This window comes from Streptomyces sp. NPDC054956 (genome assembly GCF_053609185.1).
This window is the reverse complement of sequence record NZ_JBSGXB010000017.1, coordinates 1-52,704: the sequence shown is the minus strand read 5'-3', so window position 1 is coordinate 52,704 and position 52,704 is coordinate 1. Positions and strand designations below refer to the sequence as shown.

Annotated in this window: 44 protein-coding genes; 23 read left to right on the top strand and 21 right to left on the bottom strand. The window is 72.2% G+C overall.

The features are described from left to right. Nucleotides 1-88 precede the first annotated feature (88 nt). A complete protein-coding gene (locus ACWGDE_RS05760; protein WP_453387708.1) occupies nt 89-1,444 on the bottom strand; it encodes an MFS transporter in 1,356 nt (451 codons plus the stop codon). 25 nt (nt 1,445-1,469) lie between these two features. Next, nucleotides 1,470-1,907 carry a MarR family winged helix-turn-helix transcriptional regulator gene (locus tag ACWGDE_RS05755; protein WP_453387707.1) on the bottom strand — a complete coding sequence of 146 codons (438 nt, stop codon included), beginning with the start codon at nt 1,905-1,907 and terminating at the stop codon, nt 1,470-1,472. 120 nt (nt 1,908-2,027) lie between these two features. On the opposite strand from ACWGDE_RS05755, the gene ACWGDE_RS05750 reads away from it, so the two are divergent. Then, nucleotides 2,028-2,210: a hypothetical protein gene (locus ACWGDE_RS05750; protein ID WP_030156886.1), complete on the top strand. Its 183-nt coding sequence runs from the start codon at nt 2,028-2,030 to the stop codon at nt 2,208-2,210. Nucleotides 2,211-2,240: 30 nt separating this feature from the next. Here the strand turns inward: ACWGDE_RS05750 and ACWGDE_RS05745 are convergent, their stop codons facing one another. Beyond that, nucleotides 2,241-3,647 carry an NCS2 family permease gene (locus tag ACWGDE_RS05745; protein WP_453387706.1) on the bottom strand — a complete coding sequence of 469 codons (1,407 nt, stop codon included), beginning with the start codon at nt 3,645-3,647 and terminating at the stop codon, nt 2,241-2,243. Nucleotides 3,648-3,782: 135 nt separating this feature from the next. Here ACWGDE_RS05745 and ACWGDE_RS05740 point away from each other — a divergent pair, with 135 nt between their 5' ends. Next, nucleotides 3,783-4,082, top strand: a complete 300-nt coding sequence (locus ACWGDE_RS05740; RefSeq protein ID WP_453387705.1) for a DUF2530 domain-containing protein — start codon at nt 3,783-3,785, stop codon at nt 4,080-4,082. A 31-nt stretch (nt 4,083-4,113) separates the two neighbouring features. Here ACWGDE_RS05740 and ACWGDE_RS05735 read toward each other — a convergent pair whose 3' ends face one another. Continuing rightward, nucleotides 4,114-4,647: a hypothetical protein gene (locus ACWGDE_RS05735; protein WP_453387704.1), complete on the bottom strand. Its 534-nt coding sequence runs from the start codon at nt 4,645-4,647 to the stop codon at nt 4,114-4,116. A gap of 232 nt (nt 4,648-4,879) precedes the next feature. Between ACWGDE_RS05735 and ACWGDE_RS05730 the strand changes: the two genes are divergently transcribed. Next, the gene (locus tag ACWGDE_RS05730; protein WP_453387703.1) at nt 4,880-7,357 is read left to right on the top strand and encodes an HAD-IC family P-type ATPase; all 2,478 of its coding nucleotides are present in this window, start codon (nt 4,880-4,882) and stop codon (nt 7,355-7,357) included. Nucleotides 7,358-7,375: 18 nt separating this feature from the next. On the opposite strand, the gene ACWGDE_RS05725 is transcribed toward ACWGDE_RS05730, so the two are convergent. Continuing rightward, the gene (locus ACWGDE_RS05725) at nt 7,376-8,374 is read right to left on the bottom strand and encodes a LuxR C-terminal-related transcriptional regulator (protein ID WP_453387702.1); all 999 of its coding nucleotides are present in this window, start codon (nt 8,372-8,374) and stop codon (nt 7,376-7,378) included. A gap of 258 nt (nt 8,375-8,632) precedes the next feature. Between ACWGDE_RS05725 and ACWGDE_RS05720 the strand changes: the two genes are divergently transcribed. From ACWGDE_RS05720 to ACWGDE_RS05700, 5 genes are all read left to right on the top strand, one after another. After that, the gene (locus tag ACWGDE_RS05720) at nt 8,633-8,953 is read left to right on the top strand and encodes a hypothetical protein (protein ID WP_453387701.1); all 321 of its coding nucleotides are present in this window, start codon (nt 8,633-8,635) and stop codon (nt 8,951-8,953) included. Between the two features lie 107 nt (nt 8,954-9,060). Continuing rightward, the gene (locus ACWGDE_RS05715) at nt 9,061-9,201 is read left to right on the top strand and encodes a hypothetical protein (RefSeq protein WP_453387700.1); all 141 of its coding nucleotides are present in this window, start codon (nt 9,061-9,063) and stop codon (nt 9,199-9,201) included. Between the two features lie 92 nt (nt 9,202-9,293). After that, on the top strand, nt 9,294-10,544 hold the full coding sequence (locus tag ACWGDE_RS05710; protein WP_453387699.1) for a transglycosylase family protein: 1,251 nt from the start codon (nt 9,294-9,296) through the stop codon (nt 10,542-10,544). Between the two features lie 66 nt (nt 10,545-10,610). Further along, the gene (locus ACWGDE_RS05705; protein ID WP_453387698.1) at nt 10,611-12,023 is read left to right on the top strand and encodes a hypothetical protein; all 1,413 of its coding nucleotides are present in this window, start codon (nt 10,611-10,613) and stop codon (nt 12,021-12,023) included. A gap of 77 nt (nt 12,024-12,100) precedes the next feature. Continuing rightward, complete coding sequence (locus ACWGDE_RS05700) at nt 12,101-13,741, top strand: GDSL-type esterase/lipase family protein (protein ID WP_453387697.1); 1,641 nt, start codon at nt 12,101-12,103, stop codon at nt 13,739-13,741. 117 nt (nt 13,742-13,858) lie between these two features. Here ACWGDE_RS05700 and ACWGDE_RS05695 read toward each other — a convergent pair whose 3' ends face one another. Next, on the bottom strand, nt 13,859-15,049 hold the full coding sequence (locus tag ACWGDE_RS05695; protein WP_453387696.1) for an MFS transporter: 1,191 nt from the start codon (nt 15,047-15,049) through the stop codon (nt 13,859-13,861). 83 nt (nt 15,050-15,132) lie between these two features. Between ACWGDE_RS05695 and ACWGDE_RS05690 the strand changes: the two genes are divergently transcribed. After that, nucleotides 15,133-16,119: a DUF5937 family protein gene (locus ACWGDE_RS05690; protein ID WP_453387695.1), complete on the top strand. Its 987-nt coding sequence runs from the start codon at nt 15,133-15,135 to the stop codon at nt 16,117-16,119. A 31-nt stretch (nt 16,120-16,150) separates the two neighbouring features. Here ACWGDE_RS05690 and ACWGDE_RS05685 read toward each other — a convergent pair whose 3' ends face one another. Further along, a complete protein-coding gene (locus ACWGDE_RS05685) occupies nt 16,151-16,726 on the bottom strand; it encodes a hypothetical protein (RefSeq protein ID WP_453387694.1) in 576 nt (191 codons plus the stop codon). A 230-nt stretch (nt 16,727-16,956) separates the two neighbouring features. On the opposite strand from ACWGDE_RS05685, the gene ACWGDE_RS05680 reads away from it, so the two are divergent. Beyond that, a complete protein-coding gene (locus tag ACWGDE_RS05680; protein ID WP_453387693.1) occupies nt 16,957-18,618 on the top strand; it encodes a hypothetical protein in 1,662 nt (553 codons plus the stop codon). An 82-nt stretch (nt 18,619-18,700) separates the two neighbouring features. Here ACWGDE_RS05680 and ACWGDE_RS05675 read toward each other — a convergent pair whose 3' ends face one another. From ACWGDE_RS05675 to serC, 5 genes are all read right to left on the bottom strand, one after another. Continuing rightward, entirely contained in the window at nt 18,701-19,837 is a 1,137-nt protein-coding gene (locus tag ACWGDE_RS05675; RefSeq protein WP_453387692.1) for a right-handed parallel beta-helix repeat-containing protein, read from the bottom strand. Between the two features lie 148 nt (nt 19,838-19,985). Beyond that, nucleotides 19,986-23,174, bottom strand: a complete 3,189-nt coding sequence (locus tag ACWGDE_RS05670; RefSeq protein WP_453387691.1) for a sacsin N-terminal ATP-binding-like domain-containing protein — start codon at nt 23,172-23,174, stop codon at nt 19,986-19,988. Between the two features lie 125 nt (nt 23,175-23,299). Continuing rightward, nucleotides 23,300-23,935, bottom strand: a complete 636-nt coding sequence (locus ACWGDE_RS05665) for a class F sortase (protein WP_453387690.1) — start codon at nt 23,933-23,935, stop codon at nt 23,300-23,302. Continuing rightward, nucleotides 23,928-24,719 (bottom strand): hypothetical protein, encoded by a 792-nt coding sequence (locus ACWGDE_RS05660; RefSeq protein ID WP_453387689.1) that lies wholly within the window; start codon nt 24,717-24,719, stop codon nt 23,928-23,930. The genes ACWGDE_RS05665 and ACWGDE_RS05660 overlap by 8 nt, the downstream gene beginning before the upstream one ends. Nucleotides 24,720-25,062: 343 nt before the next feature. Next, nucleotides 25,063-26,181, bottom strand: a complete 1,119-nt coding sequence (serC, locus tag ACWGDE_RS05655) for a phosphoserine transaminase (protein WP_453387688.1) — start codon at nt 26,179-26,181, stop codon at nt 25,063-25,065. A 185-nt stretch (nt 26,182-26,366) separates the two neighbouring features. On the opposite strand from serC, the gene ACWGDE_RS05650 reads away from it, so the two are divergent. Next, a complete protein-coding gene (locus tag ACWGDE_RS05650) occupies nt 26,367-29,123 on the top strand; it encodes an FAD-binding and (Fe-S)-binding domain-containing protein (RefSeq protein WP_453387712.1) in 2,757 nt (918 codons plus the stop codon). A gap of 104 nt (nt 29,124-29,227) precedes the next feature. Further along, entirely contained in the window at nt 29,228-30,256 is a 1,029-nt protein-coding gene (locus tag ACWGDE_RS05645) for an EamA family transporter (RefSeq protein ID WP_453387687.1), read from the top strand. Between the two features lie 42 nt (nt 30,257-30,298). Here ACWGDE_RS05645 and ACWGDE_RS05640 read toward each other — a convergent pair whose 3' ends face one another. The 4 genes from ACWGDE_RS05640 to ACWGDE_RS05625 form a co-directional block, all read right to left on the bottom strand. After that, complete coding sequence (locus tag ACWGDE_RS05640; RefSeq protein WP_453387686.1) at nt 30,299-31,042, bottom strand: hypothetical protein; 744 nt, start codon at nt 31,040-31,042, stop codon at nt 30,299-30,301. A gap of 19 nt (nt 31,043-31,061) precedes the next feature. Next, nucleotides 31,062-31,937: a hypothetical protein gene (locus tag ACWGDE_RS05635; protein WP_453387685.1), complete on the bottom strand. Its 876-nt coding sequence runs from the start codon at nt 31,935-31,937 to the stop codon at nt 31,062-31,064. Nucleotides 31,938-32,064: 127 nt separating this feature from the next. Further along, nucleotides 32,065-32,310, bottom strand: coding sequence for a hypothetical protein (locus tag ACWGDE_RS05630; RefSeq protein ID WP_453387684.1), 246 nt, complete (start codon nt 32,308-32,310; stop codon nt 32,065-32,067). Nucleotides 32,311-32,350: 40 nt separating this feature from the next. Beyond that, nucleotides 32,351-33,442, bottom strand: coding sequence for a helix-turn-helix transcriptional regulator (locus ACWGDE_RS05625; protein ID WP_453387683.1), 1,092 nt, complete (start codon nt 33,440-33,442; stop codon nt 32,351-32,353). Between the two features lie 99 nt (nt 33,443-33,541). Here ACWGDE_RS05625 and ACWGDE_RS05620 point away from each other — a divergent pair, with 99 nt between their 5' ends. Then, nucleotides 33,542-34,012, top strand: coding sequence for a hypothetical protein (locus tag ACWGDE_RS05620; RefSeq protein ID WP_453387682.1), 471 nt, complete (start codon nt 33,542-33,544; stop codon nt 34,010-34,012). A gap of 10 nt (nt 34,013-34,022) precedes the next feature. Here the strand turns inward: ACWGDE_RS05620 and ACWGDE_RS05615 are convergent, their stop codons facing one another. Further along, nucleotides 34,023-34,760, bottom strand: coding sequence for an HAD family hydrolase (locus tag ACWGDE_RS05615; RefSeq protein ID WP_453387711.1), 738 nt, complete (start codon nt 34,758-34,760; stop codon nt 34,023-34,025). Between the two features lie 204 nt (nt 34,761-34,964). Here ACWGDE_RS05615 and ACWGDE_RS05610 point away from each other — a divergent pair, with 204 nt between their 5' ends. The 7 genes from ACWGDE_RS05610 (at nt 34,965) to ACWGDE_RS05580 (ending at nt 43,676) form a co-directional block, all read left to right on the top strand. Beyond that, complete coding sequence (locus ACWGDE_RS05610) at nt 34,965-35,765, top strand: TIGR03084 family metal-binding protein (RefSeq protein WP_453387681.1); 801 nt, start codon at nt 34,965-34,967, stop codon at nt 35,763-35,765. A gap of 68 nt (nt 35,766-35,833) precedes the next feature. Continuing rightward, nucleotides 35,834-37,534, top strand: a complete 1,701-nt coding sequence (locus ACWGDE_RS05605) for an acyclic terpene utilization AtuA family protein (RefSeq protein ID WP_453387710.1) — start codon at nt 35,834-35,836, stop codon at nt 37,532-37,534. Continuing rightward, nucleotides 37,531-39,129: an acyl-CoA carboxylase subunit beta gene (locus ACWGDE_RS05600; protein WP_453387680.1), complete on the top strand. Its 1,599-nt coding sequence runs from the start codon at nt 37,531-37,533 to the stop codon at nt 39,127-39,129. Before ACWGDE_RS05605 ends, ACWGDE_RS05600 begins: the two co-directional genes overlap by 4 nt. Nucleotides 39,130-39,137: 8 nt before the next feature. Continuing rightward, on the top strand, nt 39,138-41,102 hold the full coding sequence (locus tag ACWGDE_RS05595; protein ID WP_453387679.1) for an acetyl/propionyl/methylcrotonyl-CoA carboxylase subunit alpha: 1,965 nt from the start codon (nt 39,138-39,140) through the stop codon (nt 41,100-41,102). Further along, entirely contained in the window at nt 41,099-42,265 is a 1,167-nt protein-coding gene (locus ACWGDE_RS05590) for an acyl-CoA dehydrogenase family protein (RefSeq protein ID WP_453387678.1), read from the top strand. The genes ACWGDE_RS05595 and ACWGDE_RS05590 overlap by 4 nt, the downstream gene beginning before the upstream one ends. Nucleotides 42,266-42,354: 89 nt before the next feature. Continuing rightward, a complete protein-coding gene (locus ACWGDE_RS05585) occupies nt 42,355-43,092 on the top strand; it encodes an enoyl-CoA hydratase family protein (protein ID WP_453387677.1) in 738 nt (245 codons plus the stop codon). Next, nucleotides 43,080-43,676, top strand: coding sequence for a TetR/AcrR family transcriptional regulator (locus tag ACWGDE_RS05580; RefSeq protein ID WP_453387676.1), 597 nt, complete (start codon nt 43,080-43,082; stop codon nt 43,674-43,676). Before ACWGDE_RS05585 ends, ACWGDE_RS05580 begins: the two co-directional genes overlap by 13 nt. 127 nt (nt 43,677-43,803) lie before the next feature. On the opposite strand, the gene ACWGDE_RS05575 is transcribed toward ACWGDE_RS05580, so the two are convergent. Next, entirely contained in the window at nt 43,804-44,916 is a 1,113-nt protein-coding gene (locus ACWGDE_RS05575; RefSeq protein WP_453387675.1) for a citrate synthase 2, read from the bottom strand. 237 nt (nt 44,917-45,153) lie between these two features. Between ACWGDE_RS05575 and pdxH the strand changes: the two genes are divergently transcribed. Then, a complete protein-coding gene (pdxH, locus tag ACWGDE_RS05570) occupies nt 45,154-45,777 on the top strand; it encodes a pyridoxamine 5'-phosphate oxidase (protein ID WP_453387709.1) in 624 nt (207 codons plus the stop codon). 213 nt (nt 45,778-45,990) lie between these two features. On the opposite strand, the gene iscB is transcribed toward pdxH, so the two are convergent. Continuing rightward, a complete protein-coding gene (gene iscB / locus ACWGDE_RS05565) occupies nt 45,991-47,394 on the bottom strand; it encodes an RNA-guided endonuclease IscB (RefSeq protein ID WP_453387674.1) in 1,404 nt (467 codons plus the stop codon). Between the two features lie 587 nt (nt 47,395-47,981). Between iscB and ACWGDE_RS05560 the strand changes: the two genes are divergently transcribed. Then, the gene (locus ACWGDE_RS05560; RefSeq protein ID WP_453387673.1) at nt 47,982-49,322 is read left to right on the top strand and encodes a PAS domain-containing protein; all 1,341 of its coding nucleotides are present in this window, start codon (nt 47,982-47,984) and stop codon (nt 49,320-49,322) included. On the opposite strand, the gene ACWGDE_RS05555 is transcribed toward ACWGDE_RS05560, so the two are convergent. Further along, the gene (locus ACWGDE_RS05555) at nt 49,316-50,686 is read right to left on the bottom strand and encodes a serine hydrolase domain-containing protein (RefSeq protein WP_453387672.1); all 1,371 of its coding nucleotides are present in this window, start codon (nt 50,684-50,686) and stop codon (nt 49,316-49,318) included. The genes ACWGDE_RS05560 and ACWGDE_RS05555 overlap by 7 nt on opposite strands. A 29-nt stretch (nt 50,687-50,715) precedes the next feature. Beyond that, nucleotides 50,716-51,471, bottom strand: coding sequence for an SIS domain-containing protein (locus ACWGDE_RS05550; RefSeq protein WP_453387671.1), 756 nt, complete (start codon nt 51,469-51,471; stop codon nt 50,716-50,718). 258 nt (nt 51,472-51,729) lie between these two features. Between ACWGDE_RS05550 and ACWGDE_RS05545 the strand changes: the two genes are divergently transcribed. Then, nucleotides 51,730-52,422: a metal-dependent transcriptional regulator gene (locus ACWGDE_RS05545; protein WP_453387670.1), complete on the top strand. Its 693-nt coding sequence runs from the start codon at nt 51,730-51,732 to the stop codon at nt 52,420-52,422. Nucleotides 52,423-52,704 lie beyond the last annotated feature (282 nt).

The window sequence follows — 52,704 nt, the reverse complement described above, 5'->3', positions numbered from 1 at the left end:
GATGAATCCAGCCCCACCGGCGTTTGAGGCGCGGGGTCTGGGGCGGCGCCCCAGGAAGGCGGCCCGCAGGGGCCTGACGGCCTGGTGCTCAGGCCGCCGTGACCAGTTCGCGGCCGCGCTCCGCCGGGACGAAGGTGACACCGCGGCGGCTCACGCTGAGGCGGAGGTCGCCGACCCGGGAGAGGACCAGGCCGATCGCGACGGCCGCGGCCAGCGAGACCGCACCACCCGCGGCCATGCCGACCCGCGCGCCGTACGTGTCCGTGACCCACCCCACCAGCGGAGCCCCGATCGGGGTGCCGCCGGTGAAGACCATCATGAACAGGGCCATCACCCGGCCCCGCATCTCGGGGTCAGTGGCCATTTGCACGCTGGAGTTCGCCGTGACGTTGACCGTCAGCCCGAACACCCCGATCGGCACGAGCAGCGCCGCGAACAGCCAGAACCCGGGCGCGAAGGCCGTCACCAGCAGGAGTACGGAGAAGAGCACCGCCGCCGCGACCAGCAGCCGCAGGCGGGACAGACCCCGCCGGGCCGCCAGCAGCGCGCCCGCCAGGGAGCCCGCCGCGATGAGCGTGTTGAACAGTCCGTACGTACCCGCGTCGCCGTGGAACACCTTGCTGACGAAGGCGGAGAGCCAGATCGGGAAGTTGAAGCCGAACGTGCCGATGAATCCGACGAGCACGATCGGCCAGATCAGCTCGGGCCGGCCGGCCACGTACCGCAGGCCCTCGCGCAGCTGACCCTTCGCGCGCGGCTGGACCTCGACCTGGTGCAGTTCGCCGGTCCGCATCAGCAGCAGGCCCACGATGGGGGCCGCGAAGGACAGGCCGTTGAGCAGGAAGGCCCAGCCGGAGCCGACGGCGGTGATCAGGACGCCGGCGATGGCCGGTCCGACGAGCCGCGCGGACTGGAAGTTGGCCGAGTTCAGGCTGACGGCGTTGGCCACCTGGTCCTTGCCGACCATTTCGGAGACGAAGGTCTGGCGGGCCGGGTTGTCGACGACGGTGACCAGGCCGAGGAGGAAGGCGGCGAGGTAGACGTGCCAGACCTGGACGTGCCCGGCGAGGGTGAGGACGGCGAGGGCGATACCGGTCAGGCCCATCGCGCTCTGGGTGGCGAGCAGCAGCGGCCGCTTCGGCAGCCGGTCCGCGAGTACGCCTCCGTAGAGGCCGAACAGCAGCATCGGCAGGAACTGCAGGGCGATGGTGATGCCGACCGCCGAGGCGGAGCCGGTCAGGGAGAGGACGAGCCAGTCCTGGGCGATGCGCTGCATCCAGGTGCCGGTGTTCGAGACGACCTGTCCCGTGGCGAAGAGCCGGTAGTTCCGGATCTTCAGCGAGCTGAACATCCCCCGGTTCTTGCCGGGGGCGGCGCGCCCGGCGGCGCGCGTAGTGGTGGGTATGTGGCCGGGGGCGGAGTCTGCTCCGGGTCCCGTACTCAAAAGGGTTCGCCTCCTGGCGTCGTTCCTATAGGTGCGCGAGCTTGTCCAGGACGGGCGCGGCTTCGCGGAGCTTGGCCCATTCGTCCTCGGTCAGCTCGGCCGCGAGCCCGGCCAGGAAGGCGTTGCGCTTGCGACGGCTCTCTTCGAGCATCGCCTCGGCCTCCTCCGTCTGGCGGACCACCTTCTGGCGGCGGTCGTCGGGGTGCGGCTGGAGCGTGACCAGTCCCTTGGCCTCCAGCAGCGCGACGATGCGGGTCATCGACGGCGGCTGCACGTGCTCGCGTCGGGCCAGTTCACCGGGGGTGGCCTGGCCGCAGCGCGCGAGGGTGCCGAGCACCGACATCTCGGTCGGGCTGAGCGATTCGTCGACGCGCTGGTGCTTGAGGCGCCGGCCCAGCCGCATGACGGCCGAGCGGAGGTCGTTCACGGCGGCGGCGTCGTCGCCATGGGAAAGGTCATGCATGTTCTTTAGAGTAACTCATTACTCTACCTAAGGAACACCACTTATCTGGCGTCACTCGTACGGGTGAGTCGGCTCCGGAAAGTGACACGCGTCCATGCCCTGTGCCCCGACTCTTTCGGCATGGGGACACATGTGCTGAGCATGCGCATAGACGGGGAGCTCCTCGACAGGCTCCGGACTCATGCCGCCAAACGCGGAATGAGCGTCCAGGACTATGTGGTCCGGACGCTCATTCGCGACGATTTCGACGAACGCTTCAAGGCGGCCGTCGACGAGACGGAGAAGTTCTACGGGCTCACCTGAGCCCGGCTCCTCCCGGTTCTGCCGAGGGGGCTACGTGAGGCCCAGCGCCGGCATCGCGTAGTAGAAGACGAACACCGCCGACACGACGTACATGGCCACCGGGACCTCGCGGCCCCGGCCGGTCGCCAGCCGCAGTACGGAGAAGGCCACGAAGCCGATGCCGATGCCGTTGGTGATCGAGTAGGTGAAGGGCATCATCACCATGGCCAGGAAGGCCGGGACGGCGATGGTGAAGTCGTTCCAGTCGATGTCCCTGACCGAGCCGGCCAGGATCAGGAAGCCGACCGCCACGAGGGCGGGGGTGGCGGCCTGCGAGGGGACCATCGTCGCGAGCGGCGTGAGGAACAGCGACACGGTGAAGAGGCCGCCCGTCACGATGTTCGCCAGGCCCGTACGGGCGCCCTCGCCGACGCCCGCCGTGGACTCCACGAAGCAGGTGGTGGCCGAGGAGGAGCTGGCGCCGCCCGCGGCGACGGCCATGCCGTCCACGAACAGCACCCGGTTGATGCCGGGGAAGGAGCCGTCGGGCTTCGTCAGCTTCGCCTCGTCGCCGACGCCCAGGATGGTCCCCATGGCGTCGAAGAAGCAGGACAGCAGCACGGTGAAGACGAAGAGGACGCCGGTCAGCACGCCGACCTTGCCGAAGCCGCCGAACAGGCTGACCTGACCGACGAGCCCGAAGTCGGGCGCGGCCACCGGGTTGCCCGGCCATTCGGGGACGGTCAGGCCCCAGGCCTGGTCCGGAAGCTTGGTGATCAGCTGGACGGCCACGGCGGCGACCGTCATGGCCACGATGGAGATCAGGATCGCGCCGGGCGTCTTGCGGATGATCAGGCTCAGCGTCAGCAGCACGCCGACCACGAAGATCAGGACGGGCCATCCGTGCAGGTGGCCGTTGCCGCCGAGCTGGAGCGGGACCGTGGTGTGCGCGAGGTCGGGGATGCGCGAGACGAAGCCCGAGTCGACCAGGCCGATCAGCATGATGAACAGGCCGATGCCGATCGCGATGCCCTTGCGCAGGCCGAGCGGGACGGCGTTCATGACGCGCTCGCGCAGGCCGGTGGCGACCAGCAGCATCACCACGAAGCCGGCCAGGACCACCATGCCCATGGCGTCGGGCCAGCTCATGCGCGGGGCGAGCTGCAGGGCCACGACGGTGTTGACGCCGAGGCCGGCCGCCAGCGCGATCGGGACGTTGCCGACGACGCCCATGAGGAGGGTGGTGAACGCGGCCGTCAGGACGGTGGCGGTGACCAGCTGGCCGCCGTCGAGCTGGTGCCCGTACATGTCCTTCGCGCTGCCCAGGATGATCGGGTTCAGCACGATGATGTAGGCCATCGCGAAGAAGGTGGCGAAGCCGCCGCGGACCTCGCGGGCGATGGTCGAGCCGCGTTCGGAGATCTTGAAGTAGCGGTCCACGGGGGCCGTCGTGCTCATGGGGGTCCTGGTCCTCATTGGTGGTTCATACGGCGAAAACGGGCCAAGCCCAAACCGTTTCAGTATGAACACATGAACGAAGGGGCGTCTATCTCCGCGCGTAGACCGTCCTTCGACCGGCCTAGACTTGGTCCCATGGCGAAATGGACTGCGAAGCACGAGGCCCCCGAGCCCCTCGAGGGCCCGATCGTCGGCACCGTGACCGGCGGCACGGTCCTGTGGTTCGCCCTCTTCGTCCTCCAGCTCCCCTTCTACGGGTGGTTCGCGGACCGGGACCTGCTGTGGTGGGTGTGGACCTGCGCGGCCGGCGGAGTCCTCGGCCTGATCGGCCTCTGGTACGTCCGCGGCCGCGACGCGGCCCTCAAGCGGCACGCGGCTGCGCTGGCCGCGCGCAACGACGGCGACCAGGCGGGCCCGGCTCCGCAGGCGGGCTAGCCGCTGCGGGGCCGCACGCCGGGTGGGGCCACTAGGAGCGCAGTACGCGCTCGCAGCCGCTGAAGCCGGTGTCCGCGGTGTCGGCCAGGACCGAGTCGAAGCCGGCCCCGCACTGGGTCGGCAGGTCCGCGGCGCCGTCGCGGAGGTCGATCATGTCGTTGCCCGGGCCGGTCTTGATCTCGTCCACGCCGGTGCCCCCGTTGGCCGAGACCGCGAACGTCGACGAGGTGTTGTAGTCCAGCTTGTCGTTCCCGTCGCCCAGCGCCGCCTGGAGGCGGGTCACGGTGGCGCGCGCCCCGCACCGGATCGAGGTGGGGCTGTCCTGCTGGCAACCGAAGCCCGCGGTGATCCCCGCCGTGTCGGTGAGCCTCAGCTCGGCGCCCGCGTCCAGCAGGGTCAGCTGATTGGTGGCCCCCGAGGCGGCGGTGTAGAGGACGGTGCCGCCGTACCGGACGGCCACCGCTCCCGCCGCGTGCGCGGGGGTGGCCATGATCAGGGGCAGGAGCATCCCGGCCACCGCCGCCGGGACGGCCGCTCGCAGGGCGCGGACACGGGTGAGCTTCATCGTCTTCTGTGCCTTCCGTCGTCGGGTCTGACACAGGCAGGGAAACAGAGCGTGATGTGATCGGCACGCGCAGTGGTCGCATCGGGTGGCGCGTTGGGCCGACCGCCCGGTGTGCGGGTGAAGGGGGGCGCCCGAGCGGGGGTGGACCAAGGGACGATTCATGTCATCCCGAAGTCGGATCTTCGGACTTCTCGGCAGGTGGAGTGTTCGAACGCCCTTTACCGTCGAAAGCATGACGCAGCGGGCGAAGATCGAATCAGATGGACAGGAGCCGGGCGGCGCCGGCGGTGGCGCGGCCGCCGGGACCGCCATCGACGCGGGCTCCGAGCTCGACCCCGTACACCCGGTCAAGCCCCCCGCGCCCAGATTCAAGCCCGGCGGCCTGAGCACCGCCGAGGTCGCCGAACGCGTCGCACGCGGAGCCGTCAACGACGTCCCCGTCCGCAGCAGCCGCTCGACCACCGAGATCGTCCGCGCCAACGTCTTCACCCGCTTCAACGCCATCATCGGCGTCCTGTGGGTGGTCATGCTCTTCGTCGCCCCGATCCAGGACAGCCTCTTCGGCTTCGTGATCATCGCGAACACCGGCATCGGCATCATCCAGGAGCTGCGCGCCAAGAAGACCCTCGACGGGCTCGCCGTCATCGGCGAGGCCAAACCCAGCGTCCGCCGCGACGGCCGCACCGCCGAGATCTCCACCTCCGAGATCGTCCTCGACGACGTCATCGAGCTGGGCCCCGGCGACAAGGTCGTCGTCGACGGACTCGTCGGCGAGGCCGAGGGACTGGAGATCGACGAGTCCCTGCTCACCGGCGAGGCCGACCCCGTCCTGAAGAAGCCCGGCGACCAGGTCATGTCCGGCTCGTTCGTCGTCGCCGGCGGCGGCGCCTTCACCGCCACCAAGGTCGGCCGCGAGGCCTACGCCGCCCAGCTGGCCGAAGAGGCCTCCCGCTTCACGCTCGTCCACTCCGAGCTGCGCTCCGGCATCTCCACCATCCTCAAGTACGTCACCTGGATGATGATCCCGACCTCCATCGGCCTGGTCATCAGCCAGCTGGTCGTCAAGGACAACAACCTCAAGGACGCCATCGCCCGGACCGTCGGCGGCATCGTCCCGATGATCCCCGAAGGCCTCGTCCTCCTCACCTCCGTCGCCTTCGCCATCGGCGTCATCCGGCTCGGCCGCAAGCAGTGCCTGGTCCAGGAACTGCCCGCCATCGAGGGACTCGCCCGCGTCGACGTGGTCTGCCTCGACAAGACCGGCACCCTCACCGAGGGCGGCATGGACGTCACCGAGTGCCGCCCGCTCGGCGGCGCGGACGTCACGTACGTCAAGAAGGTCCTCGGCGCGCTCGGCGAGAGCGACCCCCGCCCCAACGCCAGCCTCCAGGCCATCATCGACGCCTACCCGGACAGCGCAGAATGGCGCTGCACCGAGTCGCTGCCCTTCTCCTCCGCCCGCAAGTACAGCGGCGCCAGCTTCAGCGAGGGCGACGGGGAGAACAACACCTGGCTGCTCGGCGCCCCCGACGTACTGCTCCCGGCCGGCGATCCGGCGCTCGAGGAGATCAACGCCCTCAACGAGCAGGGCCTACGGGTCCTCCTGCTGGCCCGGGCCCCCCGCGAACTGGACGACCCGGCCGTCGCCACCGGGGTCAAGCCGACCGCCCTGATCGTCCTGGAACAGCGGCTGCGCCCCGACGCCGCCGATACCCTGCGCTACTTCGAGGACCAGGACGTCAAGGCCAAGGTCATCTCCGGCGACAACGCGGTCTCGGTCGGCGCGGTCGCCGGCAAGCTCGGCCTGCCGGGCGCGGAGAACACCGTCGACGCCCGCAAGCTCCCGGCCGGCCAGGCCGAGATGGCCGAGGTCCTCGACGAGAACGCCGTCTTCGGCCGGGTCACCCCGCAGCAGAAGCGCGACATGGTCGCCGCCCTCCAGTCCAAGGGGCACACCGTCGCCATGACCGGCGACGGGGTCAACGACGTGCTCGCGCTCAAGGACGCCGACATCGGCGTCTCGATGGGCTCCGGCTCGGAGGCCACCCGCGCCGTCGCGCAGATCGTCCTCCTCAACAACAGCTTCTCCACCCTGCCCTCGGTGGTCGCCGAGGGCCGCCGCGTCATCGGCAACATCACCCGCGTCGCCACCCTCTTCCTCACGAAGACGGTCTACTCGGTGCTGCTGGCCATCCTGGTGGTCTGCTCGCAGGTCGAGTACCCCTTCCTGCCCCGCCACCTGACGCTGCTGTCCACCCTCACCATCGGCATCCCGGCCTTCTTCCTGGCCCTGGCCCCCAACAAGGAGCGGGCCAAGCCGCACTTCGTGAAACGCGTGATGCGCTACGCCATCCCCGGCGGCGTCATCGCGGCCGTCGCCACCTTCGTCACGTACCTCATCGCCCGCCACCACTACACCGGCCCCGACTCCCTCAAGGCCGAGACCAGCGCCGCCACGCTCGCGCTGTTCCTGACCTCCATGTGGGTCCTGGCGATCATCGCCCGCCCGTACACGTGGTGGCGCGTGGGCCTGGTCGGCGCGATGGGCGGGGCGTTCCTGATCGTCCTCGTCGTGCCCTGGCTCCAGGAGTTCTTCCAGCTCAAGCTGGAGGGAGCCGTCATGCCGTGGACGGCCGTCACCATCGCCGCCGTCGCGGCCGCCCTGATCGAGTTCACCTTCCGCTGGGTGGACCGCAAGTTCCCCGCGTGAGCTCCGCGGGGGGCGGGTTCAGGCGCGCTGGTCCGGCAGCCAGCCCTGCTGGACGGTCCGCACGCCCGCCTCGAAGCGGCTGCGGGCGCCGAGGCGTTCCATCAGGTCGGTCGCGATGCGTCGGGCCGTGCGCTGGGACACCCCGAGGCGCTTGGCGATGGATTCGTCGGTGTGGCCCTGTGCCAGCAGCGCGATGGTGGTCGATTCCTGCGGGCTGAGACCGTTGGTGTCCTTGGGGGCCGCCTCGCCGAGGGGCCGGGCGCCGGACCAGATGCTGTCGAAGAGGGCACACATCGCGGTCAGGGTGCCCTGGCCGGTGAGGACGACGGCGCCCGCTGAGGTGTCGTCGCTGCTGACCGGGATCACCGCGGTGGAGCGGTCGGTGATGATCATCCGGGTGGGCAGGGTCGGAGCGGTGCGGACCTGGCCGCCCAGGTCCGCCAGCCAGTTGGCGTAGTCGACGGTGGGCTGGTGGTTGCGGACGCTGCTGAGGTAGATGGTGCGCATCTGCACGCCCCGGCCCAGCAGCTGTGCGTCCAGGGCGCGTGAGGCGTCCATCTGGGCCGCGGGCTGGGCGCCGCCCGGGGCCAAGGACATGACCTCGGTGGTGACGTCGCGGGTGAGCTTGGCGAGGTAGTCGCGGATCTGATCGATGCCGATCAGCTGCTCGACGCCGGAGCTGGAGGCGGCGGGGCGCAGGTCGGCGTATTCGGCGATCAGCTGGGCGGCCACGGCGCGCGAGGCTTCGAGGCGCTGCTGCTGTGCCGCCAGTTCGGCCTGCTGGCGGGTCATGAGGATTTCCATGCCGATGTCGGGAGAAACGGCCCGCAGGCCTCCCTGCGGCTCGGCCGACGGCCTGACGAGGGCGAGCTCGCTGAGCATGTCCAAGGCGTCGCGCACCTCGTCCTCGCTCCTGCCCACCCTGGCCACGAGTCCGGCGACCGTGGTCATCGGATCGGCCAGCATCGCGCGGTAGACACTTTCCGAGACCGCGTCCAGCCCCAATGTGCTCAGCAACGTACGCCCCCCTCGAGCATGGGATCCCCCCGGATCCAAGTGGATCATTCCATGAGAGCCGGACGCTCGTGGAGCCGCCGCGCGCGTCCCTGATGTGATGGACGGAAGTGTCCAAGTCCGAAAGGGTCCAACTTCGGATTGTTGAATGTGAGTTGGGTGCGTGGAAGCGTTGATTCCATGTACCTCGTGCACGCCCGCCTCATGGCTCCCCACGGCGCGGCCCTTCCCCGCGATACGCGTTCTCTGGTCCGTTCCCGTGTGCGGGGTGACGACGGCGTCGAACACGTCGCCGTCCACGCGGACGCGCAGCCCCACCCCGTGATCGGGCTCTACCTCCAGGCCGTGAGCCTGGCGGCCGCGGAGGCGCGGGCGGCCCAGGTCTGCCGGCGGGTACTGGACGGCTGCGCCGAGTTCGACGGCTGGTCGCTCCTGGTGCCGGAGGTTCCGATGGTCGCGCCCTTCTACGAGGCACTGGTGTCCGCTTCGGGCCCCGTCCGGCCGGCGGTGGACGGAACGGTCCAAGGCCGTTTCGGTCCAGCGGAAAGCCCTTCCACCCCGTCTGACCAGCGGCGAGAGTAGTTCTTGCCAGCAGGGGACACCGCCCGGCAGGCCAGTCCGGAAGGCATCACCGCGGGATGCAGGCCGGTTCAGGACACCCGACCCCACGTCAGAAGAGGATCACCATCATGCTTCGCACCCGCCTCGCCCAGGCCGCCGCGGTCGCCTCCATCGTCGCCTCCGTCCTGATGGTCTCCGTCACCACCGCCTCGGCCGACACCACCCAGGCCGCCCCCGTCGTCACCACCCAGACCATGGGCTGGTCCTAGCCCGTAGGGGGCCCTGCCGAGCGGGACGCCCGGCAGGCCGCAGTTCTCCATCAGTCTTCACCGTTGCCCGCACGAACAGGGGGGATCCTGTCATGTCCATGCCCATCCGTACTCGCTCCGCACTCACGCTTTCCCTTGCCGCGCTGATGACCTGCGCGGCCACCGGCGCCCTCGCCGGACCCGCCGCCGCCGCTTCGGTGAGCACGTGGGACAAGGTCGCCGAGTGCGAGAGCGGCGGCAACTGGAGCATCAACACGGGCAACGGCTTCTACGGCGGGCTCCAGTTCACGCCCAGCACCTGGAGCGCGTACGGCGGAACCGAGTACGCCCCTCGAGCCGATCTCGCGACGAAGAAGCAGCAGATCCTCATCGGCGAGAAGGTGCTCGCCGGTCAGGGCCAGGGGGCGTGGCCGGTCTGTGGTCGTGATGCCGGCCTCGGCGCGGACCACACGAACCCCTACCCGGACCCGGTGCAGGTCCCGGTGAAGGACACGGTGCATCTGCAGCGGATCGCGCCGAACGGGGATCTGTTCAATGCGGAGGGCGACTTCGCGGCGGGCAGGTGGAGCCCCTGGGCCAACCAGAGCGCTTCGCAGCTGAAGGAGGTCACGAGTGCGGGTACGGGTGCGGTGAACCGGGTCTTCGCGATCGGCAGTGACAACAAGATCTACGAGAAGGACGGGGACTACGCGGCCGGGAAGTGGTCGGGCTGGTTCGCTCCTGCTCTCGACAACTCCAAGACGTTCACCGCGGTGTCGGCGTCCTCGTACGGCAACACGGTGCATCTCGTGGCGATCGGCACGGACGGGCACCTCTACAACACCGACGGCGACTTCACGGTCGGCAAGTGGAACGGCTGGACCGACAAGGGCGGCACCAACCTCAAGCGCGTGACCAGCGCGACGACCGCCGACCAGGTCAACCACATCTTCGCCACTGACGCGAGCGGCCAGATCCTCGAACTCGACGCCGACTACACCGCCGGATCGTGGAGCGGCTGGAGTGTCGCCGGACCGGTGGGTGGGTTCAAGGCACTGGACGTCACCGCTTCCGCGAGCGGGAGCACCGTTCACCTGGGCGCGATCAGCCTGGCCGGCCAGTACTTCAACACGGACGGCGACTTCGCGGCCGGCAAGTGGAACGGCTGGACCAACATGGGCGGCGACAACCTGAAGCGCGTCACGAGCGCTGCCGCGAACGGCGTCAACCATGTCTTCGCCGTCACCGGCGCGAACCGGCTGATCGAGCGCGACGCCAACTACAACACCGGCTCCTGGAACGACTGGGCCGAGGCCGCGGGCGGCGCCGACGCCACCTCCGCCACCGCCGGCTTCACCAACTGAGCCTCACCGGACTCCGATCCGGCCCCTTTCCTTCCGCTTGCCTGCGAACCCTTCTGGAGCTCTGCCATGCCCGCACGTCGTCACACCGCCAAGATCGCCCGTCTCGCCCTCGCCGCCGCCCTCGTCACCGGTGTCGCGGCGACCGCGACGATCGTGGACCAGCCCGCCGCTTACGCCGCCCCGACCTCGTCGGTGGGCGGCAAGATAAGCCGCTCGGAAATCATCGGCCGAGCCGAGTACTGGATGAACAAGGGCCTTCCCTACGATCAGGACGGCAGCTACACGGACTCCAGCGGCAAGACCTACCGCACCGACTGCTCCGGCTACGTCTCCATGGCCTGGCACCTGGCGGGCTCGCCCAACACCATCGCTCTGAACGATTACTCGTACGAGATCAACATGTCCGAGCTCAAGCCGGGCGACATCCTCAACAGCCCCGCCCACGTGATCCTGTTCGACAAGTGGGAGGACGCGGCGAAGACGAGGTTCTCCTACTACACCTTCGGCTCCACGCCGGTCGCACACCGCACGGTCTCCGTGAACGATGCCACCTGGGACAGCCACGCGGTGAGCACGTACACGCCGCGGCGCTACACCAACGTCATCGACGACGTATCGGTGAAGGACACGGTGCACCTGCAGCGGATCACGCCGAACGGGGACCTGTTCAATGCCGAGGGCGACTTCGCGGCCGGCAAGTGGAGCCCCTGGGCCAACCAGAGCGCTTCGCAGCTGAAGGAGGTCACCAGCGCGGGCACCGGATCGGTGAACCGGGTCTTCGCGATCGGCAGCGACAACAAGATCTACGAGAAGGACGGGGACTACGCGGCCGGGAAGTGGTCGGGCTGGTTCGCTCCTGCTCTCGACAACTCCAAGACGTTCACCGCGGTGTCGGCGTCCTCGTACGGCAACACCGTGCACCTCGTGGCCATCGGTACCGACGGCCACCTCTACAACACCGACGGCGACTTCACGGCCGGCAAGTGGAACGGCTGGACCGACAAGGGCGGCACCAACCTCAAGCACGTGACCAGCGCGACGACCGCCGACCAGGTCAACCACATCTTCGCCACCGACGCGAGCGGCCAGATCCTCGAACTCGACGCCGACTACGCCGGCGGTTCCTGGAACAACTGGAGCGTCGCCGGACCGGCCGGTGGGTTCAAGGCGCTGGACGTCACCGCTTCCGCGAGCGGGAACACCGTTCACCTGGGCGCGATCAGCCTCGGGGGCCAGTACTTCAACACGGACGGCGACTTCGCGGCCGGCAAGTGGAACGGCTGGAGCAACATGGGCGGCGACAACCTGAAGCGCGTCACCAGCGCCTCGGCGAACGGCGTCAACCACGTCTTCGCCACCACGGGTACCAACCGGCTGATCGAGCGCGACGCCAACTACAACACCGGCTCCTGGAACGACTGGGCCGAGGCCGCGGGCGGCGCCGATGCCACCTCCGCCACCGCCAGCTTCACCAACTGATCCCCGGACCCGCGACCCGACCCGTCCGGCCCGGCACGACCAGGTGCCGGGCCGGACGGTTCCCACAAGGAGAACCCGTGCCCCGCCTCGCCATCCTGACCAGCGCCACCGCCCTCCTGGTGGCCGCCACCGCCCCGGTCCTGGGCGCGGTCCCCGCCTCCGCCGCACCGACGGCGCCCGTGGTGCGCGTCATGCCCCTCGGCGATTCGATCACCTACGGCCAGGGCAGCTCCGACACCTCGGGCTACCGCTCGCAGCTCGCCGGGCTCGCCTCCAAGCAGTCCCGCTACTCCATCGACTTCGTCGGTTCGCTGGAGCACGGACCGATGGCGGACTCCGCGCACGAGGGACACGCGGGCTACACCATCGATCGCATACGCGCCGGAGCGAACCGCTGGCTCGCGGCCGCACAGCCGGACGTCGTACTGCTCCACATCGGCATCAACGACCTCAACCTGGGAGCCGACCCGGGGCAGGCCGCCGACCAGGCCACCGCCCTGGTCGACCAGATCTTCGCGGCCCGGCCCGGGGTCACGGTCATCATGGAAGGTCTCATCCAGACGACCCCCGGATGGAACTACCAGGACCTGACCCAGAAGGCGACGGCGTACAACCAGCGGCTGAAGCAGCTGGTACAGGTGGAGCAGAACGCCGGAAAGCGCTTCCGGTTCGTCGACGCACCCGAGCTGACGCCGGCCAAGCCCGTGGACGCCACCCGCCCCGCGCAGATGGCGGACGGTCTGCACCCCAACGACGCCGGCTACGCCCAGGTGGCCCAGGCCTTCTTCACCCCCCTGGACGAGGCGTTCTCGGCGCACTGGTTCACCGGTGGCCCGGCCCGGCCCGATCAGCCCCGGCTCAAGGACACGGTGCATCTGCAGCGGATCGACCCGAGCGGGGATCTGTTCAATGCGGAGGGCGACTTCGCGGCGGGCAGGTGGAGCCCCTGGGCCAACCAGAGCGCTTCGCAGCTGAAGGAGGTCACGAGTGCGGGTACGGGTTCGGTGAACCGGGTGTTCGCGATCGGCAGTGACAACAAGATCTACGAGAAGGACGGCGATTACGCGGCGGGGAAGTGGTCGGGCTGGTTCGCTCCTGCTCTCGACAACTCCAAGACGTTCACGGCGGTGTCGGCGTCCTCGTACGGCAACACGGTGCATCTCGTGGCGATCGGCACGGACGGGCACCTCTACAACACCGATGGTGATTTCGCGGCCGGCAAGTGGAACGGCTGGACCGACAAGGGCGGCACCAACCTCAAGCGCGTGACCAGCGCGACGACCATCGACCAGGTCAACCACATCTTCGCCACTGACGCGAGCGGCCAGATCCTCGAACTCGACGCCGACTACGCGGCCGGTTCCTGGAGCAGTTGGAGTGTCGCCGGGCCCTCCGGTGGGTTCAAGGCGCTCGACGTCACCGCTTCCGCGAACGACCGGACCGTCCACCTGGGTGCGATCAGCCTCGGGGGCCAGTACTTCAACACCGACGGCGACTTCGACCGGGGCGCCTGGAACGGGTGGAGCAACATGGGCGGCGACAACCTGAAGCGCGTCACCAGCGCTGCCGCGAACGGCGTCAACCACGTCTTCGCCACCACGGGTACCAACCGGCTGATCGAGCGGGACGCCGACTACAACGCCGGCTCCTGGAACGACTGGGCCGAGGCCGCGGGCGGCGGCGACGCCACCTCCGCCACCGCCGCCTTCACCAACTGATGCCCGGCCCGCGCCGGCCCGCCGATCCGCTGGCCGGCGCGGGCCTGCCGGTCTTCGCGGGCCCGTCGGTCTCCGCCGGCCCGTCGGTCTCCGCGCCCCCGCCGGTCTCCGTGCGCCTCACGCCGCCAGACCGAGGTCCCGCTCCGCGCGGGCCTCGATGCGGGTGCGCAGGGTCAGCATCGCCGCCGCCGCGAGCACGCCGGCGGTCAGGGCGCCCCACCACAGGGCCGCCGGGCCGATGCCGGTGTAGACGGTGACGCCGAGCGTCAGGGCCGCGAAGCGGGACACGCCCCAGGTCCAGGAGAAGGCGCCCTGATAGCGGCCGCGGGCTTCGGCCGGGGCCAGGTTCGCGACGAGCGAGGCGGCGATTCCGGCGACGACAACCTCGCCGAGCGACCAGACCGCCACCGAGACCGCGTACGCGGCGACGGAGTCGGCCACACCGGTGAGGGCCACCCCACCGGCGATCAGCACGCCGCCCGCCGCCTGCACCCGTAGCTGCGGAACTCCGGCCAGCCGGGCGGACGCGAACGGCTGGAGGCCCACGACGAGGACGGCGTTGACCGCCGCCAGAGCCCCGTAGACGGCCGGCGAGTGGCCGCTGTCACGGACGGCGAGGGGGAGCGCGACCTCGGTCAGGGAGTAGACGAACAGCTGGGCGCCGAACAGCGGGAGCAGCAGGAGCAGCAGCCGGTCGCGCAGGACGACCCCGTAGCCCATGCCGGTCTCCTTCTGCGCGGCGGTACGGGCCGGTTCGCGCAGCCGGGTCGCGACGACGGCCGCGTAGACGAGGGCGGTGCCGGCATCGACGGCGAAGAGCAGCCAGTAGCCGTGGGCCGCGAGGAAGCCGCCGAGGACACCGGCGACGGCCGTGCCGATGTTGACTCCCCAGTTGAACAGGGCGTACGCCCGCTGCCGCCATCCGCTGTCCACCGCGTCGGCCAGCATCGCGAACGCGGCGGGACCCACGAGCGCCCCGGCCGCGCTGAGCAGCAGCGCCGCCGCGGCCATCGTCCACACGCCCGGGGCCAGGAACAGCGCGCCCTGGGAGAGCGCCGAACCGACCAGCCCGATCAGCATGGTGGGGCGGCGGCCGATCCGGTCGGCGAGGGATCCGCCGAGGACGGGGCCGAGCAGGTTGCCCGCTCCGAGCGCGCCGAGGACGTACGAGGTCTCGGCCCCCGTCACTCCCCGGTCGGCGAGCAGGAACACCAGGAAGGGGGTGACGAGATGGCCGAGCCGGTTGACGATCGTTCCGGCGAAGAGGGTCCAGACGGTGGACGGGAGACCGCGGAAGGTGGAGGGCATGGGTGGAGCCTGCGCCCTGGCCCCACCCGGGTCCTATTGATTAAGCTGAGGCCGAATCCAACACTGCCACGGGGGGCGAGTACGTGGAGTACGCGCTGAGTTTCACCGCGACGGACCTGGCCCAGACCCGGTTCGCGGTCTCCCCGATGTGGGAGGTCGTCACCAGCTTCCGGCTGCTGCGCGACGGGACCGACCCGCCGCTGCACCGCCGCTGGGCCGGGCAGGTGCGGCCCCGGCTGGAGCGCGCGGGCCTGGACCGGGGATGGCTGGCCGCCCTCATCCCGGGCGAGGGCTACCTCGCGGACTTCCTCAACCCGACCCCGGCCGGCCCCTTCCTCGAACTCCCCGCCGAACTGGAGGCGATCCGCCGCAGCACCCCGGAACAGGTGCGCGCCGACCTGGCGAAGCTGGTGCAGAAGTCGACCCGTCCGGCGCCGCGCCTGCGGCTGCTCCACGAGGAGCCCGAAGCGGTACTCGAGAAGGTCACCGCGGAGATCGAGACGTACTGGGAGCTCGCGCTCGCCCCGTACTGGCCGCGCATCCGCCAGGTGCTGGAGGCGGACGTGTTCCACCGGGCCCGGCAGGTCGCCGAGCACGGTTCGGCGCACGTGCTCAACGAGCTCCACGAGACCGTCAGTTGGGATGCGGGAACCCTGCGCATGGTGCGCCGCCAGTGCTCGATGAGCCGTGCCGACGTAGGGGCCGGACTCCTGCTGGTCCCCTCGGCCTTCGCCTGGCCGCGCGTGCTGACCCGCTCGGTGGCACCCGACCCGCCCCAGCTCGCCTACCCCGCCCGGGGCATCGGCACCCTGTGGGAACCCCGGACCACCGAGGCCTCCGACGCGGTCGCCGCCGTACTGGGCCGCTCCCGCGCCCTGCTCCTCGCCGAACTCGACACCCCGGCCTCCACCACCCAACTGGCCGGGCACAGCGGCCTGTCCACCGCCGCCGTCTCCCAACACCTCACGGCCCTGCGCAACGCGGGCCTGGTCACCGCCCACCGCGCGGGCCGCTCCGTCCTCTACGCCCGCACGGCCATCGCGGACGCCCTGCTGACCCCGGTGGGCTGAACGCGGGGGCGCCCCCCGCGTGGTCGGCAGGTCAGACGACCGGCACCCCGTCGGCGCCCTTCTGCTTCGCGCACGCATCGTCGATGGCCATCAGGGTGACCACGCCCTCGTCCGTGAAGGTCCGGTACTCGGCGACCAGGGTCCAGCCGCGCTGCTTGAAGGCCGTGCCGGCGAGCTGGACCGACCCGTCGTTGCCGACCTTGCGCCGGGCCCGTTCCCGTGACTCCTGCCAGCCGCGTCCGCGCAGCTCGCCCACCACGGAATCGAAGCGGGCCACGTTGACCGGGACGGCCTTGCTCCCGAAGCCCTTGAAGGCAACGCTGCACGACCTGGGCGAGTCGGCCGGGGCCTCCTGTTGTATGCGGGCGTACTCCGGGTCGTTCGCCGGAAGCCCGGCGGCCGCGGCCGAGGTGTCGAGGTCCGTGCGCACGACGTCCTTCGTGAGCGGCCCGGTCCCCTCGGGCCGCGGCGAGGCCGGCGCCTGGGCGGCGGCCCCTCCGGCCGCTGCCTTGCCGGTCCCGCCGGTTCCGGAGTCGCTCGTCCCGCAGCTCACGGCTCCGAGCGCGATGACCGCCATCGCCGCGGCGGCCCACTTCGTCCTGCGCACAGTCGTCCCCTCCCAGGTCGCAGGGGCCGTACACCCCCGTGACCAAGGGAAGAGTGTGGCACGGCGCGCTTCCGGACCGCAGAGCGGTATTCACGAAACGGAATGCGCGGGACGGAGTTCGTGGGACGCCCCCTGGTGTCGGGAGCCGCTCCGAAATGTCAGTGCGCCCTGGTAATCCTTCTGGAAGATTACGGCTGGTCAAGACCAGATTCCCAGGGGGGAACAACCACATGACACTCGCTCGCGCACTACCGGTAGCCGCGCTGGCCCTGGCGGTCGGGCTGGCCGCCGCGGCGCCCGCCGCGGCAGCCGGGAACCCGGCGGCGCCCAAGGTCACCGCGCCCCGGACCAGCCCCACCCCCGGTTTCGCCGGTGAGGGCAGCAACTCCGATTGCTACACCAACCCGTACTCCGGGTCCGGTGCGGGCTGGATCGGTCTGGGCGATGTCACCCTCCGCGCCACGGCGGCCTCCCCGTCGGGTGCGCAGGTCCAGACGACGTTCCAGCTCTGGGACACCTCGTACGGGGGCAAGCGCACCGACTTCCCGACGTCCTTCTCCACCTACCCGGAGGCGTCCACGGCCGTCTCCCGCGATCTGCTGAAGGACGGCGGCCAGTACGCCTGGCGGGCCCGCGCCACCGACGGGAAGCTGACCAGCACGCCCTCGGCCTGGTGCTTCTTCCGCGTGGACCACACCCCGCCGACGGCCGAGGTCACCACGGACGCGACGCCCAAGCAGGAAGGCGTGGAAGCCACCTTCACCCTGAAGGGCGGCGACACGGGCTCGGGGCTCGCCTGCGCCCGCTGGCAGACCACCCCGATCTTCGGCGTCGGCTGGAAGTGCTCCGACGAGGCGACCGACTCCCACGTCGTCCGGCTGAAGGACGGTTCGGCCGACATCAAGGTCAAGCCTCCCACCTGGGGCAGCCAGCACCTGTACCTCCAGACGATGGACAACGCGGGCAACCTCGGCGATGCCGACCTGTCGTACTACGCCCAGTCGAGCGTGGCCCCCGTCGTTTTCGGCGACATCGACGCCGACGCGAAGCCCGACGTCCTCCTCCCCGACGCAGACGGCAACCTCCGCAAGTCGGGCTCGAACCCGCTGGACACCCCGAGTGCCCGCCGGCAGGCCGCCCCCTATGGCGTTGCCAGCTGGGCGGGCGTCCAGTACACCCACCGCGGCTCTCTGACCGAGCAGGGGGTCGACGACCTGTTGGCCCACGCGCCCGGAGACCCGAACCTCTACGTGTACTCCAACGACGGAGGGGGCCGGTTCACCGAGGAAGGGCAGATGCTCGTCTACAAGCCCGACGAGTGCCTGAACACCGCGGGTGAGGTCATCGACTGCGCGCAGCACGGTCTGGGTTCCGACTGGTCGACGGTCACGCAGATCGCGGCCTACGGCTCGCCCCGCGGTGACAGTTCCGTGGGCGGGGCGCTGCCCCGCATTTCGATGCTGTTCGTGGAGAACGGCCGCCTGTGGCTGGTGAAGCGCGGTGGCGCGGGTCTGCAGTCGACCACCACGCTGATCTCCGGCGACGTGAACCGCTGGGACGGCTACGAGCTGCTCACCCCGGGCCGGGCGCAGGGTACGGACTTCCCCACCCTGTGGGCCCGTTCCAAGGCCGACGGCTCCGTCCGGGCCTTCACCATCGGCGGGACCCCGGACGCCCCGGACTTCTCCGCCTTCGCCGACCCGTCCGCCGGTCCGGTCCTGACCACCCTGACCCCGGCCGACCACCCGCGCGTCGGATCCGACGGCGACCTCACCGGTGACGGTCTCCCGGACCTGTGGTCCGCCGACGCGTCCGGCAAGGTCACGGTCTTCCCGGGTACGGGGACCACGGCCCCCCACCCGACGGTGACGGGCTTCGCTCCGGCCGTCTGATCGGTCCGATCCCGCCCGGCAGGCAAGAAGCCTCCGGCGCCCCGCACGGGGTGCCGGAGGCTTCCTCCTTTCCTCACCGGCGTCAGTGGTCCTCCACGACCGCCGTCGCGGTGAAGCCGCCGGACTCGATCTCGCGTACCGGCGCCACGGTCGTGCCGCTGATCCTGTCCTCCCGGAGGACGCCCGTGGTGTCCGTCGTGGAGGCGACGACGCCGATGCCGACCTGGCCGCCGGTGATCGTGTTGTGGTGGGTCTCGCCGTTGCCGTCCTGGATGACGATCCCGAAGTACCGGTTGTCCTCCAGCTTGTTGTCGCTGATCCGGCAGCAGTTCGGAGCCGAGTACTGGTAGATGCCGACGTCGTTGCCGAAGACGTGGTTGTGCGAGATCCGGGTGCCCGGCGGGCTGAAGTTCTGGACGAGGATGCCCATGGACTGGAACTCGTTGACCGGGTCGGGCCCGCATTCCCGGAGGGTGCAGACGGAACCGGACAACGTATTGCCGGTCACGGTCGCGATCCCGCCCCGCCCGACGTTGATGCCGAACTGGTCGGTGGCGATCTCGGCGCCGCCCGTGATGACGCTGTCCGTCACGGTAGCCCGGGAGGGTGCCTCGGCCGGGCCGTTGACGTTGATTCCCTCGAAGAGGGCGCGGGCGATCGTGACGTCGGTGATCCGGCCGGACGCGGTACTGCCGGCCGCGCCGTCGATCCGGGCGATGGACGGCAGGCCGATGGCAATGCCCCGGCCGGTCGCCAGCTCCGGGGAGCAGGAGGGAGCCGGGGCGATGTCGAGGACGCGGCCGCGCGAGAGCTCCAGCTTCGAGTCCTGCACCGCCACGATGCCGCTGACCACCGGGCCGCACGGGACCGGGCCGCTCACCGTGAACCCGGACATCCGGACGTGGGCGCCGTGGGCGATCCGCACGACGGACACCAGCTGCGCGCCGTCCAGGCCGCTGGCGTACGGGGTCAGCGTCGTCGGGGACTTGATGACCGGCCCGCCGACGCCCTTCAGGTCGAGGTCCTTGCCGCTGACGACCACTTCTTCGGTGTAGGTCCCGCGGTGCACGGCGATGGTGCTGCCCGGGGCGGCCGCGTCCACCGCGGCCTGGATCGTGGGGAAGTCGCGCGGCACCGCCAGGGTCGACGGCGGCGATGCCTGGGCGGTGGCGGGCGCGATCCCCACCACGGACACCAGCACCGCCAGTAGCGCCAGCACCGCCGGGACAGACCGCTCACTTCTTGTCCGTACGCCTTGCATGGACGTCCTTCGCGTGGGGGACGAAACGGCGTCGAAGCTACCCGCAGGGCGCTGCGGGTCCCCGGGCGCCACGCGCGCCCGGGAGCCATCAGGGTGCGGGATGCGCCTAGTCGAACCAGCGGTCGCGGGCCAGTTCCGCCGTGCGGGACGGGTCCTCCAGGAGGGCCGCGACCTCGAAGCGGCGGGGCCACTGGCCGGCCGTCCAGGCGAGGCCGGCCGCCACGCCCTCCAGGGTGGACGCGTGCAGGGTGCCGTCCGGGGTGCGGCGCCAGTCGAGTTCGATGCCGCCCGCCAGGAGTTCCTCGTGCTCCAGGTAGCGCGTCGGGGTCGACGGGCCGAGCAGGTGGAGGACCGAGTCCGGGACCTCGTGCTCCTCGCCCTCCGTGGTGACCTCCGCGGGGACCGTCTCCGAGAGGCGGCGGACCTGGAACAGCTCCGCCAGGTCGGCGGCCCGGGAGGGGGCCACGGGGAGGAGCGGGAGGCCGGCCGTCAGGGGGAGGAGGTCGGGGGCGTCCGCGATCACCGCGTCGGCCGCGTCCACCACGACCACCTCGCCGTCCACCACCGCGCGCAACTCGTCGGGCAGGGTGACCTGTTCGGGGTCCAGGTCGGCCAGCGCCCCGTACAGGGCGTGCAGCTGGCGGCCGCCGACCTCCCGCTCGGGGTCGGCGAGCCGGCCCAGGAGCTCGGCCGCGCCGCCCGGCTCGTCCAGCAGGGCGGACACGGAGGTGCGTACGCCCAGGGCCCGCAGGACCTGCTCGTCCTCGAAGCCGGTGGCGTCCGCCGGGGTGTAGAGGCCCGCCAGCAGCGGGTCTCCGCCCGCCGCGCGCAGGCCCGCCGGGCGGCGGCCGTCCAGGACGGGGTGGTCGCGCAGCCACCAGGCGGTGTACGGGCGCACGGACCGGGTGGTGCCGTCCGGGAGCAGGACCCGCACGGGCTGCGTCAGGGCGTCGCGCAGCGGGGGCTGGGCCAGCATGGCCAGCGCCTGGGGCCAGCAGTCGTCGTCGACGAGGTCGAGGTCCCGTACGGCGACCAGCTCGGTGGCGACCGGCGGGACGGGCAGGTCGGGGAGCTGGTCCAGGAGGTCCTCGCACCACACGTCGACCGCGTCGAGCAGACCGGCGTCGTCGGGCTCGGCGAAGTCCCCGTCACGGGGCTCCAGTTCGTCCGGGTCCAGGACCACATCGGTGGCGCGGACCAGCTGGAACGTGGCCAGGACGCCCACGGCCGTCAGGGTCTCGGCATCCCAGCGGGCCACCAGATCGGCGTCCACGTACGGGACTTCGTCCTCGCGGATGACGGAGGCCAGCGGGGAACCGGGGAGCAGCAGCTCGCCGGCCGGGGTCGGTTCGCCGTCCTCGTCGGGCAGCGCGAGCGCGCCCAGCCACGGTTCGTCGCCGGGGGACAGCTCGGCCGCCCGCACCAGCCCGAGGACGATGTCCGCCAGTTCCTCGGAGTCGAGGGCGTCCTCGTCCCACACGTCCCCGGAGTCCAGGGACGCCGCGACGGCCGCCCGCACCTGCGGGGTCGTCAGGATCGCCCGAGGGGAGGCCGGGAGCGCGCCGAGCTTCTCCAGCAGCGGGTGCGCCGCGTCCGGGTGGGCCACCTTCAGGCCGAGCCGGGCGAGGTCGGAGGGGGTGTCCGCGCCGGGCAGCAGGATGTGCCGGGGCCCGATCGCGGTGCGCCCGTCGGCCAGCGGCACCGGAAGCCCGGAGAGCCGGTCCGGGTCGACGCCCGCGAGGCTGTCGTAGAGCCGGTGCCACCAGTCCGGGGTCCGCTCGATGCCCGCGATCCGCTCGATGGCGTCGCCCAGCGGCAGCCGGCCCACCCCGAGGGCACGCAGTTCGGAGCGGCGCTCCAGCCCGGCCGGCAGCAGCGTCGGCAGCACCTCGGCGAGGACCCGTACGGTGTCGGCGCCCGCGCCCTCCACCACCTCGGCCTCGAAGGGCCGCAGCGCGGCACGCTCCGCCACCTCGCCCTCTTCGGGCGCCTCGGGCTCGGCGGCCGGCGCGAGGAAGGCCGTACGGGGAAGCCGCGTGAGGATCGCCGCGCGCAGCGCCCCGTCGAGCTCGCCCTTGCCCAGCGGCCCGGGTACGAGGTCCACGAGCCCGGTGCTCACCGGGTTCCAGGAGGCGAGCAGTTCGGCGTAGGCCTCGGCCGCCCGCTCCACCAGGAAGTCGGTCAGCGGCCCCGGCGCGGGATGCCGGCGGGCGGTGTCCAGCGGCAGGGTCGCGATGAGCAGGGCCGGGATGCCGAGCGGCTCGTCGGTCGGGGTCGGCGCGTGCACCACGGGTGCGGTGGCCGGGCGGACCGGGGCGCCCTCGGCGTCGACGGGCACGGCCCAGGACACCGACCAGGCGGGCCGCAGCCGTTCCTCGACGGGCCGGTCGGCGAGCAGGGCCTTCTCGATGGGGCCGCCGTGGCGGACGGTGCGCCAGCGGTTGGTGCCGGAAGCGGAGTCCTCGATGACGGTGTACGGGCCTTCGGCGCGGCGGCGCAGCGTCCGCACGCCCCCGGCTGTGCCCGTCGACGGTGTCTCGATGACGAGCTCCGCCAGCCCGGGCAGGGTCAGCAGCAGGGCGTCGTCGACGGCGTCGAGCAGCCGCCGCGCCAGGTCCTCGGCGGCGGCGTCGCGCAGCGGGAGGACCACGACGGTGTCGTACCCGTCGGGCGCGGTCCCCTCGGCGGGCAGCGGGAGGCGCAGCAGCGGTACGTGACCGTCGCGGCGGCGCAGTTCGTCGCCGAGTCCGGGGCTGCCGACGGCCGCGCCGCGGGCCAGCTCGCGGGCCTCGGCCAGGGACCAGCGCACCCCGCCGTGGCGGCCGAGTACGGCGGGTTCGTCGGAGACGGCGAGGACGGCGGCGAAGCCGACGCCGAACCGGCCGACGCTGTCGGAGGCGTTGTCCCGCTTGGCGGAGGCGCGCAGCGTGGACAGCGATTCCACGCCGGTGGCGTCCAGCGGGGCACCGGTGTTGGCGACGGCGAGGACCGCGTGCCCGTCGGGCTGGTCGTCGCCGGCGTGCAGGGTGAGCCGGATCCGGCCCGGGACCTTGGCGCGGGCGGCCGCGTCGGCGGCGTTCTGCGCGAGCTCGACGACGAGCCGGTCGCGGTAGCCGCCGAGCGCCAGGTCCTCCTCGGCGTTGGCGTCCTCGCGGAACCGGGCCGGGCCCGCGCCCCAGGAGTCGAGCACCCCGCGCCGCAGCCGGGCCGTGCCGAAGGGGTCCACGCCACCCTGGGCCGCCGTCACTCGCACGCTCACGCCGCTGCCTCCAAGCCGTACCGCTGTGCACCGCATGCGGCGAACGCCGGATGCCGAGCCCTGAAGGTATCGCGTGCGGGCGCGGCCGCCTCCACGGGCCGGGCCGACGTCTCACGGTCCGGGCGTACGGGAGGTGGTGGCCGTTCCTGCTCCGCGAACGCCTACTCCTGTCCGACGAGGTGGGCGAACACCACGACGTTGGCGTCCCAGTGGCGGTCCTTGGTGAGGTTGCCGCCGCACGTGATGAGCCGCAGCTCGGCCTTGCCGTGCGTGTCCCCGTAGACCTTGTCGGTCGGGAAGTCGTCCTTCTTGAACGTGTCGACCTCGTCGACCTCGAAGACGGCGGTGCTGCCGTCGTCGCGGTGGACCTCGATCTTCTCGTCCTTCTTCAGCTTCTTGAGGTTGTAGAAGACGGCCTGGGGCACCTGCGGGGTGTCCATGTGTCCGACGATGGCGGCCGCGCCCTTCTCCCCGGGGGTCGGGCCGTCCTTGTACCAGGCGGCGTCCTTCGGCTTGGCGAAGTCGGGCTCCTGCATGACGCCCTGGGCGTCGAGTCCGACGGTGTCGAGCGGGGCGTCGACCTTGATGTCCGGGATCACCACGCGGTCCGGGACGGAGGGCTTCAGCACGGACGCGGCCTTGGCGGCGGCCGGGCTGTTCTTCACGGTGTCACCGCCGCCGGAGGAGCAGGAGGTGACGAGGAGGACGGTGAGGGCCGACGCGCCCGCCAGGGCGGCCGCGCGCAGTGCGCGGCCGCTCCGGCGCGGTGCGGGGCCGGGCGTGGACTGCTCAGCCATTGTCTGCGGCATCCGAGGGGACCCAGCCGAGGGGGGCCTGGCCGGTGTTGACGGAACCCTTGGGGGTCTTGTGCTTGCTCGGGTCGAGCGGGGCGGGCTTCGGGGTCGGGTTGTTCGTCGCGTCGGTGGAGAACTTGACGGTGTCGAACTTCTTGCCGCCCGCGAAGGCCTCGACGCCGTAGTAGCCGGTCTTGACGTTCTTGGAGACGACCGCGGTGCCGGTCCAGATGCCCTTGCCGTCGTTCTTCAGGTTGACCTGGCCGCCGAAGGCGTCGGACTTGACGAAGGCGCTCTTCTCGTTCGGCGCCGTCTTGATGGTGACCTGGATCCGGTCGCCGGGCTTGCCGCTGTCCTTGGACAGGCTGAGCGTGGAGGTGGTCGGCGTCGGGGCGGGCTTGCCGTCCTTGACGGTGAACTGGGCGGTGGCCTGGATCTTCTTGCCGTCGGGGCCCGTACCGGTGAGTGAGACGCCGTAGTTGCCGTCCGCGACCTCGGCGACCTTGGCGGTGCCGCCCCGGCCGTCGGTCATCTTCACGTCGTCCAGCGCCTTGGAGGAGACGGACAGGTTCGTCGAACCGTCGGGGACCTCCATGGAGAAGGTGATGGAGTCACCCGGCTTGCCCGAAGAGGTCGACAGCTTCAGGGCCGCCGACGCGGCCTCGGAGGCGGTGCCGTGGCTGCTCGACGCCGTCGGGGTGCCATCGGCGGCGAACGCGACGGCGGGGGCCGCCAGGGCCATCGAAGAGGCGAGGGCGATCGCCGAGAGGGTGAGTGCCTTGCGCATGGGATTCCTCCTGAACGGGCCGGGGTTCGTTCCCGGCACACCAGACATGAGGGACATCCTGGGGTGCTTGGTTGCGGCCCTCCGGAGGGGCGGGACAGGTGCCTGCCGAAGGTCCCGCCGGGCGAAACCGCAGGCCGCGAGGGCGCTCGGGTACCTCCGTTTACGGCCTCTTTGCCCCGATTTTTGGGACCAAAGTCCCGGGATCCGGGCCACCCGCCGCACCCAGTCCTTCAGGGCTCCTTCAGAACCCCTTCAGGACGGGCTCAGGAGTGCGGCGGGCAACGGCGGAGCCCCCGGTGACGAAAGGTCACCGGGGGCTCCGGAGCGTGTCGGGCGGGCTCGGTCAGAGGTTCTCGATGACGTAGTCGACGCACGCGGTCAGCGCCTGCACGTCCGCCGGGTCGATCGCCGGGAACATCGCGATGCGCAGCTGGTTGCGGCCGAGCTTGCGGTAGGGCTCGGTGTCCACGATGCCGTTGGCGCGCAGCACCTTGGCGACCGCGGCCGCGTCGATGTCGTCCGAGAAGTCGATCGTGCCGATGACGGCCGAGCGCTTGGCGGAGTCCGCGACGAACGGGCTGGCGTACTTCGACGCCTCGGCCCAGCCGTACAGGTGGGCCGCGCTGGCCGCCGTACGGCCGGTCGTGAACTCCAGACCGCCCTGGCTGTTCATCCACTCCAGCTGCTGGTCCAGCAGGAAGAGGGTGGAGAGCGCCGGGGTGTTGTACGTCTGGTTCTTCAGCGAGTTGTCGATCGCCGTCGGCAGCGAGAAGAACTCCGGGATGTGCCGGCCGGAGGCGTGCACGCGGGCCGCGCGCTCCAGGGCCGCCGGGGAGAACGCCGCCAGCCACAGGCCGCCCTCGGAGGCGAAGGACTTCTGCGGGGCGAAGTAGTAGACGTCGGTCTCGGTGATGTCCACCGGCAGGCCGCCGGCGCCCGAGGTCGCGTCCACCAGAACGAGCGAACCGGCGTCGGCGCCCGCGACGCGCTTGATCGGCGCCGCGACACCCGTCGAGGTCTCGTTGTGGGTGTACGCGTACACGTCCACGCCCGCCTCCGCCACCGGGTCCGGGTGCGTACCCGGGTCCGAGGAGATCACGGACGGCGCGTCCAGCCACGGCGCGCTCTTCGCGGCCGAGGCGAACTTCGAGGAGAACTCGCCGAAGGTGAGGTGCTGCGACTTCCGCTCGATGAGACCGGCGGTCGCGATGTCCCAGAAGGCGGTGGAGCCGCCGTTGCCCAGGATCACCTCGTAGCCCTCGGGGAGGGAGAAGAGGTCCCGGAGGCCCTGGCGCACAGAGCCGACCAGGTTCTTGACCGGGGCCTGGCGGTGTGAGGTTCCGAGCAGGGAGGTACCGGTGGCGGCGAGGGCGTCCAGCGCCTCGATCCGCACCTTGGAGGGGCCCGCGCCGAAGCGTCCGTCGGCGGGCTTGATGTCAGCGGGAATCTGGATCTCAGCCACGAGCGGAGCGTATCGGGTCCCGGTCCACGCCTTGGAGGCGCGTCCACCCGATGAGATGAACGCGGCCGGTGGGAGGCGGTGGGAAGGTGTCCGGTGTGACCTCACCCGGTGAACTCGAACGGACATTGCGGGAGAACCTGCGCGGAGAAGTCGACTTCGGCGCCGCGGCCCGCGCCCTCGTGACGATGGACGCCTCGAACTACCGCCGGGTCCCCCTCGGCGTGATCGCCCCGCGCGACGCCGAGGACGTGGCCGCCGCGCTCGCCGTGTGCGCCGCGGCCGGCGTCCCGGTCGTCCCGCGCGGCGGCGGCACCTCCATCGCGGGCCAGGCCACGGGCGTCGGCGTCGTCCTGGACTTCACCCGGCACATGAACGCCCTGGTGTCGCTGGACCCCGGGGCCCGCACCGCCGTGGTCCAGCCGGGTCTGGTCCTCGACCGGCTCCGGGACGCGGCGCGCCCGCACGGGCTGACCTTCGGACCCGACCCGTCCACCCACTCCCGCTGCACCCTCGGCGGCATGATCGGCAACAACGCGTGCGGGGCCCACTCCGTCGCCTGGGGAACCACCGCCGACAACGTGGCCGAGCTCGCCGTGACGGCGTACGGGGGCTCCTCGTACCGGCTCGGCACCGGCTGGACGGGCGCCCCGGACGGCCTGCGCGAGCTGGTCTCGGCGAACCTTGCCGTCCTGCGCACCGGCATGGCCGGGGGTTTCTCCCGCCGGATCTCCGGCTACGGCGGGCTGGACGCGCTGCTCCCCGAACGGGGTGTGCAGCCGGCCCGCGCCTTCTGCGGCAGCGAAGGCACCCTCGGGGTGGTCACGCAGGCCGTCGTACGCCTCGTGGAGACACCGGCCGCACCGGTGCTCGCGGTGCTCGGGTACGTGGACGAGAGCGCGGCCGCGGACGCGGCGGCGGGCCTGCTCGGCTTCGGCCCGCTCACGGTGGAGGGCATGGCCGCCGACCTGGTGGGCGGCGCGGCCCCCGGGCTGCCGAAGGGCGGCGCGTGGCTGTTCGTCGAGATGCGCGACGAGGCCGCGGCGCGCGCGCTCGTACGGGCCTCGGACGCCCTGTCCAGCCTGCTGATCACCGACCCGGCGGGGCAGCGGGCCCTGTGGCGGATCCGCGAGGACGCGGCGGGCACGGCGACGCGGATGCCCGACGGTGCCATGGCCTGGCCGGGATGGGAGGACTGCGCGGTACCGCCGGCCCGGCTCGGCGCCTACCTGCGGGAATTCCGCGCCCTGCTGGCGGAGCACGGGCTGCGCGGATCGCCGTACGGCCACTTCGGCGAGGGCTGCGTGCACGTGCGCATCGACTTCGACCTGGTGACGAAGGCGGGCGTGGCACGCTTCCGCGCCTTCTCCTCGGCCCTGGCCGACCTGGTGATCGCCCACGGCGGCTCCCTCTCCGGGGAACACGGCGACGGCCAGGCCCGCGCGGAGCTGCTTCCGCGCATGTACGGACCACCGGTGATCGCCCTCTTCGAGTCCTACAAGCGGATCTGGGACCCGGCGGGCGGCATGAACCCGGGCATCCTCGTCCACCCGGCCCACCTGGACGAGAACCTCCGGTTCGGGGTGCTGGGGAGTGGGGGCGGGCCGTCCGGCGGGGCCGCGCCGGCTGCCGGGGTGGTCAGTTGCGTCGGCGTCGCGAAGTGCCGGAGTACGGACGTCGGCGGGCCGGGGGTGATGTGCCCGTCGTACCGGGCCACGGGGGAGGAGCGGCACTCCACGCGGGGCCGGGCCCGGCTGCTGCACGAGATGCTCGTCGGGGAGATCGTGACCGACGGCTGGCGTTCGGCGGAGGTCGCGGAGGCGCTGGATCTGTGCCTGGCCTGCAAGGGGTGTCGCAGCGACTGTCCGGTGGGCGTGGACATGGCCTCGTACAAGGCGGAGTTCCTCCACCGCCACTGGGCGGGGCGGCTGCGCCCGCTGTCCCACTACCTCCTGGGCGGACTTCCGGCCTGGCTCCGCGGGATCGCTGCGCTGCGGCTGGCGCGTCCGCTGAACCTGGCCTCCCGGTTCCTCCGGGTTCCCGGCCTGGACCCCGTGCGGGCCCTGCCCCGCCTGGCTCCGGAGCCGTTCACCCGCGGATGGCGCCGCACGGCGGGCACCGCCGCAGCCCTGGATCCCCGCCCCGGGCCCGGGGCGGCGCACGTGGTGTCGGGTGGGGCCGGGGCGCGGCGCGCAGGGGCCCGGGTCGTGGTGTGGCCCGATACGTTTACGGAGTACCTCGCTCCGGATGCCGGTCACGCCGCCGTCCGGGTGCTGCGGGCGGCGGGCTTGGAGCCCGTGCCTCCCGCCGGCGGACCCGTCTGCTGCGGGCTGACCTACGTCTCCACCGGCCGCCTCGACCACGCCCGCAAGGTCCTGCTCCGCACCCTGGACGCCGTGGGCGACCCGCAGGGGCCCGTCACCGTCCTCGAACCGGGCTGCGCGGCAGCGCTCCGCACCGACCTGCCCGCCCTCCTCCCGCAGGACCCCCGCGCGCACCGCCTCGCCGCCGCCGTGCGGACCTTCGCCGAGACCCTGGAGGAGTACGCCCCGCACTGGCAGCCGCCCCGCATCGACCGGCCGGTCGCCGGCCAGACCCACTGCCACCAGCACGCCGTCCTCGGCGACGCCCCCGACCGCCGGCTGCGCGAGCGCGCCGGTCTCACCGGTGACCTCAGCGGCGGCTGCTGCGGACTCGCGGGGAACTTCGGCTTCGAGCCGGGTCACCACGAGGTCTCCGTGGCCTGCGCCGAGGAGCAGCTGCTGCCGTCGCTGCGCGCGGCCGCCCCCGGTACCGAGGTCCTGGCGGACGGTTTCTCCTGCCGGACCCAGATCGGGCAACTGTCCGGCGGCCGGGCCCGCCACCTGGCCGAGGTGCTCGCGGACGCCCTGCCCGAGGACCCGTCCGGGCCCCTGCCCGAGGCGCCCCCGCACCCGCCGTCCTGAGCCGCGTCGAGCCCGCCCGCAAGCCCGCCCGCAAGCCCGCGCACCGTCGCCATGTAAGGCAACACACACATGCACGGTCCTTACGCACCCCCTAGTCTGGAGAGATGGCCGCACCGACCTCCCCCGCCCCGCCCACCGCCCCCGCATCCACGCCCGCCCCCACCCCCGGGGCCACGGCCGCGGACGGGTCCTTCCGGGCGCGCTTCGGGCCCGTCGCGCTGGTGGTCACGGCGGGCGTCTCGGTGCAGTTCGGGGCCGCCCTCGCGGTCATGATCATGCCGAGGGCGGGCGCGGCGGGCGTGGTCACGCTGCGGCTCGCAGCGGCCGCGCTGGTGCTGCTGGTCGTCTGCCGGCCCAAGGTCCGCGGGTACTCGCGCTCCGACTGGACCACCGTCTGGTGGTTCGGCGTCACCATGGCCGGCATGAACGGCCTCTTCTACCAGGCCATCGACCGCATCCCGCTGGGCCCCGCCGTCACCCTGGAGGTGCTGGGCCCGCTGGTGCTGTCCGTCGTCGTATCGCGCCGCCTGATGAACCTGCTGTGGGCAGGCCTGGCGCTGGCCGGCGTCGTGCTCCTGTCCACCCACGGCGGAGGCGGCTTCGGCGGACTCGACCCGCTGGGCGCCGCGTACGCGCTCGGCGCCGGCGGCATGTGGGCGGCGTACATCGTCTTCAACGCGCGGACCGGCCGCCGCTTCCCGCAGGCGGACGGGCTCGCGCTCGCGATGGCCGTCGCGGCCGTGCTCTCGCTCCCGCTCGGCGTGATCGAGGCGGGCTCCGCGCTCCTCCTCCCCAGCACCCTGGCCCTCGGGCTCGGCGTGGCGGTCCTGTCCTCGGTGCTGCCCTACACGCTGGAACTGCTGGCCCTGCGCAAGCTGCCGGCGCCGACCTTCGCGATCCTGATGAGCCTGGAACCCGCGATCGCCGCGACGGCGGGCTTCCTCGTACTGAGCCAGGCGCTGTCGGCGCTGGACGCGGTGGCGATCGCGCTGGTCATCGCGGCGAGCATGGGCGCGGTCCGCTCCCAGACGACCCGGAGCCGCAGCCCGCGGCCGAACTCGAAGTCGGAGCTGACGCCGACGCGGACGCCGAATCCGAAGTCGGAGCCGAGGCCGCTGGATCCGACGGCCTGAGCCGTCCGCGCGGCGGCCCTGCGCTCCCGGCGCCCCGCCGTCTCAGCTCGCGACGCGGTCCAGCGCGGGCAGGAACTGGTCGTAGAACGCCGTCTTGAGCCGGAGCGTGCGCTCCTCCATCTCCTTGAAGCGGTCCGTCGTGCCCTCCCGGGCGAGGAGCTCGATCACCCGCGTGGCCAGGCGGTCGGAGTGCGTGGCGGACAGCAGGGACACCGTCGCGAGGGAGTGCGTCTTCGCGTCGTGCAGGTGGTGCGGGTGGTAGAAGCGCGACTGGACCCGGCCCCCGGGCGCGAGCAGCGGTTCCATCCGCTCCCACAGCCGTCCGTACTCGACCGAGACCAGGACCTCGCCCCAGAACCGCAGGACGGTCAGCAGCCTCAGGTCCGCGTCCTCGTGGCCGCCCGCGTCCGCGATCAGGCCGAGGGTGTCGGCGATCGCGCGCTTCGTCGCGTCCGTCGGCCTCGACGCGACCAGCGCCTCCCTGGAGACCCCGAGGCGGCGCAGGTCCCAGGTCATGTCCTCGCGGTGCGAGGGCGAGTGGCCGGTGTCGTCCGGGTACTCCTCGCGCAGGATGATCCGGGCGATGCGCAGCCCCTCCTCGTCGCCCAGCAGATCGATCGCCAGGTCGTACGACGGGGTGAACGCGAGCGATACGAAGCGCCGCTGGAGCAGGAGCGCGGCGAAGTCCTCGTCCGGCAGCAGCTTGATGTTCGCCAGGACCGGATGTTCCTCGAACCGTCCGATCAGCGTGTCCTCGAACGCGTCCAGATCGTGCAGATCGTGCATGGCCGTACCCTTCCGTGGTTCACAGACTTCTGGCTCTGATCGACTCGCGCCAGTCCGGGAAGGCCACGTCGTGGCCGATTCCCCACAGCGTGTCCAGCTCCTTCAGGACCTGCCGGCCCATCGTGCTGTCACTGCCGTCGATCTCGATCTGGGCGGAATCGATGGCGAGTTGGGCGTGCAGGAACGAGCTGACCAGGAAGTGCTCGTCGACCTTGTGCACGGCGATGGACGGCAGGGAGTTGTACACCCGCACCTGGAGCAGGCCCCGGTCCTCCTCCGGGACCGCCCGGTGGAGCTCCGCGAGGCCGGCCAGGCACCTGCGCACGCTCGCCTGCACGTCCACCGCGAAGGCGGGGTCCCGTACCGTCCGCAGGGCCTCGTCGCGCAGTCCGGCCACCGGTGAGGCCGGGTGCAGCAGCAGGATGCGCACGGGGATCCGCTGGTTGACGAGGGCCTTCTCCAGCGAGGTCTGGAGCTGCTCCAGGTTGGGCATCCACGTCTGCAGGATGACCACCTCCTGGGAGGCTTCCTCCACGAACCCGTTGAACACCGGGACGGGGAACTCCCCGTGCACCCGGACCACGCCGAGGTAGTTCTCCTGCTTGAGCTGCTGCGCGACGGTGTCGATGTCCAGCTTGGCGAGCTGCGTCTGGAGGTTGGTGTCGAGCCGGGCGACCTGCTCCTGCACCACGTCGAGTTTGCGCAGGCGGTCGATCTCCAGCAGGAGGAAGACGGTGACCGTGCTGAGGATGAGCAGCGTGACCTTGGGGAGCGTGCCCCCGGGGGCCAGCGCGTCGAGCCATCCCAGGAGGTCCGCGATCAGCACGACGACGCCCGAAGTGGCCATCGAGGCCAGCGCTATGCGCTCCACCCGATAGCGAATGTCGCCACTCATGCCGCCCCCGCCCCTGGCCCGTCCCGGTCGGCGACGACGGTATACCGACTTCCGCCGGTCCAGGGGGAGTTCAAGCCAAGACGGGGGTGCGCGGACGGGGCTCCCGGGCCGGTGGGAGCCGCCGTGCTCAGTTCCAGACGATGTCGCCGTCCGTGTGCGGGACCACGTCCGCGTGCTGCACGTTCGCCTCTACGTGGGTGGCCGCCGTCGGCCAGTCCGCGGCCCAGGCGGAGAGGGAGAAGCCGGTGCGGGCGGTCTCCCCGGCCGGATAGTCCGGGCCCCAGCCGCTCGCCATGGTCACGCCCAGCGCGAGGGTGCTCAGCGCGGCAGCGGCGAAGTACATCCGAAGAGTCGTCATGCGCGGAGTCGTCATGCGGGGAGCATCCCAGCGGTGCGGGGGCGGAGGGAAGGCCTCAGCCGGATTGGTCCGGGTACGGATTTCCGGGCCCTGCCGGGGCCGTGGCTCCGTACCGGGCGGCCATCGCGGTGACGGCCGCCGCGATCCGCTCCCGCAGCTCCGGCGGGGCGAGGACCTCCGCCTCCGCGCCCAGTTCCAGGAACTGCGACTCCGCGTGCGCCTGCGACTCGATCGGCAGCACCACCCGTGTCCACCCGGGCAGTTCGGGGTCCGGGGTCCCGGCCGCCGCCAGGGCCTTGGCCTGGGCCCCGGTCAGCCGGGCCGCTCCCCGCGCGGACAGCCGTACCTCCGCCTGCTCCGGGTGCAGCCGCTCGTGGAACTCCGCCTGGGTGCGCTGCCAGTGGGCGGCCAGCTCGAACCCGTCCGGGAGCACGCACTCCTCGCCGGTCTCCCGGACCGCCAGGACCTGGTCCACCCGGTAGGTGTACGGCCCGGCGGGCTCCACGGCCACCGGCTCCGGCCGGCGCGCCGGAGCGCCGGCCGCCGTGCCTGCCGGGCTCGCCGTGCCTGCCGGGCCCGCCGCGCCCGCGACCAGGTACCAGCGCCCGGCCTTCAGGACCAGCCCGTACGGGGCCAGGCGCCGGTCCACCTCGTGGGGCGCCTTCCAGCGCCGGTACCGGACCTCGATCACCCGCCCCCGCCACACCGCGTCGGCCACCCGCCCCAGGTGCGGGGTCTCCTCGTGCTCCGCGTACCAGCCCGGCGCGTCCAGGTGGAACCGCAGCCGCATCCGGTCGGCCTGCGCGCGCAGCTCCGCGGGCAGGGCGGCGCGCAGTTTCAGCTGGGCGGCGGACAGGGCGCGGCCGAGGCCGAGTTCGGCGGCCGGGCCGGGCATCGAGGTGAGGAACAGGGCTTCCGCCTCGCCCGCGGCCAGGCCGGTGAGACGGGTCCGGTAGCCGTCGAGGAGCTGGTAGCCGCCGCTGTGGCCGGCGTCGCCGTACAGCGGGACACCGGAGGCGGCCAGCGCCTCCGCGTCGCGGTAGACCGTACGGACGGACACCTCGAGCTCCTCGGCGAGCTCGGCGGCGGTCATCCGGCCCCTGGTCTGGAGCAGCAGCAGGATCGAGAGCAGTCGGCTGGATTTCATGGGCACTCCACTGACAAAGGATGTCAGTGGAGTGCCCCTACGGTCATCCCCATCAGCACCGGAACACCGGAACACCGGAACACTCAGGGGAGAGCCCGCATGAACGACTTCGACTTCCTCGTCGGCGCCTGGGACGTGGCCAACCGCCGCCTCGTCGACGCCCTCGACCCCGACGGCGGATGGGAGGAGTTCCCCGGGATCTCCAGGGTCACCCGCCACTTCGGCGGCGCCGCGAACTTCGACGAGATCGAGTTCCCGACGAAGGGCGCCGCCGGCCTGACCCTGCGGCTCTACGACCACGAGCGCGGCCAGTGGACCCTCAACTGGGCGAGCGCCCGGACCGGGACCCTCTTCCCGCCCGTCGCGGGAAGCTTCGAGCCGGGCACGGGCAGGGGCGTCTTCCACGGCGAGGACACCAGCGGGGGCACGCCGGTCCAGGTGCGCTTCGTGTGGTCGGGGACGCTGACGGACAGCCCGCGCTGGGAGCAGTACTTCTCCACCGACCGGGGCGAGAGCTGGCTCCTCAACTGGACCATGGACCTGACCCGCCGGTCTCCCGCGGGTGCGTGAGCCGGCCGTCTCAGAGCAGCCCGAGCACCGCGCCCAGTGCGTCCGGCCGCTGGTCGACCGGCAGGTGGGCGACCAGTTCGACCCGGCACCCCAGGGCCGCGGCCCCCGCGTCCGCGACGTGGTCGTCGCCGACCATGAGCACGTCGGCGGGCTCCTGTCCGAGCGCTTCGCAGGCGGCCCGGAAGAGCCGGGGATCGGGCTTCTGGACCCCCTGCTCGAAGGAGAGCAGGTAGGAGTCGACGTAGGGGTGCAGCCCGTGCGCCCGGAAGACGGGCCGCAGGTCCCAGCCGATGTTGCTGACGACGGCGACCGGGATGCCGCGCTCGCGCAGGGCGACGAGGGTGGAGGCGGTATCGGGGTAGGGCCGCCAGGCCGCGGGGGTGTGGTGCCGGGCGTACAGGGCGTCGGCCAGCTCCGGCGCGGGCAGCGAGGCCTCCCGGGCGAGGGCGGTGTAGACGGTCCGGTGGTTGTCGAAGTTCAGGTCCCGCACCCGCCACAGCGCCTCGAGACGGTGCGGCAGCCGGCGCGGGTTCGCCCCTCCGGGCAGGGCTCCGGCTTCCTCCAGGCGGCGCGCGCAGTCCACGAGTTCGGCCTCGGGCAGGTCGAGCCCGGTTTCCGCCACGACCGCGCGCAGCCAGTCCTCGGTGGGCTCCACGCGGAACAGGGTTCCGGAGAAGTCGAACATCACGCCCTTGACCGGGCCCTTGACCGGGCCGCCGATCGGGCCGCTGACCGTGCCCTCGGGCATCTCGTTGACCATGGCGCCGATCCTCTCCGCAGGCGCACGTCACGCGCAACCTCGCCGAAACCGGCTACCGCAGCGCCGAGTTGACGCGGTGCGGGAGGGCTCGGGCGAAGCCGAACGGCGCGTTCGAAAAATAATGCAAGCACGCTTGATTGTTTTGTGGACGGCTGCCAGGCTTCCCCTCACGCCGAGAAGGGGAGCGCACCCGTGCCCGATCCGTCCGCTGTCGCCGTCTTCGTCGATCTCCACGAGGAGGGCAGGGAACTCGATGCCCTGGTGGGGGAGTTGTCCGCCGCCGACTGGGCGCGGCCCACGCCCGCGCCCGGCTGGAGCATCGCCCACCAGATCGCCCACCTGCACTGGACCGACCGGGCCTCGCTGCTCGCCCTCACCGACGCCGCCGCCTTCGCGGAACTGGTCGAGGAAGCCGTCAAGGCGCCCGACACCTTCGTCGACGAGGGCGCCGAGGCCGGGGCCGCGCTGGCCCCCGCCGAACTGCTCACCCGCTGGCGGGAGGGCCGTACCGCCCTCGACGGGGCCCTCGCCGCGGCCTCGCCCGAAGCGAAGTTCCCCTGGTACGGGCCGCCGATGAAGGCCGCGTCGATGGCGAGCGCCCGCCTGATGGAGACCTGGGCGCACGGCCAGGACGTGGCCGACGCGCTCGGCGTGCACCGCGTCCCGACCGGCCGGCTGCGGCACGTGGCACGCATCGGCGTACGGGCGCGCGACTACGCGTACGCGGTACGGGGACTGGCGGCGCCGGCGGGGGAGTTCCGGGTGGAGCTGACCGCTCCCGGCTCCGCCGAGGTGTGGACGTACGGCCCCGAGGACGCGCCGCAGCGGATCACCGGCCCCGCCCTCGACTTCTGCCTCCTGGTGACCCAGCGCGCCCACCGCGCCGACCTCGCCCTGACGGCGTCCGGCCCCGACGCCGACCGCTGGCTCGACATCGCCCAGGCCTTCGCGGGCCCGGCGGGCCCGGGCCGCGCGCCGGGGGCCTCCCGGTGACCCGGCGCCCGCTGCGCATCGGCAATGCGTCGGGCTTCTACGGAGACCGTTCCTCCGCCCTGCGCGAGATGCTGACGGACGGCCCCCTCGACGTGCTGACGGGGGACTACCTCGCCGAGCTGACCATGCTGATCCTCGGCCGCGACCGTGTGAAGAACCCGGAACTCGGCTACGCCAAAACCTTCCTGCGCCAGCTGGAGGAGTGCCTCGGCCTCGCGCACGAGCGGGGCGTACGGATCGTCGTGAACGCGGGCGGACTGAACCCGGCGGGACTCGCCGGCGAGGTACGGGCGCTGGCCGCGAAACTGTCGGTCCCCGTCGCGGTCGCGCACGTGGAGGGCGACGACCTGATGCCGTACGGGGAGGGCGCGCTCACCGCGAACGCCTACCTCGGCGGTGCGGGCATCACCGCCTGCCTGCGGGCGGGCGCGGACGTGGTGGTGACCGGCCGGGTCACGGACGCGGCGCTGGTCAGCGGGCCGGCGGCCTGGTGGTTCGACTGGGCTCCGGACGACCACGACCGGCTGGCCGGGGCGGTGGTGGCGGGCCACGTACTGGAATGCGGGACGCAGGCCACCGGCGGCAACTACGCCTTCTTCACCCGGCACGACGTCTCCCGGCCGGGCTTCCCGCTGGCGGAGATCTCCGAGGACGGCTCCTCGGTCATCACCAAGCACCCGGGCACGGGCGGCGTCGTCTCGGTCGGCACGGTCACGGCGCAGCTCCTGTACGAGACCCAGGGCGCCCGCTACCTGGGCCCCGACGCGACGGCCCGCCTGGACACGGTACGGCTGACGCAGGCGGGCCCCGACCGGGTGGCGATCTCCGGAACCCTGGGGGAGGCCCCGCCGGCGACCCTGAAGGTGGGGGTGACCCGGATCGGGGGCTGGCGCAACGAGGTGGTCTTCGTCCTGACGGGCCTGGACATCGAGGAGAAGTCGGCGCTGGTGCGCTCGCAGCTGGCACCCCTCCTCTCCTCCGTGGCCTCGGTCGCCTGGACCCTCGCCCGTACGGACCACGAGGACGCGGAAACGGAGGAGACGGCGAGCGCCCTCCTGCGCCTGGTGGTCCGGGACCCCTCTCCCGACCGGGTGGGCCGCGCCCTGACCTCGGCGGCGATCGAGCTGGCCCTGGCGAGCTACCCGGGCTTCCACGTCACGGCCCCCCCGACCCCGCCCCAGCCGTACGGCACCTTCACGTCCACCACGACCCCGGCCGCCGAGGCCCCCCACACGGCAGTCCTCCCGGACGGCACGCGCGTCCGGGTGACTCCGCCGGAGTCCCCCGAAGGGTCCGGGCGGAGCCCGGTTTCGGGAAAGGGCGGGGCGGGGGAAAGCCCCGCAGGGCCCACCACGACCCGCAGCGCGGGCCCCACGCGCAGGGTGCCGCTCGGGCGGCTCGTGGGGGCCCGCAGCGGCGACAAGGGCGGTGATGCCAACGTCGGCGTGTGGGTCGAGACCGCCCCCGCATGGGACTGGCTCCGCGCCACCCTCACCGTCGACGCCTTCAAGGCACTGCTCCCCGAGACGGCCCCCCTGGAAGTGACCCGCGCCGAGCTCCCCAACCTCCGGTCCCTCAACTTCACGATCACCCGCGTCCTCGGCGACGGCGTCGCCTCCGGCCACCGTTTCGACCCCCAGGCCAAGGCCCTCGGCGAGTGGCTCCGCTCCCGCCACATGGACATCCCCGCAGCCCTGCTCGATGCCCCGGCCACCCCGCCCCCACCGTCGCGAACGCCCGCGCCCACCACCCCGGAGGGGACCCCGTGACCCGTCTCAAGACCGCCGTCGACCCGCTCGCCCCCGAGCACGCGCAGGCGCGTACCGCCGCCCTGGAACGGCTCGCCGAGCTCGACGCCGCGCACGCGGGGGCCCTGCTCGGCGGTGGGGAGAAGTACACCGCCCGCCACAAGCAGCGCGGCAAGCTCCTCGCCCGGGAGCGGATCGAGCTGCTGCTCGATCCGGACACCCCGTTCCTGGAGCTGTCCCCGCTCGCCGCCTGGGGCAGCGACTATCCGGTCGGGGCTTCGATGGTCACCGGCATCGGCACGGTCGAGGGCGTCGAGTGCCTGGTGACCGCCAACGACCCCACCGTCCGGGGCGGCGCCTCGAACCCCTGGACCCTCAAGAAGGCCCTGCGGGCCAACGAGATCGCCCGCCAGAACCGGCTCCCCTGCATCAGCCTCGTGGAGTCCGGCGGCGCCGATCTCCCCTCCCAGAAGGAGATCTTCATCCCGGGCGGCGCGATCTTCCGCGACATCACCCGGCTCTCGGCGGAGGGCATCCCCACCATCGCCGTCGTCTTCGGCAACTCCACCGCCGGCGGCGCGTACATCCCCGGGATGTCCGACCACACCATCATGATCAAGGACCGTTCGAAGGTGTTCCTCGGCGGTCCGCCGCTGGTGAAGATGGCCACCGGCGAGGAGAGCGACGACGAGTCCCTCGGCGGCGCCGACATGCACGCCCGTACCTCCGGCCTCGCCGACTACTACGCCCTCGACGAGCACGACGCCATCCGCCAGGCCCGCCGCGTGGTCGCCCGCCTGAACCACCGCAAGCCGCAGCCCGATCCGCGGCCCGCACAGGAGCCGCTGCACGACCCCGAGGAACTGCTCGGCATCGTCCCCGCCGACCTCAAGACCCCCTTCGACCCCCGCGAGGTCATCGCCCGGATCGTCGACGCCTCCGACTTCGACGAGTTCAAGCCCCTCTACGGCACCAGCCTGGTCACCGGCTGGGCCACCCTCCACGGCTACCCGGTCGGCATCCTCGCCAACGCCCAGGGCGTGCTGTTCAGCGCGGAATCGCAGAAGGCCGCCCAGTTCATCCAGCTCGCCAACCAGCGCGACATCCCGCTCCTCTTCCTCCACAACACCACCGGCTACATGGTCGGCAAGGAGTACGAGCAGGGCGGCATCATCAAGCACGGCTCGATGATGATCAACGCGGTGTCGAACTCGAAGGTCCCGCACCTGTCCGTCCTCATCGGCGCCAGCTACGGCGCCGGCCACTACGGCATGTGCGGCCGCGCCTACGAGCCCCGCTTCCTCTTCGCCTGGCCCAGCGCCAAATCCGCCGTCATGGGCCCCGCCCAGCTCGCCGGCGTGCTCTCCATCGTGTCGCGCCAGTCGGCCGCCGCGAAGGGGCAGCCCTACGACGAAGAGGCGGACGCCGGCATGCGCGCCTTCGTCGAGGCGCAGATCGAGTCCGAATCCCTGCCCATGTTCCTGTCCGGCCGGCTGTACGACGACGGGGTCATCGACCCGCGCGACACCCGGACCGTCCTCGGCCTGTGCCTGTCGGCCGTCCACAACGCCCCCGTCGAGGGCGCCCGTGGCGGCTTCGGCGTCTTCCGGATGTGAGCCCGCACATGACTCTCCCCAGCACCCTGCCCAGCACCCTCCTGTCCTCCGTCCTGGTGGCCAACCGCGGCGAGATCGCCGTCCGCGTCTTCCGCACGGCCAGTGCCCTGGGCCTGGCCACCGTGGCCGTCCACTCCGACCCCGACGCCGACGCCCTGCACGTACGCACCGCCGACACGGCCGTACGACTCCCCGGCGCGGCCCCCGCCGACACCTACCTGCGCGGCGACCTGATCATCAAGGCCGCCCTCGCGGCCGGGGCCGACGCCGTCCACCCCGGCTACGGATTCCTCTCCGAGAACGCCGACTTCGCCCGCGAGGTCCAGGCCGCCGGACTCACCTGGATCGGCCCGCCGCCCCGGGCCATCGAGGCCATGGCCTCCAAGACCCGGGCCAAGGAGCTGATGCGCGCCGCCGGCGTCCCGCTCCTGGAGCCCGTCGATCCGGCCGAAGCCACCGCCGCCGACCTCCCGCTGCTCCTCAAGGCCGCGGCGGGCGGCGGAGGCCGCGGGATGCGCGTCGTACGGGACCTCGACGCGCTCAAGGAGGAACTGGAGGCGGCCCGCGCCGAGGCCCGCTCCGCCTTCGGCGACGGCGAGGTCTTCGCCGAGCCCTACGTGGAACGCGGCCGCCACGTAGAGGTGCAGATCCTCGCCGACGCCCACGGCACCGTCTGGGCGCTGGGCACCCGCGACTGCTCCCTCCAGCGGCGCCACCAGAAGGTCATCGAAGAGGCCCCCGCGCCCGGCCTGCCCGAGACCCTGCGCACGAGCCTGCACGAGGCGGCCGTCGCCGCCGCGCGGGCGGTCTCGTACCAGGGCGCGGGCACCGTCGAGTTCCTCGTCACCGCCGAGGGCCGCCCGTACTTCCTGGAGATGAACACCCGCCTCCAGGTGGAACACCCCGTCACCGAGGCCGTCTTCGGCCTGGACCTGGTCGCCCTCCAACTCCGCATCGCCGAGGGCGCACCCCTCCCGCTCACGCCCCCGCAGCCCACCGGACACGCCGTCGAGGTCCGCCTCTACGCCGAGGACCCGGCCCATGACTGGCGCCCGCAGACCGGCGTCCTGCAGACCCTCGCCTTTCCCTCAACGGTCCGCGTGGATACGGGTTTCACCGACGGGGACACGGTCTCCGTCCACTACGACCCCATGCTCGCCAAGGTCGTCGCGCACGCCCCGACCCGCGCCGAGGCCGTACGCGCCCTCGCGCACGCCCTCGCCTCAGCCCGCATCCACGGGCTGACCACCAACCGCGAGCTCCTCGTACGGTCCCTGCGGCACCCGGAGTTCGCCGCCGGCCGGCTCGACACCGGCTTCTACGAGCGCCACCTGCCCGCCCTCACCGAAACCGCCCCGGACGACCCGGCCCCCGCACTCTCCGCGCTGGCCGCCGCCCTCGCCGAGGCGGCCCCCGCCCCCGACGCCCCCCTGGCCGTCCGCCTCGGCGGCTGGCGCAACCTCCGCTCCCAGCCGCAGACCCGCCGCTACACGACGGCCGGCACCGAGTACGAGATCGGCTACCGCCCGACCCGCAACGGTCCCCCGGAACTCGTGGACCACCCCAATGTTCGAGTCCTGAAGGCCACTAGGGACCTGGTCACCCTCGAAGTCGACGGAATCCGCCGCGTGTTCCACGTGAAACAGAATTCGAACAACCCCGAGATCCACGTGGACTCCGCACACGCCGGCTCCCACACCCTGACCCCCGTCCCCCGGTTCGCGGACCCCCAGGACCGCACCGAACCGGGCTCCCTGCTCGCCCCCATGCCCGGCACCGTCGTCCGCGTAGCCGAAGGCCTCGCCCCCGGCTCAACGGTCACCGCCGGGCAGCCCCTGCTCTGGCTGGAGGCGATGAAGATGGAACACCGCATCCTCGCGCCCGCCTCCGGCACGCTCACCGCGCTCCACGCCGTCACCGGCCAACAGGTCGAATTCGGCGCCCTGCTCGCCGTAGTCCAGGAGGAAGCATGAGCTCCACCACCACGCTCGAAACCGAAGAACACAAGGCCCTGCGCGCGGCCGTCGCCGCCCTCGGCCAGAAGTACGGCCGCGAGTACCTGGCCCGCCTCGCCCGGGAGGGCCGCCACCCCGACGAACTGTGGGCCGACGCCGCCAAGCTCGGCTACCTCGGGGTCAACCTCCCCGAGGAGTACGGCGGCGGAGGCGGCGGCATCGCCGAACTCTCCATCGTCCTCGAGGAACTCGGGGCCGCGGGCTGTCCCCTCCTCATGATGATCGTCTCACCGGCCATCTGCGGCACGGTCATCGCCCGCTTCGGCACCGAGGAACAGAAGCGCTCCTGGCTCCCCGGCCTCGCCGACGGCACCCGCACCATGGCCTTCGGCATCACCGAACCCGACGCCGGCTCCAACTCCCACCGCATCACCACCACCGCCCGCCGCGACGGCGAGGACTGGCTGCTGACCGGCCGCAAGGTCTTCATCTCCGGCGTGGACATCGCCGACGCCACCCTCATCGTCGGCCGCACGGAAGACGCCCGCACCGGCAGCCTCAAGCCCTGCCTGTTCATCGTCCCCCGCGACACCCCGGGCTTCGAGCACACCGCCATCGACATGGAACTCCAGGCGGCGGAAAAGCAATTCGAGCTCACCCTCGAGAACGTACGACTTCCCTCCTCCGCCCTGGTCGGAGACGAGGACGCGGGCCTCCTCCAGCTCTTCGCGGGCCTCAACCCGGAACGGATCATGACGGCCGCCTTCGCCATCGGCATGGGCCGCTACGCCCTGGACAAGGCCGTCGATTACGCCAAGACCCGCCAGGTCTGGAAGGCTCCCATCGGCGCCCACCAGGCCATCGCCCACCCCCTGGCGGCCGCCCACATCGAGCTGGAACTCGCCCGCCTGATGATGCAGAAGGCCGCCCACCTCTACGACGCCGGCGACGACATGGGCGCGGGCGAAGCCGCCAACATGGCCAAGTACGCCGCCGGCGAAGCCTGCGTACGCGCGGTCGACCAGTCCGTCCACACCCTGGGCGGCAACGGCCTCACCCGCGAATACGGCCTCGCCGCCCTGATCACCGCCTCCAGGGTCGCCCGCATCGCCCCGGTCAGCCGCGAGATGATCCTCAACTTCATCTCCCACCAAACCCTGGGCCTCCCCAAGTCCTACTAGCCCCCACCCACCACCCCGCCCCCGGCCCCGGCACCCCCCGCATACCCTCCCCGGAGGGGACCCGCCCCCACACCCCCTCCGGAGGAGACATGCCCCCACTGGTCCACGCCGCGCGAGCGACCGGCGTCACCACCCTCACCCTGGACTCCCCGGCCAACCGCAACGCCCTCTCCGCGCCCCTGGTCGAAGAACTCAGGGCCGCCCTCGTCGAAGCCGCCGCCGACGAGACCACAGCCGCGGTCGTCCTCACCCACACCGGCAACACCTTCTGCGCGGGCGCCGACCTCAAGACCCCCTGCGACCCCGCCGACTTCCTCGCCCTCCTCCGCGAGATCACCGAACTCCCCAAGCCCGTGGTCGCCCGCGTCACCGGCCACGTCCGCGCGGGCGGCCTCGGCCTGCTCGGCGCCTGCGACATCGCCGCCGCCGGCCCCGCGTCCACGTACGCCTTCACCGAGACCCACATCGGCGTCGTCCCGGCCGTCATCTCCGCACCCCTGCTGCCCCGCCTGGACCCCCGCGCGGCCGCCCGCTACTTCCTGACCGCCGAGGCCTTCGACGCCGCCGAAGCCACCCGCATCGGCCTCCTCACCCTCGACGGCGAGGATGTGGACAAGATCCTCGCGCCCCTCCTCGAAGGCCTCCGCAAAGCGGGCCCCCAAGCCCTGGCAGCCACAAAAAGCCTGCTCACAGCCCCCGTACGAGCCGCCCTGGCCGAGGACGGACCCGCACTCACCGAACTCTCGGCCCGCCACTTCGCCTCCGCCGAGGCCCGCGAGGGCATCACCGCCCGCTTCGAGCGCCGGGACCCGTCATGGCGGCGCTGACGACGGCGACCGGCCCCAAGCAGGCCCGCAGCCGGGTCACCCGCCGCCACCTGCTGGAAGCGGCCGTCTCCTGCCTGGCCGAACACGGCTGGGCGGGCTCCACGGTGTCCGTCGTCGCGGAACGGGCCGGGGTCTCACGGGGCGCGGCCCAGCACCACTTCCCGACCCGCGAGGACCTGTTCACCGCGGCCGTCGAGTACGTGGCCGAGGAACGCTCCACCGCCCTGCGCGAGCTCTTCCAGGCCGGCCCGGCGGCGCGCCCCGCAGTCGTCGAAGCCCTCGTGGACATGTACACGGGCGTACTCTTCCGCGCCGCCCTCCAGCTGTGGGTGGCCGCCTCCAACGAGGAGCAGCTGCGCCCCCGGGTCACCGAGCTGGAGGCCCGCGTCGGCCGCGAGACCCACCGCATCGCCGTGGAACTGCTGGGCGCGGACGAGTCCGTACCCGGCGTACGGGAAACCGTGCAGGGCCTCCTCGACATGGCCCGCGGCCTGGGCCTGGCCAACGTCCTCACGGACGACACGGCCCGCAGGGCACGGGTGGTGGCGCAGTGGGCCCGCATCCTGGACGCGGTGTTGACCTGACGCAGAAGGGCACCGCACCCCGGAGGGGGCGGTGCCCTTCTGCGTTCGGCTTAGCGACTCGGCAACCCTGTGCGGTGGCAGCCGTAACCAGCCCAGCCCAGCCCAGCCCGGCCCCACCGGGCTCAGCTCAGCTGCGCGCCAGATCCGTGATGTCGGAGAACCCCTCGATGGAGCTCGGCTTGCGGACGCCCGGCCCGGTGTAGCGGGCCGACGGACGCACCAGACGGCCCGTCCGCTTCTGCTCGAGGATGTGCGCCGACCAGCCGGCGGTACGGGCGCACGTGAACATCGAGGTGAACATGTGCGCCGGGACCTCCGCGAAGTCCAGCATGATCGCGGCCCAGAACTCCACGTTGGTCGCGAGCACCCGGTCGGGGCGCCGCGCGTGCAGCTCCTCCAGCGCGGCCTTCTCCAGCGCGGCCGCCACCTCGTAGCGCGGGGCGTCCAGCTCCTTGGCCGTACGCCGCAGCACGCGGGCGCGCGGGTCCTCGGCGCGGTAGACGCGGTGGCCGAAGCCCATCAGCCGCTCGCCCTTGTCCAGGGCCTTCTTCACGTAGGCCACGGCGTCGCCGGTGCGCTCGATCTCCTCGATCATCCCCAGCACCCGCGACGGCGCCCCACCGTGCAGCGGCCCGGACATCGCCCCGACCGCCCCGGACAGCGCGGCCGCGACATCGGCACCCGTCGAGGCGATCACCCGGGCGGTGAACGTGGAAGCGTTCATCCCGTGCTCGGCGGCCGAGGTCCAGTACGCGTCGACGGCCTTGACGTGCTTCGGGTCGGGCTCGCCCCGCCAGCGGATCATGAACCGCTCGACGACGGACTCGGCCTTGTCGATCTCGCTCTGCGGGACCATCGGCCGGCCCTGGCCGCGGGCGGACTGGGCGACGTACGAAAGGGCCATCACGGCGGCGCGCGCCAGATCGTCGCGGGCGGTGCGCTCGTCGATGTCGAGCAGCGGTTTCAGACCCCACACGGGGGCGAGCATGGCGAGCGCCGACTGCACGTCGACCCGGATGTCACCGGAGTGCACCGGGATCGGGAAGGGCTCGGCGGCAGGCAGCCCGGGGTTGAAGGCACCGTCGACCAGCAGACCCCAGACGTTCCCGAAGGAGACGTGGCCCACGAGGTCTTCGATGTCGACACCCCGGTAGCGCAGGGACCCGCCTTCCTTGTCGGGTTCGGCGATCTCCGTCTCGAACGCGACGACGCCTTCGAGCCCGGGTACGAAGTCGGACATCAGGCAGCTCCTCAGATAGTGCGAACACGCGCGGCTCCCGGCGTGATTCGCGGTCCGGCGCGGTCATCCCCGTTGATGCCCGGCACGGCCGATGGTCACCCATGTGGAACCGTCGGACCGGCCCCAAGATTTTGTCCGTTCCGCAAGGCGCGGGGAAGCGTGACATACGGCACACCCCGTACGCGTCGCCTGGGGGAGGATGACCGGGTGAACGATCAGGACCTTGACCCCGCCGTCATGCGCAAGCAGTACCGCTCGCAGCTCGTCTCCGAGGAGAGCCTCGCCGACGAGCCGATGGGCCAGTTCGCCCGCTGGTTCCAGGACGCCGCCGTCGCGCACGTCTTCGAGCCCAACGCGATGGTCGTCTCGACCGCGACCCCCGAGGGACGTCCCAGCTCGCGCACGGTGCTGCTGAAGCAGTTCGACGAGCGGGGATTCGTCTTCTTCACGAACTACGACTCCCGCAAGGGCCGGGAGATCGACGCCAACCCGTACGTCTCCCTGCTCTTCCCCTGGCATCCGATCGCCCGCCAGGTCATCGTCACGGGCCACGCCTCGCGCATCGGCCGCGACGAGACGGCGGCGTACTTCCGCTCCCGCCCGCACGGCTCCCAGCTGGGCGCCTGGGCCAGCGAGCAGTCGGCGGTCATCGCCTCGCGCGCCGAGCTGGACCGCCGCTACGCCGAGCTGGAGGCCCGCTATCCGGAGGGCGAACAGGTCCCGGTCCCCCCGCAGTGGGGCGGCATCCGGGTGGTCCCGGACGCGGTGGAGTTCTGGCAGGGCCACGAGAACCGCCTGCACGACCGCCTGAAGTACGTCCTGGAGGCGGAGAAGTGGCGAGTGGAACGCCTGTGCCCGTAATGGCGTAGGCGGGGGCCCGAAACCCCCGAGAACGCAGACGACCCGCGGGCTCGGGTCTCTCCCCCTGCAGTGGGGAGAAGCCGGCCGGACGTACCGGCGAGCCCGCGGGTCGGGTGACTGCTTGGGATTGGCGCCGGCGACTCCGCCGGGCACCGCACTGGGTGCGTGCGACAGCGGGCGCTTTAGCCCGCAGCCACCTCACGCGTCCGGAGTTCATACATTTCCGGGATCACCTCCTTTCAGTGTGCTGCCACTGTAGGCAGCCTCGCGGACACCGCTCAAGCGAATTTCGGGGGCGAATCCGTAGACGTATCCGTCGGCTCTCCGAACCATCCGCAGATGTTTGTACGAGACGTCGAAACGGCTGCTCGGAGTGGTGATCCGATGCTGCCCGCTCGTCCGGACGGAGATGCGTCCCACCCAGGTGCCGGCCCACTTCCCACGGGGAACCACGGCGCGCACGAGGTCGCCGGTGGCGTATCCGTGATGGGTCTTGCTGCGAGGCCGTCGCAGGCGTGGGAAGCCGAAGCGGTCCGGGGTGGTTCTGGCGTACGAGCCACGCCCCGTCGAGGTCACCACCAGGATCTGCGTGGGCACCCGTACGACGGCATCTCCTCGATGGTGATCGAGAAGCCCGAGTGACAGGGCATCGAGCGTGTGGCTCTTGGGTAGCCCCATCACGGCACGGTTCGCATGGGTGCGGGCGCTCGACCAGGTATGCACGGGCACGCCCAGAGTGGCGAGGGTGTCCACGAGCCGGTGCCTGGTGGCGTTCATGGCTGCGACATCCTGCAGCGGCCTCCTGAGCTGGGCGATCACGCGCTCCAAGCGGTCCGGCCGGTCGGCGAGGAACTCCTCGACCCGTCGCGTCCCCTTCGCCTGATTGCAGGGAACGCAGGCGAGGACGAGATTCGAGACCCTGTCCGATCCTCCCCGGCTCCTGGGGCGAACGTGCTCGAGGTTGAGGGTCACGTCGGTGGCGGCGCAGTAAGCACAGGACCTGTTCCACTTGGCCATGAGGAACTCCCGGACCTCGGGTCCGGTGTGCGTGGAGTCAAGGTTCTCCCGCGTACCGGGATGCCTGCCCCTTGCGACAGCGGCCGTATCGAAGGCGGCATGTTCCACATGGATCTCGAGAACGGGTGCGTACCGGCACAGCCGTGTGACCAGGGACATCGTGGAGTCGACGCGATGTCGCAGGGACGGGGGCAGCCACCCGCTCGGCCGGGTGCGGTTGTCGTGGCGGGGTGCCCGGTGCCGGAGGTTCGCCGAGCGGCGTCGGCGGCGGTAGCCCGCGCGGCGCGTCATGCCGTTGCGGATCTGCTGCCCGCGGTGTCGGAGCTCGATTGTGGTCAGCCCTCGGCGTGCGATGGAGGCTCGGCCCTGTGGATCGACACGGCAGCGTTCGTCGGTCACTGCGATCCCCGTCGCCCTTGAGCCGGGATCGAGGCGCACCTGCACGCCCGTGACGGCGGAGGATTCGCGCGTCCGGCCCTTGAGCCTGATGGTGAACGGAGCCCGCCGGGCCACGACTGCACGGCCGCTGCCGATCAACTCTCGGGCACGGGCGGGGTGGCAGGGCATGAGAGGCTCACCGCCCTTTGCCAGGACGAACACCCGGCTTGCGGTCCTGCGGGGAGCGTCACCGCTCCCGGTCTCTGCCGTGGCCGCTGCGGGGGCAGCGGCTCCGGCGTTCCGCCGACGGGTCCAGGTGCGGTTCCCGCCGGTCTCCCCTCGCCCATGTTCCACGCCGGTACCCGGCTCGGTGGCCGGGAGTCCGCGAGCCGTTTCGTCCCTGCTCCCAGGGGTGTCTGCGCTCGCGGATTCCAGAGCAGGCTGCTGAGGAAGCACAGCCCGGTGGGTCTGCTCACCTGCGGAGAACGTAGTCATCGAGGCACCTCGTCTGATCCGGGGATCGTGATGACTGGGGCTGGTCACTCTGTGAGGGAGCGAGTGACCTCCCTTCTCGTGATGTGACCGACGCTAGCCACCTGCGACCGGCCGCGCGGACGGGCCCGTAGCGCTCACCCGAACGTGTGACCGTCCCGGTCGTGCGGTTCCGGTCGACGAGGAGGGCTTCGGCTGACCGCCACCCCTGGGGCTCGGACAAACCGGGAGGATTGCGGGAAGTGGGTGTGGGGTGCGTCACGTTCCAGTTCAATTGCGTGACGTGCCGCACACGCGAACACCTGCAGGGGGCCCAGGTGACTGCATCCGGACGTAATGAGACTGCCGACGATCTGCTCGCAGCGCTTTTGGACGGGATGGACGCCGCTCTGTGCGCGTTCGATGCCGACGGCGTGATCACCCACTGGAACCGCGAGGCCGAGCGGATCCTGGGGTGGTCCGCGGGGGAGGCCGTGGGGCGCAAGGGGTTCGCGGGGTGGGCCGTACGGGCCGCCGACGCGCAGGACGTGCAGGACAGACTCATGGCCGCCCAGGACGTTCCGGGACGGCAGGTGCACGAGTTCGCGCTGCTCACCAAGGACGGCGGGCGGGTGCTCGTGCGGACCCAGTCCGCCGGGGTGCCCGGCGCCGGCGGGAAGCCGGCCGGGGTGTACTGCGCCTTCAGCGAGGTGCACGCGCAGATCGACCTGGAGCGGTCCATCGCGCTGAGCGAGGCGCTGATGGAGGACGCCTCCTGGGGCGTCGTCCTTGTCGACGTGGACCTGCGACCCGCCGTGGTCAACGCGCACGCCGCCCGCGCCTTCGGCTCCGGCCGGACCGCGCTGCTCGGGCGGCCGCTCGGGGAGCTGCTCGCGCAGGGCGTGGAGGAGCTGGAGGGGGCCCTGCAGCACGTACTGGCCGAGGGCGCGCCCCCGGCCCCCGTGGAGCTCTGGGTGTCCGTACGGACCCCCGAGGGCGTGCGGCGGCGGTGCTGGCGCTGCGGGTTCCTGCGGCTGGCCTCGCCGCTCGCCGAGGAGCCCGTACCGCTCGGCGTCGGCCTGCTGTTCCAGGACGTCACCGAGGACCGGCAGGCGCAGCTCGACACGGCGCAGCTGCGGTTCCGCTCCCACCAGCTGTACCGGGCCGGGCGGGCCGCCGCCGAGTGCGAGGACCCGGCGGAGGCGGCGGCCGTACGGCTGGAGTTCGCCCTGGCGGGCTTCGCCGAGCACGCGCTGCTCGACGTACTGGACGTGCCCGTACGGGACCTCGTACGGGAACCGGGGCGCGCGCGGCTGCTGCGCTGGGCGGCGTCCCCGCCGGGCCTGCCGGGGCTGCCCGAGCCCGGGGCGATCCCCGTGCGGTACGAGGCCGGGCACCCGGCGCTGCAGGCGCTGGACCGGACCGGGTCGGTGCGGACGAGCGCGCCGCCCGGCGCGGCCGCGGGGGACTGGACGCGCGCCCGGCGCTGGCCGGAGGGCGCGGCGCACGCGCTGTGCACGGTGCTGCGCAGCCGGGGGCGGAGCCTGGGGACGCTGACGTTCCTGCGCGGGCCCTCGCGGGCCGCCTTCGAGCGGGCGGACGCGGCGTACGCGGAGGAGGTCGCGGCCCGGGTCGCGGCGGACCTGGACCTGGCGGGGGACGGCCGGCGCGGTCAGTGACCGCCGGGTCCGGGCGCGCCAGGGGCCCCGGACCCGACCCCGGCCCCGGATGCCGCCCCGGGCCCGGATTCCGCCGCCGGGAGGTTCCACACGTGGTCCGGGGTCGCGATCGAGGTGACGGCCTCGCCGATCAGGGCGGCGGCCGTGGACCCCGGCCGGCCGACGTCGGAGTTGATCAGGACCACCAGCGTGGCCCCGAGCTCCGGCAGCTGCACGGCGAGGGCCTCGTACCCCGGCAGCTCGCCGTTGTGCCCGATCCAGCCGCCGACCTCCAGCACGCCCAGCCCGTACGAGGCCCCCGCGCGGCCCGTGGGCCCGGTGCGCAGCCGCTCGGCCTGGGTGGCGGGCTCGAGCAGGCGGCCGTCCACGAGGGCCGGGAGCCAGGTGTGCAGGTCCTCCAGGCTGGACACGGCGTCCCCGGCGGCCCAGGCCCACGAGGGGTTCCAGTCGGTGGCGTCGGCGACGGCGCCGGTCGGGGTGAAGTCCGTGGACCCGTGGACGCGCGGCCCGGGGAAGCCGGCCACGCCCGGGATACCGGTGCCGGTCAGCCCGAGCGGGGCGAAGACGTGCTCGCGCAGGTAGCCGCCGAGGTCCTGCCCCGAGACGCGCTCGACGACCAGCCCTATCAGGACGGTGTTGGTGTTGCTGTACTCCCACTCGGTGCCCGGCGCGAAGTTCGCCGGGTGCGCGAAGGCGTGGCCGAGCAGCTCCGCCGGGGTGTACGCGCGCCTCGGATCGGTGCGCAGCGCCTCGCGCCAGCCGGGGTCGGCCGCGTAGTCGTAGAGCCCGCTGCGCATGCCGGCGAGCTGGCGCAGGGTGATGTGCTCGCCGCCGGGCACGCCGTCGACGTAGCGGGCGACCGGGTCGTCGAGGCCCAGGCGGCCGCGGTCGGCGAGCTGGAGGAGGGCGGTGACGGTGAAGGTCTTCGTCACGCTGCCGACGCGCGTGCTCAGGCCGGGCTCCATCGGGGCGCCGGTGCGCTCGTCGGCCACGCCGAAGGCCCTCACGTAGTCGCCGCGTCCGGGCATCCACAGGCCGATCTCCAGGCCGGGGATGCCGGCCCGCTCCATCACGGCGGTGATCGCGGAGTCGAGCCGGCGGACGGTGTCCGGCTCGAGGTCGTGGCCTGCCGCGGGGCCGGTCGCGCCGCTCCCCCCGGCCGCGGGGCCGCTCGCGGGGCCCGTCGCGGACGCCGAGCCGGAGCCGGAGCCCGCGCCGGAGCCCGAGCCGGACGCGCCCGTTACGGGCCCTGCGGGCAGGGCCGCGGCGGTGAAGGCACCGGCGGCCGCCACCAGGAGGAACACCGCGGCGAGGGCGGGGAGCAGCGGGAGCGCCCTGCGCGGGAGGCGGGCGTGGGGCGGCACCGGACGGCCCGAGCGGTCTCGGCGACCGCTCAGTGCCGGAAGAAGATCCGGTCGCCGTACTCCTGCATGACGCGGCCGTTCCACTCGTGGCCGCCGTCGACGTTGCCCGAGCGCAGCAGCGGCGGCTCGATCCCGCGGGCGACGAGCTCGCCGGCCGCGGCGGCCATGACCGCCTGCATGATCGCGCTGGTCACGACCGTGGAGGCGGGGGCGAAGGGGGCCTCGATGCCGTCGAGGGTGAGCTCCGCGTCGCCGACCGCGATCTTGCTGTCGAGGACGATGTCGCAGTGGTCCTTGAGGAAGGTGCCGGAGACGTGGCGCGACTTGGTCTCGGTCGCGTAGGCCACCGAGGTCACGCCGATGACCTTGAGGCCGATCGCGCGGGCGTTCATGGCCATCTCGACCGGCAGCGCGTTGCGCCCGGAGAGGGAGATGATCACGAGGACGTCGCCGTCGGCGGCCGGGCTGCTGTCCAGGACGGCCCCGGCGAGGCCGTCGACGCGCTCCAGGGCGCTGCCGAGGGTGGCGGGCATGACGTCGATGCCCGCGGTGCCGGGGACGGCGAGGAAGTTCATCAGGGCGAGCCCGCCGGCCCGGTAGACGACGTCCTGGGCGGGGAGCGAGGAGTGCCCGGCGCCGAAGGCGAAGAGCTTGTTCCCGGCGGCCACGGCGTCCGCGATGATCGCGCCGGCCTCGCCGATGCGCGCGGACTCCTCGTCCCGCACCCGCTCCAGCAGGCCGATCGCGGCGTCGAAGAACTGACCGGCCAGCTTGCTCTCGCTCATACGCCGATGGCCTTCCGGGGTGGGAGTGGGGTGAAGGTTGTCGTCCGTGTCCGCCGCTCACCGTGCGGTCTGGACCAAGGGCGTGTCAATACGAACGTCAATCCAGGGGACGAAAGGCCCGGCGGCATCCGTAATGCGAAGTGCCGGGGCAGGTTTCGGGCAGTCCGGAACAGGCCTTGCGCTCCGGCACGGGACGGTTGTCGGCCCGATGCGTCAGAATTGGGGGCAGGGCCAGCGCACGCAATCCGAGGGGCACGAATGTCCGGACTGATCGATACCACGGAGATGTATCTCCGCACCATCCTCGAGCTGGAAGAGGAAGGTGTGGTCCCCATGCGCGCCCGTATCGCCGAGCGGCTCGACCAGAGCGGTCCGACGGTGAGCCAGACGGTGGCGCGGATGGAGCGGGACGGCCTGGTGGCCGTCGCCAGCGACCGGCACCTGGAGCTGACGGACGAGGGGCGACGGCTCGCCACGCGCGTGATGCGCAAGCACCGGCTCGCGGAGTGCCTCCTCGTCGACGTCATCGGCCTGGAGTGGGAGCAGGTGCACGCCGAGGCCTGCCGCTGGGAGCACGTGATGAGCGAGGCGGTGGAGCGGCGGGTGCTGGAGCTGCTGCGTCATCCGACCGAGTCCCCGTACGGCAACCCGATCCCGGGCCTGGAGGAGCTGGGGGAGAAGGCCGAGGCGGACCCGTTCCTGGAGGAGGGCATGGTCAGTCTGTCCGAGCTCGACCCGGGCACCGAGGGCAAGACCGTCGTCATCCGCCGGATCGGGGAGCCGATCCAGACGGACGCGCAGCTGATGTACACGCTGCGGCGGGCCGGCGTGCAGCCCGGCTCGGTGGTCAGCGTGACCGAGTCTCCGGGCGGTGTGCTCGTCGGCAGCGGTGGCGAGGCCGCGGAGCTGGTAGCGGAGATCGCCTCGCACGTGTTCGTCGCGAAGCGCTGAAGTCCGGCGAGTCCGGCGAGTCAGCCGAGTCCGGGTCGCCGAAGCGCCCGAAACGGGTGCTGACGCACGCGCGTTCGTCCGGGTCGCCTCTGCGAGCGAATCCGGCCGGTGTCGGTCGGTGTGGAGCGGCGCGGATAGGTATGGATGTGGATGGTCCCGGGGGCGCGCGGCGGCGGGGGCAGGGCGCCCCCGTCTGAGCGGGGGCCCCCCGGGCTCCAGGTGATACCCAGTCTCTTAATAAAATATTAAGCGTCCGACGCAGTAATTATTGTTTATATAGGT

Coding starts and splice junctions, on each gene's coding strand:
- ACWGDE_RS05755 (WP_453387707.1), bottom strand. CDS start 1,907: ATGCATGACCTTTCCCATGGCGACGACGCCGCCGCCGTGAACGACCTC.
- ACWGDE_RS05750 (WP_030156886.1), top strand. CDS start 2,028: ATGGGGACACATGTGCTGAGCATGCGCATAGACGGGGAGCTCCTCGAC.
- ACWGDE_RS05745 (WP_453387706.1), bottom strand. CDS start 3,647: ATGAGCACGACGGCCCCCGTGGACCGCTACTTCAAGATCTCCGAACGC.
- ACWGDE_RS05740 (WP_453387705.1), top strand. CDS start 3,783: ATGGCGAAATGGACTGCGAAGCACGAGGCCCCCGAGCCCCTCGAGGGC.
- ACWGDE_RS05735 (WP_453387704.1), bottom strand. CDS start 4,647: ATGAAGCTCACCCGTGTCCGCGCCCTGCGAGCGGCCGTCCCGGCGGCG.
- ACWGDE_RS05730 (WP_453387703.1), top strand. CDS start 4,880: ATGACGCAGCGGGCGAAGATCGAATCAGATGGACAGGAGCCGGGCGGC.
- ACWGDE_RS05715 (WP_453387700.1), top strand. CDS start 9,061: ATGCTTCGCACCCGCCTCGCCCAGGCCGCCGCGGTCGCCTCCATCGTC.
- ACWGDE_RS05710 (WP_453387699.1), top strand. CDS start 9,294: ATGTCCATGCCCATCCGTACTCGCTCCGCACTCACGCTTTCCCTTGCC.
- ACWGDE_RS05705 (WP_453387698.1), top strand. CDS start 10,611: ATGCCCGCACGTCGTCACACCGCCAAGATCGCCCGTCTCGCCCTCGCC.
- ACWGDE_RS05695 (WP_453387696.1), bottom strand. CDS start 15,049: ATGCCCTCCACCTTCCGCGGTCTCCCGTCCACCGTCTGGACCCTCTTC.
- ACWGDE_RS05680 (WP_453387693.1), top strand. CDS start 16,957: ATGACACTCGCTCGCGCACTACCGGTAGCCGCGCTGGCCCTGGCGGTC.
- ACWGDE_RS05670 (WP_453387691.1), bottom strand. CDS start 23,174: ATGCGGTGCACAGCGGTACGGCTTGGAGGCAGCGGCGTGAGCGTGCGA.
- ACWGDE_RS05665 (WP_453387690.1), bottom strand. CDS start 23,935: ATGGCTGAGCAGTCCACGCCCGGCCCCGCACCGCGCCGGAGCGGCCGC.
- ACWGDE_RS05660 (WP_453387689.1), bottom strand. CDS start 24,719: ATGCGCAAGGCACTCACCCTCTCGGCGATCGCCCTCGCCTCTTCGATG.
- ACWGDE_RS05650 (WP_453387712.1), top strand. CDS start 26,367: ATGGACGCCTCGAACTACCGCCGGGTCCCCCTCGGCGTGATCGCCCCG.
- ACWGDE_RS05645 (WP_453387687.1), top strand. CDS start 29,228: ATGGCCGCACCGACCTCCCCCGCCCCGCCCACCGCCCCCGCATCCACG.
- ACWGDE_RS05640 (WP_453387686.1), bottom strand. CDS start 31,042: ATGCACGATCTGCACGATCTGGACGCGTTCGAGGACACGCTGATCGGA.
- ACWGDE_RS05635 (WP_453387685.1), bottom strand. CDS start 31,937: ATGAGTGGCGACATTCGCTATCGGGTGGAGCGCATAGCGCTGGCCTCG.
- ACWGDE_RS05630 (WP_453387684.1), bottom strand. CDS start 32,310: ATGACGACTCCGCGCATGACGACTCTTCGGATGTACTTCGCCGCTGCC.
- ACWGDE_RS05625 (WP_453387683.1), bottom strand. CDS start 33,442: ATGAAATCCAGCCGACTGCTCTCGATCCTGCTGCTGCTCCAGACCAGG.
- ACWGDE_RS05620 (WP_453387682.1), top strand. CDS start 33,542: ATGAACGACTTCGACTTCCTCGTCGGCGCCTGGGACGTGGCCAACCGC.
- ACWGDE_RS05615 (WP_453387711.1), bottom strand. CDS start 34,760: ATGCCCGAGGGCACGGTCAGCGGCCCGATCGGCGGCCCGGTCAAGGGC.
- ACWGDE_RS05605 (WP_453387710.1), top strand. CDS start 35,834: ATGCTGACGGACGGCCCCCTCGACGTGCTGACGGGGGACTACCTCGCC.
- ACWGDE_RS05595 (WP_453387679.1), top strand. CDS start 39,138: ATGACTCTCCCCAGCACCCTGCCCAGCACCCTCCTGTCCTCCGTCCTG.
- ACWGDE_RS05590 (WP_453387678.1), top strand. CDS start 41,099: ATGAGCTCCACCACCACGCTCGAAACCGAAGAACACAAGGCCCTGCGC.
- ACWGDE_RS05585 (WP_453387677.1), top strand. CDS start 42,355: ATGCCCCCACTGGTCCACGCCGCGCGAGCGACCGGCGTCACCACCCTC.
- ACWGDE_RS05580 (WP_453387676.1), top strand. CDS start 43,080: ATGGCGGCGCTGACGACGGCGACCGGCCCCAAGCAGGCCCGCAGCCGG.
- ACWGDE_RS05575 (WP_453387675.1), bottom strand. CDS start 44,916: ATGTCCGACTTCGTACCCGGGCTCGAAGGCGTCGTCGCGTTCGAGACG.
- pdxH (WP_453387709.1), top strand. CDS start 45,154: ATGCGCAAGCAGTACCGCTCGCAGCTCGTCTCCGAGGAGAGCCTCGCC.
- ACWGDE_RS05550 (WP_453387671.1), bottom strand. CDS start 51,471: ATGAGCGAGAGCAAGCTGGCCGGTCAGTTCTTCGACGCCGCGATCGGC.
- ACWGDE_RS05545 (WP_453387670.1), top strand. CDS start 51,730: ATGTCCGGACTGATCGATACCACGGAGATGTATCTCCGCACCATCCTC.